Origin of the sequence: Micromonospora sp. BL4 (assembly GCF_003667505.1) — a bacterium.
In the GTDB taxonomy this organism is placed as follows: domain Bacteria; phylum Actinomycetota; class Actinomycetes; order Mycobacteriales; family Micromonosporaceae; genus Micromonospora.
This window is the reverse complement of sequence record NZ_RCVJ01000166.1, coordinates 1-49,854: the sequence shown is the minus strand read 5'-3', so window position 1 is coordinate 49,854 and position 49,854 is coordinate 1. Positions and strand designations below refer to the sequence as shown.

36 protein-coding genes are annotated in these 49,854 nt (G+C 73.9%); 26 read left to right on the top strand and 10 right to left on the bottom strand.

All coding sequences use genetic code 11. From position 1 onward, the window contains the following. Positions 1 to 418: type VII secretion protein EccB (locus EAD89_RS22355; RefSeq protein ID WP_199733593.1), on the top strand; the 418-nt coding region annotated here is incomplete at its 5' end. A 24-nt stretch (positions 419 to 442) separates the two neighbouring features. Here EAD89_RS22355 and EAD89_RS22350 read toward each other — a convergent pair. The 4 genes from EAD89_RS22350 to EAD89_RS22335 all read right to left on the bottom strand — a co-directional run bounded on the left by EAD89_RS22350 (position 443) and on the right by EAD89_RS22335 (position 4,374). Continuing rightward, positions 443 to 1,048, bottom strand: a complete 606-nt coding sequence (locus EAD89_RS22350) for a bifunctional 2-polyprenyl-6-hydroxyphenol methylase/3-demethylubiquinol 3-O-methyltransferase UbiG (RefSeq protein WP_121677085.1) — start codon at positions 1,046 to 1,048, stop codon at positions 443 to 445. 112 nt (positions 1,049 to 1,160) lie between these two features. Further along, positions 1,161 to 2,027 carry a carbohydrate ABC transporter permease gene (locus tag EAD89_RS22345; protein ID WP_121656391.1) on the bottom strand — a complete coding sequence of 289 codons (867 nt, stop codon included), beginning with the start codon at positions 2,025 to 2,027 and terminating at the stop codon, positions 1,161 to 1,163. Continuing rightward, a complete protein-coding gene (locus tag EAD89_RS22340) occupies positions 2,027 to 2,983 on the bottom strand; it encodes a carbohydrate ABC transporter permease (protein WP_121656392.1) in 957 nt (318 codons plus the stop codon). Before EAD89_RS22340 ends, EAD89_RS22345 begins: the two co-directional genes overlap by 1 nt. Then, a complete protein-coding gene (locus EAD89_RS22335; RefSeq protein ID WP_121677084.1) occupies positions 2,980 to 4,374 on the bottom strand; it encodes an ABC transporter substrate-binding protein in 1,395 nt (464 codons plus the stop codon). The genes EAD89_RS22340 and EAD89_RS22335 overlap by 4 nt, the downstream gene beginning before the upstream one ends. Before the next feature lie 115 nt (positions 4,375 to 4,489). On the opposite strand from EAD89_RS22335, the gene EAD89_RS22330 reads away from it, so the two are divergent. From EAD89_RS22330 to EAD89_RS22255, 15 genes are all read left to right on the top strand, one after another. After that, positions 4,490 to 5,527, top strand: a complete 1,038-nt coding sequence (locus EAD89_RS22330) for a zinc-binding alcohol dehydrogenase (protein ID WP_121656394.1) — start codon at positions 4,490 to 4,492, stop codon at positions 5,525 to 5,527. After that, positions 5,527 to 6,348: a sugar phosphate isomerase/epimerase family protein gene (locus EAD89_RS22325; protein ID WP_121656395.1), complete on the top strand. Its 822-nt coding sequence runs from the start codon at positions 5,527 to 5,529 to the stop codon at positions 6,346 to 6,348. The genes EAD89_RS22330 and EAD89_RS22325 overlap by 1 nt, the downstream gene beginning before the upstream one ends. Beyond that, a complete protein-coding gene (locus EAD89_RS22320; RefSeq protein ID WP_121677083.1) occupies positions 6,345 to 7,694 on the top strand; it encodes a hypothetical protein in 1,350 nt (449 codons plus the stop codon). The genes EAD89_RS22325 and EAD89_RS22320 overlap by 4 nt, the downstream gene beginning before the upstream one ends. A gap of 43 nt (positions 7,695 to 7,737) precedes the next feature. Further along, the gene (locus EAD89_RS22315; protein ID WP_121677082.1) at positions 7,738 to 8,136 is read left to right on the top strand and encodes an NUDIX domain-containing protein; all 399 of its coding nucleotides are present in this window, start codon (positions 7,738 to 7,740) and stop codon (positions 8,134 to 8,136) included. A 42-nt stretch (positions 8,137 to 8,178) separates the two neighbouring features. Further along, complete coding sequence (locus tag EAD89_RS22310) at positions 8,179 to 8,712, top strand: DUF2267 domain-containing protein (protein WP_158610766.1); 534 nt, start codon at positions 8,179 to 8,181, stop codon at positions 8,710 to 8,712. A gap of 427 nt (positions 8,713 to 9,139) precedes the next feature. Further along, a complete protein-coding gene (locus tag EAD89_RS22305; RefSeq protein WP_121677080.1) occupies positions 9,140 to 12,667 on the top strand; it encodes an AMP-binding protein in 3,528 nt (1,175 codons plus the stop codon). After that, a complete protein-coding gene (locus tag EAD89_RS22300; RefSeq protein WP_121677079.1) occupies positions 12,664 to 15,729 on the top strand; it encodes a thioesterase domain-containing protein in 3,066 nt (1,021 codons plus the stop codon). Before EAD89_RS22305 ends, EAD89_RS22300 begins: the two co-directional genes overlap by 4 nt. Next, entirely contained in the window at positions 15,726 to 18,035 is a 2,310-nt protein-coding gene (locus EAD89_RS22295; RefSeq protein ID WP_121677078.1) for a lantibiotic dehydratase, read from the top strand. The genes EAD89_RS22300 and EAD89_RS22295 overlap by 4 nt, the downstream gene beginning before the upstream one ends. Beyond that, positions 18,032 to 21,562 (top strand): non-ribosomal peptide synthetase, encoded by a 3,531-nt coding sequence (locus tag EAD89_RS22290; RefSeq protein WP_121677077.1) that lies wholly within the window; start codon positions 18,032 to 18,034, stop codon positions 21,560 to 21,562. Before EAD89_RS22295 ends, EAD89_RS22290 begins: the two co-directional genes overlap by 4 nt. A gap of 14 nt (positions 21,563 to 21,576) precedes the next feature. Continuing rightward, positions 21,577 to 27,174, top strand: coding sequence for a type I polyketide synthase (locus EAD89_RS22280; RefSeq protein ID WP_233578925.1), 5,598 nt, complete (start codon positions 21,577 to 21,579; stop codon positions 27,172 to 27,174). 23 nt (positions 27,175 to 27,197) lie between these two features. Further along, positions 27,198 to 28,151: a TauD/TfdA family dioxygenase gene (locus EAD89_RS22275; protein ID WP_121653276.1), complete on the top strand. Its 954-nt coding sequence runs from the start codon at positions 27,198 to 27,200 to the stop codon at positions 28,149 to 28,151. Further along, the gene (locus EAD89_RS22270; RefSeq protein WP_121653275.1) at positions 28,151 to 28,339 is read left to right on the top strand and encodes an MbtH family protein; all 189 of its coding nucleotides are present in this window, start codon (positions 28,151 to 28,153) and stop codon (positions 28,337 to 28,339) included. Before EAD89_RS22275 ends, EAD89_RS22270 begins: the two co-directional genes overlap by 1 nt. Then, positions 28,336 to 31,461 (top strand): non-ribosomal peptide synthetase, encoded by a 3,126-nt coding sequence (locus EAD89_RS22265; protein WP_121677076.1) that lies wholly within the window; start codon positions 28,336 to 28,338, stop codon positions 31,459 to 31,461. Before EAD89_RS22270 ends, EAD89_RS22265 begins: the two co-directional genes overlap by 4 nt. Next, entirely contained in the window at positions 31,458 to 37,025 is a 5,568-nt protein-coding gene (locus tag EAD89_RS22260) for a non-ribosomal peptide synthetase/MFS transporter (protein ID WP_121677075.1), read from the top strand. The genes EAD89_RS22265 and EAD89_RS22260 overlap by 4 nt, the downstream gene beginning before the upstream one ends. 127 nt (positions 37,026 to 37,152) lie before the next feature. Next, the gene (locus EAD89_RS22255) at positions 37,153 to 37,743 is read left to right on the top strand and encodes a DinB family protein (protein WP_121677074.1); all 591 of its coding nucleotides are present in this window, start codon (positions 37,153 to 37,155) and stop codon (positions 37,741 to 37,743) included. Between the two features lie 26 nt (positions 37,744 to 37,769). Here the strand turns inward: EAD89_RS22255 and EAD89_RS22250 are convergent, their stop codons facing one another. Further along, complete coding sequence (locus EAD89_RS22250) at positions 37,770 to 38,270, bottom strand: DUF2569 family protein (RefSeq protein WP_158609774.1); 501 nt, start codon at positions 38,268 to 38,270, stop codon at positions 37,770 to 37,772. Between the two features lie 431 nt (positions 38,271 to 38,701). Then, the gene (locus EAD89_RS22245; RefSeq protein WP_121653269.1) at positions 38,702 to 39,259 is read right to left on the bottom strand and encodes a hypothetical protein; all 558 of its coding nucleotides are present in this window, start codon (positions 39,257 to 39,259) and stop codon (positions 38,702 to 38,704) included. Between the two features lie 136 nt (positions 39,260 to 39,395). Between EAD89_RS22245 and EAD89_RS22240 the strand changes: the two genes are divergently transcribed. Continuing rightward, positions 39,396 to 39,998: a TetR/AcrR family transcriptional regulator gene (locus EAD89_RS22240; protein ID WP_121677072.1), complete on the top strand. Its 603-nt coding sequence runs from the start codon at positions 39,396 to 39,398 to the stop codon at positions 39,996 to 39,998. A gap of 47 nt (positions 39,999 to 40,045) precedes the next feature. Here EAD89_RS22240 and EAD89_RS22235 read toward each other — a convergent pair whose 3' ends face one another. Both EAD89_RS22235 and EAD89_RS22230 read right to left on the bottom strand, forming a co-directional pair. After that, positions 40,046 to 41,293: a hypothetical protein gene (locus tag EAD89_RS22235; RefSeq protein ID WP_121677071.1), complete on the bottom strand. Its 1,248-nt coding sequence runs from the start codon at positions 41,291 to 41,293 to the stop codon at positions 40,046 to 40,048. Positions 41,294 to 41,343: 50 nt separating this feature from the next. Continuing rightward, complete coding sequence (locus EAD89_RS22230; protein ID WP_199733592.1) at positions 41,344 to 41,859, bottom strand: NUDIX hydrolase; 516 nt, start codon at positions 41,857 to 41,859, stop codon at positions 41,344 to 41,346. A 108-nt stretch (positions 41,860 to 41,967) separates the two neighbouring features. Between EAD89_RS22230 and EAD89_RS22225 the strand changes: the two genes are divergently transcribed. Beyond that, positions 41,968 to 42,459, top strand: coding sequence for a type II toxin-antitoxin system PemK/MazF family toxin (locus tag EAD89_RS22225; protein ID WP_074309205.1), 492 nt, complete (start codon positions 41,968 to 41,970; stop codon positions 42,457 to 42,459). Positions 42,460 to 42,489: 30 nt separating this feature from the next. Here the strand turns inward: EAD89_RS22225 and EAD89_RS22220 are convergent, their stop codons facing one another. Further along, positions 42,490 to 43,140: a flavodoxin family protein gene (locus EAD89_RS22220; RefSeq protein WP_121677070.1), complete on the bottom strand. Its 651-nt coding sequence runs from the start codon at positions 43,138 to 43,140 to the stop codon at positions 42,490 to 42,492. 165 nt (positions 43,141 to 43,305) lie between these two features. On the opposite strand from EAD89_RS22220, the gene EAD89_RS22215 reads away from it, so the two are divergent. From EAD89_RS22215 to EAD89_RS22205, 3 genes are all read left to right on the top strand, one after another. Continuing rightward, positions 43,306 to 43,650: a helix-turn-helix transcriptional regulator gene (locus tag EAD89_RS22215; RefSeq protein ID WP_121653264.1), complete on the top strand. Its 345-nt coding sequence runs from the start codon at positions 43,306 to 43,308 to the stop codon at positions 43,648 to 43,650. Further along, the gene (locus EAD89_RS22210) at positions 43,634 to 44,107 is read left to right on the top strand and encodes an SRPBCC family protein (protein ID WP_121653263.1); all 474 of its coding nucleotides are present in this window, start codon (positions 43,634 to 43,636) and stop codon (positions 44,105 to 44,107) included. Before EAD89_RS22215 ends, EAD89_RS22210 begins: the two co-directional genes overlap by 17 nt. 71 nt (positions 44,108 to 44,178) lie before the next feature. Continuing rightward, a complete protein-coding gene (locus EAD89_RS22205; protein ID WP_121677087.1) occupies positions 44,179 to 45,195 on the top strand; it encodes a phosphotransferase enzyme family protein in 1,017 nt (338 codons plus the stop codon). Positions 45,196 to 45,240: 45 nt separating this feature from the next. Here EAD89_RS22205 and EAD89_RS22200 read toward each other — a convergent pair whose 3' ends face one another. Continuing rightward, positions 45,241 to 45,891, bottom strand: a complete 651-nt coding sequence (locus EAD89_RS22200; protein WP_121653278.1) for a GGDEF domain-containing protein — start codon at positions 45,889 to 45,891, stop codon at positions 45,241 to 45,243. 265 nt (positions 45,892 to 46,156) lie between these two features. Here EAD89_RS22200 and EAD89_RS22195 point away from each other — a divergent pair, with 265 nt between their 5' ends. The 5 genes from EAD89_RS22195 to EAD89_RS22175 form a co-directional block, all read left to right on the top strand. Continuing rightward, positions 46,157 to 46,396, top strand: a complete 240-nt coding sequence (locus tag EAD89_RS22195) for a DUF397 domain-containing protein (RefSeq protein WP_121653262.1) — start codon at positions 46,157 to 46,159, stop codon at positions 46,394 to 46,396. 140 nt (positions 46,397 to 46,536) lie between these two features. Beyond that, on the top strand, positions 46,537 to 47,424 hold the full coding sequence (locus EAD89_RS22190; protein ID WP_121677069.1) for a helix-turn-helix transcriptional regulator: 888 nt from the start codon (positions 46,537 to 46,539) through the stop codon (positions 47,422 to 47,424). A gap of 152 nt (positions 47,425 to 47,576) precedes the next feature. Then, positions 47,577 to 48,620 carry a LacI family DNA-binding transcriptional regulator gene (locus EAD89_RS22185; RefSeq protein WP_233578923.1) on the top strand — a complete coding sequence of 348 codons (1,044 nt, stop codon included), beginning with the start codon at positions 47,577 to 47,579 and terminating at the stop codon, positions 48,618 to 48,620. A 2-nt stretch (positions 48,621 to 48,622) separates the two neighbouring features. Beyond that, positions 48,623 to 48,826, top strand: coding sequence for a hypothetical protein (locus EAD89_RS22180; protein WP_233578921.1), 204 nt, complete (start codon positions 48,623 to 48,625; stop codon positions 48,824 to 48,826). Between the two features lie 144 nt (positions 48,827 to 48,970). After that, positions 48,971 to 49,854 (top strand): serine/threonine-protein kinase (locus EAD89_RS22175; RefSeq protein WP_147458855.1); only part of this gene is annotated, 884 nt, incomplete at its 3' end.

Sequence of the window (49,854 nt, the reverse complement as noted above, 5' to 3'; positions counted from 1 at the left end):
CCAGCGCACCTCCCCGGCCCCGCCCCGGCTCGCGGCCGGCGACGGCGGGGCGTTCTGCAACCGGGTCGACGACGACGGCGGGGCCGGGGAGGTGCGCTGGGGCGTACCGCTGCCGGAGCTGGCCGCCGTGCCGCGGACCGCGCCGGCCGGCGGCGCCGTCCTGGCCGACCACGTGGTGGTGGAGCCGGGCCGCGGCGCGGTGGTCGAGGCGGCGGCGGCGCCCGGCGCGTCCGGCGGCGCGCTCTCCGTGGTCACCGACCTGGGCCGGCGGTACGTGCTGGCCGACCGGGACGTGCTCGCGATGCTCGGCTACGCCAACGTGCGCCCCCTGCGGCTGCCGGCGGGTCTGGTCAGCCTGGTGCCGGCCGGCGCGACCCTGGACCCGGCCGCCGCGCGGGCCGTCGCCGCCCCCGCCTGAACGGCCGGCGGAGGACCGCGGGCATCAGGCGGCCGGGCGACGCAGGATGGTGACCGCGAAGTCGGCGTCGTCCCGCCACGGGCGCAGGTCCCAGGTGGCGAAGCGATGCTCCAGGCGCAGGCCGGCGGCCACCGCGTCCGCGTCGAAGGCGGTCAGCGGATAGCCGCGATCGGTGCCGAAGCCCACCGCCAGCACGCCGTCCGGGCGCAGGTGCCCGGCGAGCCGGCGCAGCACCTCCGGCTCGGTGCCGGCGGCGACGAAGGCGAGCACGTTGCCGGCCAGCACCGCGGCGTCGAAGGGCTCGGGCTCACCGAGCGCCGGCAGGTCCAGTTCGGCCAGGTCGGCGACCAGCCAGCGCGGGCCGGGGTAGTCGGTGCGGGCGGCGGCCACCAGCGCGGGGTCGGCGTCCACGCCCACCACGGTGTGCCCGCGCGCGGCCAGCGCCGCGCCCACCCGGCCGGTGCCGCTGCCGGCGTCGAGGATCCGGGAGCCGGGCGGCACCATGGCGTCCACCAGCCGGGCCTCGCCCGCCAGGTCCGCTCCCTCGGCCGCGAGCTTCCGGAACCGGTCGATGTACCACTGCGAGTGCTCGGGTCCCGTATCGGTCGCCCAGCGGGTCGGGTTGGCCATGTCGCCACCGTAACCGGGCCGGCGGGGACGTGACGGGTGACCCGGGGGAGCGGGACCCGGGTCACCCGCGTCATCGGCCGGCGTTTGCGCCGGCCGATGACGCCAGGTCTGCTCAGCCCTTCTCCGCGCCGCTGGTCAGCCCCTCGGTGAGCAGGCGCTCGCTGGCGAAGAAGAGAATCACGATGGGCAGGGTGAGGACGACCGACCCGGCCATCAGCACCGTCTTGGGCACCTCCACACCGTCGGCGAGCAGGGACAGGCCGAGTGACACCGTCCACCGGTCGGGTTTGTCGACCAGGAACAGCAACGCGAACAGGAACTCGTTCCACGCGATCATGAAGTCGTAGAGCGCGACCGCCATGATCGACGGCATGGCCAGCGGCAGGCTGACCCGGCGGATGATCCCGAGCCGACCGGCGCCGTCGATCGCGGCGGACTCCTCCAGGCTGACCGGGATCGTCTCGAAGTAGTTCTTCAACATGTAGACCGAGACCGGCAGCGTCTGCGAGATGTAGACGAGCACCAGACCGAACAGTGAGCCGCGCAGCCCGGCCCGCGTGAAGACCACGAACAGTGGGATCGCGATGACGATCGAGGGGAACAGGTAGACCGCCAGGAACAGGAAGTCGACCTGCCGCCGGCCGAAGAACCGCAGCCGGGCCACCGCGTACGCCCCGGGGATCGCCACCACCAGGGTGAGCACGGTCGCCGCGACGGCGACCAGGCCGCTGTTGCGGATGAAGGTGAGGAACCCCTGGCCGCCGTCGGCGGTGGCCTTGAGCACCTCGGCGTACGTGGCGACGGTCAGCTCGCCGAAGCCGACCACCAGTGAGCCGGGGTCGAGCAGCAGCCGCTCGATGGGGCGCACCGACAGCATCAGCATGTAGTAGAAGGGGAAGACGGTGACCACCAGGAACGCGGCGATCACCAGGCGGCGCAGCCAGCGCAGGCTCACCGTCTCGACGACGTCCCGGTCCATCAGCCGACCCTCCGTCCGAAGAAGCGCAGGTAGATCAGCACGAACACGATCAGCACCACGGCCAGCACGACCGCCTGCGCGGCGGCGGCGCCGATGTCGGTCCGCGCGGTGAGGAACTCGTACACCCGCACGCTGACCACCTCGGTGCCGGCCGCCCCGCCGGTGAGCAGGTAGACGTCGTCGAACTTGTTGAAGGTCATGATGAAGCGCAGCACGCCCAGCAGGGCGATCACCGGAAGCAGTTGCGGCAGCAGGATGTGCCGGAACCGCTGGGTGGGGGTGGCGCCGTCGACCCGGGCGGCCTCCTCCAGTTCGCCGGGCACCGCCTGGAGCCGGGCCAGCAGGAACAGGAACGCGAACGGGAAGTACCGCCACGCCTCGAACACGATCACCGTGGCCAGCGCGGTGGACTCCTGGGACAGGAACGGCACCGGGGCGTCCCAGCCGAGCAGCCGCTGACCCCAGTCGTTGACGATGCCGAGCTGCGGGTCGAGCATCACCTGCCAGACGAAGGTCACCGCGACCACCGGCGCTACGTACGGCAGCAGCATGGACGCCCGGACCAGGGTCCGACCGCGGAACGGCCGGCGGACCACCAGGGCGGCGACCAGGCCCAGCAGGATCGACCCGACGGTGCCGCCGAGGCTGTAGACCAGGGTGGTCCACAGGGTGCTGGCGAAGCCGGGGGTGTGCAGCACCCGGTCGATGTTGTCCATGGTGAACTCGCCGAACAGCCCGGTCTTGCGCAGCGTGGCGAGCCGGACCCGCTGGAAGGCGAGCACCACCGTCCAGACGATCGGGATGCCGATGACCGCGATGGTGACGAGCAGGGTGGGGGCGACCAGCGCGAGCCCGGCGCGGGACTCGCGACGCCGCAGGGTCAGCGGTCGGCGACGGGCCGGCGCCGGCCGCTCCCGGGTGGGGGAGCGGCCCGGCCCGGGCGCGGTGGTGGTCAATTGACGCCCGCCTTGATGGCGTCGACGTCCTTCTTGGCTCGCGCGGCGGTGGCCGCCGCGTCGGACTTGCCGGAGATGAGGTCGCTCATCGCCTTGGGCACCGGCAGCTCGCCGAGCATGGCGCCGACCAGCTTGCCCTGCCCCTGGCTGAGCCCCCAGCGTTGGAAGGTGTCCGGGCTGCGGCGCAGCGTGGCCAGCACCTCGTCGCCGTACACGTCGGCGAGGGGCTTCTTCGCGTCCACGCCGGCCTGGCTGGTGTTCCAGGCGGTCAGGTACGCCTCGGGCTCGGCCGGGGTGCCCTTGCGCACCGGGAAGCGGCCCTCGGGCGACATGCCGAACCAGCGCGGGTAGCCGTCGCCGAGCATGTACTCCACGAAGGACTTCGCCGAGTTGGTCGCGGCGCCGTCGAGCACCGCCCACGAGCTGATCTCGCCGTACTGGGCGGGCTCGGTGCCGTTCGGGCCCTTGATCGCGGTGACGAAGCCGCTGTTCTTCGCCAGGAACGTCGGGTCGGCCTGGCACTGCGGGCAGGTCGGCTTGGCGTCGTTGCGCAGCCCGGCCAGCTCGTCGAGGATGAAGGGCGACCAGACCACCATGGCCGCCTTGCCGGCGAAGTAGGTGGCCCGGGTCGTGTCGACGTCCTGTGCGCCCTTGACCGAGCTGTTGCGGATCAGGTCGCCGTAGAAGCGGAACGCCTCGACGCACTGCGGCGAGTCCAGGGTGACCTTGCCGGCGTCGTCGGTGAGCTGGCAGCCGTTGGCCAGCGCCAGGTGCTCGAAGGTCTGCTGGGTGAACACGTCGCTGGGGGACGTCGCCGCGGTGATCCCGGCGACGCCGCCGGTGTTCAGCCTCGCCGCGGCGGCGGTGATCCGCTCGTACGTGTCGGGGGCGGGCAGGCCGGCGGCGTCGAAGAGGTCCTTGCGGTAGACGAGCAGCTGACCCCAGCCGTCGCTGGGCACGGAGAGCTGCTTGCCGTCGTCGGAGGTGAGCTCCAGCGCGCGGGGGGAGAAGGTCTGCTTGCCGAGCGTGTCGACGATCTCGGTGTTGGCCGAGGCGTGCAGCAGTTCGTTGCCGGCGAGCGTACGGATGCCGGCCAGGGAGACCGAGCCGACGACGTCGGGCAGGTCGCCCGCGGCGGCGTTGGCAGCGATCAGGGAGGGGAACTGGTCCTCGTTGACGGTCACGAGGTCGACCTGGATCCCGGTCTTCGCGGTGAAGTCGGCGATGATCGCCTTGGTGGCGGTGACCCGATCGGCCACGTCCTCCAGGCTCCACACGGTGATCTTCTTACTGTCGCTTTCCGGCTTATCATCGCCGCAGGCCAGCAGGGTGGACCCGGCCAGTGCCATGATCAGGGTGGTCGCGAGGATCCGCATCGGAGGTGCTGACATCGGTGGCACTCCTCTCGAAGGGTACATGACGGATTCAACGCCCTCGATTGATCAATGACAAGACATATAGCGATTTTTTGCTATCCTGGAGCCCAGTGCTACCGGGATGTGACTCATGGTCAACTGGGTTGTCTCTCTCGCCGGGCCCCGACGGATCAGCCTCGAGCCCTGCCGACCGGATCCGCTCGGTCCCGGCCAGGTACGGGTCCGCACCTGCTACTCCGGCATCTCGGCCGGCACCGAGCTCACCCTCTACCGGGGCAGCAATCCACGACTCAGCAAGGACTGGGACGACGCCGCGCGCATGTTCGTGCCCCGGCAGACCCCGGTGCCCTATCCGCTGATCGGCTTCGGCTACGAGGAGGTCGGCGAGGTCGTCGAGGTGGCCCCGGAGGTCACCGATCGGCACCCGGGGCAGATGGTCTGGGGCATCTGGGGGCACCGCGCCGAGGCCGTGCTGGCCGCCGGGGCGGTTTGCCCGTTGCCCACCGGCCTGGATCCGCTCGCCGCGGTCTTCGCCCGTCCGGGCGCCATCGCGCTGACCGCCGTGCTCGCCGGCGACCTGCACCTCGGCGACTGGGTCGGTGTCTTCGGGCAGGGCGTCATCGGGCTGCTCGCCACCCGGCTCGCGGTGCTCTCGGGCGCCCGGGTGGTGGCGGTCGACCGGGTGCCCGACCGGCTGGAGCACGCCGCCCGCTACGGCGCCCGGTCGATCGTGGACGCCGGCGCCGAGTCCGCCGCCGCCGTGCTGCGCCAGGCCACCGACGGCCGGGGCGCGGACGTCTGCCTGGAGCTGTCCGGGGCGTACCCGGCGCTGCACGAGGCCATCCGGTCCACCGCACACGCCGGCCGGGTCGTGGCCGCCGGCTTCTACCAGGGCCAGGCCGACGGGCTCGGCCTCGGCGAGGAGTTCCACCACAACCGCATCCAGTTGGTGGCCGCCCAGGTCTCCGGCCCCACCCCCGCGCCGAGCATGGCCGGCCGGTGGACCGGCGACCGGGTGGCGCAGACCTTCATGGAGTTGGTGGCTGAGCACAGCGTCGACCCGTTGCCGCTGGTCAGCCACATCGTCGACGCCAGCGCCGTCGCCGACGCCCTCGCGCTGCTCGACCGCGGCGCCGGTGACGTCCTCCAAGTGGTGTTGAGGTTCTGATGACCACCATCGCGCTGGCCTGCCAGGAACAACTCCTGCCGGGCACCGACCTGATCCAGAAGTACGCCCTCGCGACCGCCCTCGGCTACCAGGGCATCGAACTGCGCGGGCGCGGCGACCTCGCGTTCGCCCGCCGGCTGCCCGAGCTGCGCCGGGCCCGCGCCGCCGGGGTGGTGATGCCCACCGTCTGCGTCGAGATGGACCACTTCATCGGCGACTTCGACGCGACCCGGGCCGCTGACGCGGTGCGCAACCTGCGCTCCCAGCTCTCGGTGATCGCCGAGCTGGGCGGCGTCGGGGCGATGACGCCGGCGTCGTGGGGGATGTTCTCCCGGCGGCTGCCGCCGTTCGAGCCGCCGCGCCCGCCGACCGGCGACCGACGGGTGCTCCTCGACGCCCTCAGCGAGCTGGGCGAGCACGCCCGTGCCGAGGGGGTCACCCTCTTCCTGGAACCCCTCAACCGGTACGAGGACCACATGGTCAACCGACTCGACGAGGCGGTGGCGCTCTGCGCGGCGGTCGGGCTGCCGTCGGTGCGGGTGGTCGCGGACACCTTCCACATGAACATCGAGGAGGACGACGTGCACCGGGCGCTGCGCGCCGCCGCGCCATACCTCGGGCACGTGCAGGTCAGCGACTCCAACCGGTACCAGCCCGGTGCCGGGCACCTCAACTGGCCGGCGCTGGTGCGTACCCTGCTGGAGCTGGACTACCGGGGATGGCTGGCGCTGGAGTGCCGGCTGCGCGGCGACCCGGTCCGCGCCCTCGCGCAGGCCGCCACGGTGCTGCGACACGCGCTGCCCCGGCGGGCCGCGGCATGACCGCCGGCGCCCCGGCCCGCACCGGCGGGCCGGCCGACCTCGCCGGCCTGCGCCGACTCGCGATCGCCACCCTCGACGCCAACTGGGAGCACGACCACACCGTGCCCTCGCGCACGCTCTACCCGCACCAGTGGAGCTGGGACTCGGCGTTCATCGCCATCGGGCTGGCCCAGGTCCGTCCCGAGCGGGCCTGGCGGGAGCTGGCGAGCCTGTTCCGGGCGCAGTGGGCCGACGGTCGGGTGCCGCACATCGTGTTCAACCCGGCGCTCCGGGTCGGCGCGTACTTTCCGGGGCCGGAGCTGTGGCGCTCGGCGATCGCCGAGGGCGTTCCGGCCGTCGACACCTCCGGCCTGGTCCAACCGCCGGTGCACGCGCTCGCCGTGTGGCTCGCGTACCGGCGGGCGCCCGACCTGGACGCGCTGCGCCGTCTCTATCCGGCGTTGGTCGCCCAGCAGCGCTACCTGGCCGAGCGGCGGGACCTGACCGGCGACGGGTTGGCCTGCGTCGTGCACCCGTGGGAGTCCGGACTGGACAACAGCCCGGCCTGGGACGAGCCGATGGCGGCGGTGCCGGCCGAGGCGACGGTGATGCGCGCGTACCGCCGACACGACACGGCGCACGCCGACGCCGCGCACCGCCCCACGGACCTGGACTACGCGCGCTACCTGGCGCTCGTCGCCTCCTACCGGGACCGCGGCTACCGCGACCGGGGCCTGGCCGACGACCACCCGTTCCTGGTGGAGTGCCCGCTGTTCAACGCGGCGTTCGGTGCGGCCGAACACGCGCTGGCCGAGATCGCCGTGCTGGTCGGCGCAGACCCCGGCCCGCACCGGGCCCGCGCGGCCCGGATCACCGAGGCCCTGGTGCGCCGGCTGTACGACCCGGCCACCGGCACCTTCGCCCCCCGCGACCTGCGCACCGACCGGCTGGTCCCGGCCCGCACCGTGCTGGGTCTGGCGCCGCTGATCCTGCCCGACCTGCCGGCCCGACAGGTGGACGCGTTGGTCGTCGAGGCCCGGTCGGCGCGCTTCGGGGTGGCCCGGCGGATGGACCGGCCGCTGCCCAGCCACGACCGGACCGCTCCGGATTTCGAGCCGGTGCGGTACTGGCGCGGGCCGAGCTGGCTGAACGTCGGCTGGCTGGTGCGGCGTGGGTTGCTCGCGCACGGACACCCGGAGTTGGCCGCCGGCCTGCGCCGATCCATGATCGGGCTGGTCGCCGGGGCCGGATGCCACGAGTACTTCCATCCGGACACCGGCGCCGGGCTGGGCTCGCCGGCGTTCGGCTGGACAGCCGCGCTGCTGCTCGACCTGTTGGCCGAGGACGCCGGGATTCCGCCGGACTGAGCGGGCGTACGGTGTTCTCTGCCCACGGACGCGGAGGAGCATCGTGCCCGAGATCGACAAGGTGGCCTGGATCCTCATCGAGGACGGACGGGTGTTGAGCACCCGATCCCGAGGCAAGGATGTCTGGTACCTGCCGGGCGGCAAGCGGGAGCCCGGTGAGACCGACCTGGACACGCTGCGCCGGGAGATCGCCGAGGAGTTGAGTGTCACGGTGGACGTCGCCGGCGCCGTGCACGTCGGCACGTTCACCGCCCAGGCGCACGGTCACGCCGCCGGCACGACGGTACGCATGACCTGCTACCGCGCCACGCACGACGGCGAGCTGAGGCCGGCCAACGAGATCGCCGAGCTGGCCTGGCTCGGGTACGCCGACCGGCACCGCACCTCCCCGGTCGACCAGCTCATCTTCGACCATCTGTCGGCGGCCGACCTGCTGCGGTGACGGCGCAGTTTGCCGGCACCGGCCGGGGGTAAGCGCCCGGGCGTGACCGACAGGGCGGGCGGCGGGCAGTTCCCACACTTCATCGACGCGGTGTCCCGGCGGTCCGGCCTGCCGACCGGGCAGGCCGCCGCCGTCGCCCGCGCCGTGCTCCAGACGATGGCCGAACGGGTGAGCGGTGGTCCGCCCGACCCCCTCGCCGGGCACCTCCCGGACGACCTCGACGGCTACCTGACCGACCCGGCACCGCCGACCGGGAACGCCGGCCCGGACAGCGGCGTCGCCGGCCCGGACAGCGGCGTCGCCGGCCCGGACAGCGGCGCCGGTTTGGACACCGGCGTGGGCCTGGACCTCGGCGGCACGGCCGCGGCCTCGCCGACGCCGGACGCCGGGCCGGCGGAGTTCCTTCGTCGGGTGGGGCAGCGCGCCGGGGTCGACCCGGCCACCGCCCGGACCGGCACCGGCGCGGTCTTCGCGACCCTGCGGGAGGCGGTGACCGTGCGGGAGTTCCGCGAGATGGTGGCGCGGTTACCGCGGGACGGCGACGGTGGGGTCACGCCGGCCACCACCGATCCGTAGGGCAAGTGAACGGCGCACACGTGCATTACCGGCGATATCCCCTTCAGGCCGCCGAAAATTGCGGTATTCCTGACGCCGGGTCCCTTGGAATCCAGTGTCGATCATCCGACGAGTGGTCTGTCGATCGCGCGACTCCACTCGGCCGAGCGGGAAATTCCACCGCGCAAGAAAGTCCGTGCCGAAAAATTGGCCGCAGACGGCCGCATTAAGCGAAAATTCCCCGTTGCGCCAGAGGGATGATCGGACGATATTCGTCGGCCCTCGTCCGAGCCCCGAGTCGGCCCTTTGGCTCGACTCTAATCGATGATCTTTGCCGACAGTCATCGACCCCTATGCTCCTTCCATTGTGAAGTCCTGGGGGGGATCATGATAACGATTGTCGATTGCTGCGCGCCCGTCTGTTGTGGACCGGTGCACGCGTCCTGAAATGGGAATCTCGCCGCTGATCCATCGCTTCCGCGATGCCGCCGCCGCTCGTCCCGACCATCCCGCCGTCCTCGGCGACACCGGCCCGCTCGACTACGCTGCCCTCGCCGGCCTGGCCGGTGGGCACGCCGACCTGCTGGCCGCGGCCGGCGTCCGCCCCGGTGACCGGGTCGGCCTGCTGACCGCGCACGGCGCCGGCACCATCGCCGCCATCCTCGGCACGCTCGCCGCCGGCGCCGCCTACGTGCCGCTCGACCCCGGCTTTCCGGAGCAGCGACTGCGCCACCTGCTCGACGGCGCCGACGTCACCGTCCTGCTCTGCGGTGGCGAGCACACCGAGCTGGCCCGGCGGCTCGCCGCCGACCGGCCCGGCCTGCGGGTCGTACCGGCCGTCGACGTGCGGCCCGCGCCCCTGCGGCCGGTGCCGGTGGACGCCGACGCGCTCGCGTACGTGCTGTTCACCTCCGGCTCCACCGGGCGGCCCAAGGCGGTCGGGCAGAGCCTTCGGAACCTGACGCACGTGGTGGACAACCAGATCGCCCTTCTCGACCTGCGGCCCGACGACCGGCTGAGCCTGCTCGCCTCGTTCAGCTTCGACGCGGCCATCCCCGACCTGTACCCGGCGCTGCTCACCGGCGTCACCGTCGTCCCGGTCGACCTGCGCCGGCACGGCCTGGCGTACGCCGTCGAGCAGTTGGCCCGCCACGGCGTCACCGTCTACCACTCCACCCCGACGGTCTACCGCTACCTGTTGGACACCCCGGGCGTCGAGCGGCTGGACCGGGTCCGGGTGGTGCTGCTCGGCGGTGAGCAGGCCAGCTACGCCGACGCCGTCCGCGCCCGGGGCCGCTTCGCCCCCGGCTGCGTCCTGGTCAACGGCTACGGGGCCACCGAGATGACCTTCGTCGCCCGGTACGCGCTGCCGCTGGCCGACGTCGACCCGGCGGCCACCGGACCGCTGCCGATCGGCACCGCTCTGCCCGGGTACGCGCTGCGCCTGACGCCGGCCGGCGAGATCGTCGTGCGGAGCCGGCACCTCGCCCCCGGCTACCTGGACCGAGCCAGCGACCGGTTCGGTCACGACCCCGACGGCGTGCCGGTGTACCGCACCGGTGACCTGGGCGAGCTGCTGCCCACCGGCGACCTGCGCTGCCTCGGGCGGCTGGACCGACAGGTCAAGGTGCGCGGGTTCCGCGTCGAGCTGACCGAGATCGAGTCGGTGCTTGCCGCCGAGCCGGGCATCGCCGAGGTACGCGCCATCGCCCGTGACGGCGAGCTGCTGGCGTACGTCCGGCCGGCCGGGCCGCCGGTGGACCCGGCGGCGCTGCGGGCCGCCCTGGCCCGGCACCTGCCCGAGTACGCGTTGCCCCGCGCCGTCGTGCCGGTCGCCGAGTTCCCCCTGACCACCAGCGGGAAGATCGACGAACGGGCGCTGCCGGACCCGTCCCGGGCGGTGCCGCCCGGCGACCGGCCCGCCACCCCGACCGAGCGGGTCGTGCACGACATCTGGTGCGCCGTGCTCGGCCGCGACGCCGTCGGTCGCACCGACAGTTTCTTCGACATCGGCGGGCAGTCCCTGCTGCTCGGCGAGGTGCAGCAGCGGCTGGCCGAACGGTTCGGTGTGGCGGTGCCGCTGCTGCGGCTCTTCGACCACCCGACCGTCGCCGCCCAGGCCCTGCTGGTCGACCCGCCGGCAGCGGCCACCCCGCCAGCACCGGCCACCCCGCCGGTGGTCGGCACGGCGCCGACCCGGCCCGCCGTGCCGTCGACCGCCGCCGGTCCGTCCACCGCGCCGGTCGGACCGCGTGAGCACACCGGCGACGAGATCGCCGTGGTCGGTCTCGCCGGCCGGTTCCCCGGCGCGCCGGACGTGGCCACCTTCTGGTGGAACCTGTGCGCCGGGGTGGACGCCATCCACGACCACAGCGACGAGGAACTGGCCGCCCTGGGGATCGGCCCGGGGCTGCGCGCCGACCCCCGGCACGTCAAGGCCACCGGCCGCCTCGACGGGGTCGCCGACTTCGACGCCGAGTTCTTCGCCTTCGGCGACCGCGAGGCCGCCCGTACCGACCCGCAGCACCGGCTGTTCCTGGAGACCGCGTGGGAGGCGCTGGAGGACGCCGGCCACGACCCGACCGGGTTCCCGGGCCTGGTCGGCGTGTACGGCGCCACCTCCGTCAACCGCTACTTCCTGTTCCACCTCATGGACAACCCGGCCGTGGTCGGCGACGTCGACCCGGACGACTGGGAGGCCCGGCTGGTCGGCCGGCAGCTCGCCGACCACCTGCCCGGGCAGGTCGCGTACCGGCTGGGGCTGACCGGGCCGGCGGTGGCGGTGCAGAGCGCCTGCTCCAGCTCACTGGTGGCGGTCTGCCTCGCCGCGCAGAGCCTCGCCGACTACCAGTGCGACCTCGCCCTGGCCGGCGGGGTGAGCGTGACCTGGCCCCGGCACCGGCACACCCCCGGCGGCCTGGCCTCCCCGGACGGCCGCTGCCGCGCCTTCGACGAGGCCGCCCAGGGGGCCGGGTTCGGCTCCGGGGTCGGAGTGGTGGCACTGCGCCGGCTCGCCGACGCGCAGGCCGACGGCGACCGGATCTACGCCATCCTGCCCGGCTGGGCGGTCACCAACGACGGCGCCGAGCGGGCCGGGTACGCCGTGCCCGGCCCCGCCGGGCAGGCCGCCGCGGTGGCCGGCGCGCTCGCCGCCGCCGAGGTCGCCCCGGGCGAGGTCCGCTTCATCGAGGCGCACGGCAGCGGCACCCCGCTCGGCGACGCCATCGAGGTCGCCGCGCTGCACGAGGTGTACGAGGGCGCCGCCCCGGCCGAGACCTGCGCGCTCGGCTCGGTGAAAACCGCCATCGGTCACCTCGACGCCGCCGCCGGCATCGCCGGCCTGATCAAGGCGGTGCTCGCCGTGCAGCACGGCACCATCCCGCCGAACCTGCACTTCACCCGTCCACACCCGGAGATCGACCTGACCGCCGGCCCCTTCTACGTACCGACCAAGGTGCGCGACTGGCCGGACGCGCCGCGCCGGGTCGCCGGGGTCAGCTCGTTCGGGCTGGGCGGCACCAACGCGCACGTCGTGGTGGAGCAGGCCCCGCCGGCCGAGCCGGTCGACCCGCCGCCGGCCGGGGCGCACCTGCTGCCGGTGTCGGCGCGTACCCCGGCGGCGCTGCGGGCGGCGTTGACGCGGCTGCGACGGCACCTCGCCGGCGCCACCCCGGCGCTGGCCGAGGTGGCCGCGACGCTGGCGCTGGGCCGACGCGCGTTCCGTCACCGGGCCGCCGTGGTGGCCACCGACCCGGCCGGCGCGGTCGCCGCCCTCGACGAGGTGCTGGCCACCGACGCGCGGGTGACCGGCACACCCGGGCCGCTGCGCGAGCTGGCCGCCGCCTGGGTGGCCGGGCACGACGTCGACCTCACCACCCTGCATCCCGCCGGCACCATCCGGCGAACCTCGCTGCCCACCTACCCCTTCCAGCGGCAGCGGTACTGGATCGACCCCCCTCAGAAAGGCGTGCGGTGAACTGGTTCATCTCCGCCGGCAGCCGCGACCCGGCACCGGTGCAGTTGTTCTGCCTGCCCTACGCCGGTGCCGGCGCGAGCGCGTTCCGACACTGGCCCGACCGCCTCGGCCCGGACGTCGAGGTGCTGCCCGTGCAGCTCCCCGGCCGCGAGAACCGGATCAGCGAGGACCCGCGATTCCAGATCGCCGACGTGGCCCGGGCCATCGCTGAGCGGGCCGACCGGCCGTACGCCATCTACGGGCATTCGATGGGCGGCCGGGTCGGCTTCGAGGTGGTCCGCGAGCTGCGGCGCACCGGCCGGCCACTGCCCCTGCGCCTCTACATCGGTGGCGCCCGCGCCCCGCACGTCAACGCCCCCAGCGTCTTCGACGGACTGTCCCAGGTGGACGACGCCGAGCTGCTGCGCCGCCTGGAGGCCGGAGGCGGGCTCCCCGCCGGGCTGCTGGAGCACCCCGAACTCGTCGAGCTGCTGCTGCCGCTGCTGCGCGCGGACTTCGACCGGGTGGACGGCTACCGCTACCGGCCCGAAGCCCCGCTGCCGGTGCCGATCGTGGCGTTCAGCGGTCGCACCGACCGGGCGGTCACCCGGCAGCAGAGCGCCGCCTGGCGGGAGCACACCACCGCCAGCTTCACCCTGCACGAGCTGGACGCCGGGCACTTCTTCCTGCACGACGCGCTGCCCGCGCTGGCCGCCACGATCCGCGCCGACCTGCGCGCAGCCGTCGGCGGAGGCGCCCCGGAGGCGGGCGGGCACCGGGTGCCGCTGGGTGACACCGGCTGGTCGGTGTGGCGCGACGCCCTGCTGCGCAGCACCGGGTTTCCGGCCCACGGGCTGACCCTGCTGGCCGCACCACGGGCGGCCGCGGCCGCCGACGAGCTGCTGGTCACCGGCGCCGGCGTCGAGCAGTTCGACAAGGAATTCGACGAGGCCGTGCTCGCCAGCGCCGGCCAGTTGTCCGACCTGGCCGCGGACCCGCTGCTGCGGGAGGCGGTCACCTGGCAGAACCGGGGTGCCCTGCCCGCCCTGGACGGGCTGGTCCGCGGTGGCGCCGAGGCCACCCGCAACGTGCGCCGGCGGGAACGGGAACGCGCGCTGCTGAAGTACTGGCAGCGGTACTGCGGCAAGAACGAGACCGTCGGCTTCTTCGGGCCGAGCTGCTGGGTCACCATCGACCCCGACCTGCCGGCCGCCGCCGAGGTGCGCCCGGGCGCGGCGCTGACCCGCCGGCGCTGGGTGTGGTTCGAGTCGTGGGCGCTGGCCGCGTACGCCGAGCGGATCGGTGCGGACCCCACGGTGCGCCGGTGGTGGGCCCCCCGGCTCGCCCCGCACCTGAGCCTCGCCGGCCGCGAGGTGCTCCGACCGGGCCGGCCCCCGGTGCCGTTGTCCCCGGTCGAGGCGGCGCTGCTGGCCGCCGTCGACGGCCGCCGCCCGGCCCGTGACGTGCTCGCCGACGAGTCGATCGGGCTGCGCCGACCCGAGGACGGGTACGAGCTGCTGGACCGCCTCGTGCAGCGGGAGCTGATCACCTGGGACGCCGCGCTGCCGGTGACCCCGCACGCCGAAGAGGTGCTGCGCCAACGGATCGCCGCCATCGGTGACGCCCCGGGCCGGGCCGCCGCCGAGGCCGGCTTCGACCGGCTGCGCGCCGCCCGGGACGCGGTCGCCGCGGCGGCCGGTGACCCGGACCGGCTGCGGACCGCCCTGGACGCGCTCGACGAGACGTTCACCGAGCTGACCGGGCAGCCACCGCAACGGCGGGCCGGCCAGATGTACGCCGGCCGCACCCTCTGCTACGAGGACACCAGCCGGGACCTGGACGTGGTCTTCGGCGCGCCGCTGCTGGACGAGCTGGCGGCGCCGCTGGCCGTGCTGCTGCGGGCCGCCCGCTGGCTGACCGGCGCGCTGGAGCAGGCGTACGACGCGGTCTTCCGCGAGCTCTACGACGAGTTGCGCGCCGAGGCGGGCGACGGCCCGGTCGCCCTGTCCGACCTGTGGTTCCTGGTGCAGGGCCTGTTCTGGGGCAGCGGCGAGCGCCCGGTGGACGCGGTCGCCGCGCAGTTCGCCGCCCGCTGGGCCGACCTGTTCGGCCTGACCGAGCAGCCGTCGGACGTCACCGAGGTACGGCTGGACGTGGCGGACCTGGCCGCCCGCGTCGACGAGGCGTTCCCGCCGCTGCCGGCGCACTGGTCCAACGCCCGGCTGCACAGCCCCGACCTGCAGATCTGCGCCGCCGACGCGGACGCGCTGGCCCGTGGCGAGTACACCGTGGTGCTCGGCGAGCTGCACGCCGCCTGGCCGTCGTTCGACACCTACGCGGTCACGCCGTCGCACCCCGACGTGGAGCGGCTGCGTGCCGCGCTGGCGGCCGACCTCGGTCCGCGTCGCATCCGGCTGCTCTACCCGACCGACTGGCCGCGGCGCACCAGCCGCGTCGCCGAGTCGCTGGCCGGCCCGACCGACCGGCAGTTGGCCTTCGCGGCGGCGCCCGGCGCCGAGGAAAAGCGGGTGCTGCCCACCGTCGCGCTCACCGTGCACGACGAGGCCGGCCGACTGGTCGTCACGGCCGCCGACGGGCAGCGCTGGCCGTTGACCGAGGTCTGCGCCGCCCTGCTCAGCACCCACGCCGTCGACGGGTTCAAGCTGGTCGCCGCCGCGCCGTACACGCCCCGGATCACGCTGGACCGGCTGGTGGTGGCCCGGCAGACCTGGCGTACCACGGTGGGGGAGAGCGGCCTGGCGACGGTGACCGGCGACCGGGCCCGCTACCTGGCGGTGCGCGAGTGGCGGCGCGGGCTCGGCCTGCCCGAGCAGGTGTACGTCAAGCTCGGCACCGAGACCAAGCCGTGCTTCGTCGACCTGAGCAGCCCCGCGTTCGCCAGCCTGTTCTGCACGATGGTGCGGGCGGCAGGCCGCGACGGCGGTGACGACGTCACGCTGGTGGTCAGTGAGATGCTGCCCACCCCGGACGACGCCTGGGTGCCCGACGCCGCCGGGCGGCGCTACTTCAGCGAGCTGCGGCTGCACATCGTGGACGCCGCCGAGCCGGAGCTGGCCCGATGAGCCACCGGCTGCCGCTCGGCGAGACCGGCTGGTCGGTGTGGCGCGACGTGGTGCTGCGCACCGCCGGGTTCCCGGCGGTCGGGCTGGACGCGTTCGCCGCCCCGGACGCCGCCGACGCCGCCGACGCGCTGCTGGCCGGCGAGGTCGCCACCGAGGTGTTCGACAAGGCGCTGGCCGTGGCACTCGCCGACGCTTCGGCGACGGCCGGGCGGATCGCCGCCGACCCGCTGGTGCGCGAGGCGGTGACCTGGCAGAACCCGGAGATGCTGATCGCCCTGGACGGCCTGCTGCGCACCGATCCGGCGGCGCGCAACGTGCGGCGGCGCAAGCGTGAGCTGAGCGTGCTGCGCTACTGGCAGCGCTACTGCGGCAAGGCCGAGACCATCGGGTTCTTCGGCCCGGTGTGCTGGGGCAGCCTCGACCCCACCGACCCGGCGACCCGGCTGCGGCCAGGACCGGAACTGGTGTCCCGGCGGGAGGTCCACTTCGAGGCGTGGGCGCTGATCGCGTACGCCGACCGGCTCGCCGACGACCCGGCCGTACGCCGCTGGTGGGCGCCGGCGTTGCCGCCGCACCTGAGCGTGGTGGGCCGGCTGCTGCACCGGCCGCTGCACCCGCCGGTGGAGTTGTCCGCGCCGGAGGCGCGGTTGCTGGCCCGCTGCGACGGGCGTACCCCCGCGGTGCGGCTGGTCGAGCGGGTGCGCGCCGACGGCGACGCCGGCCTGCGCACGAGCGACGACGCGTTCCTGCTGCTCGATCGGCTGGTCGAGCGTGGCCTGCTGACCTGGGACGCCGGCCTGCCGATCAGTCCGCGGGCCGAGCAGGTGGTGCGTGACCGGCTGGCCGCGATCGGCGATCCGACGCTGCGCGCCGGGGTGACCGCCGGCTTCGACCGGCTCTGCGCGGCCCGCGACGAGGTCGCCGCGGCGGCCGGCGACCCGGACCGGCTCGGCGCGGCGCTGGCCGCGCTGAACGAGGAGTTCACCGCGGTCACCGGCCGGTCGGCCACCCGACAGGCCGGTCAGATGTACGTCGGCCGCACCGTGGTCTACGAGGAGACCGCCCGCGACCTGACGGTCACCGTCGGCGCGGCGGTGCTCGACGCCCTCGCCGTGCCGCTGGCCGTGCTGCTCCAGGCCGCCCGGTGGCTGACCGCCGAGATCGGCGCCGGCTGCGAACGGATCCTCGCCGAGTTGTACGAGGACCTGCGCCACGACGGGCCGGTGCGGCTGGCGGACGTCTGGTCGCTGGCCCAGGGGCTGCTGGTCGCGCCGGACGGGCCACTGGCCGCCGCCGGCGCCGGCTTCACCGCCCGCTGGGCCGAGCTGTTCGGTCTGGCCGCGCTGCCGCCCGGTCAGCCCGAGCTGCGGCTGCGCGGCACGGAGCTGGCCGAGCGGGCCCGGCGGGTGTTCCCGGCGGACGCCCCGGGCTGGCCGTCGGCCCGGATCCACAGCCCGGACGTGCAGATCAGCGCCATCGACCTGGCCGCGCTGAACCGCGGCGAGTTCCTGCTCGTGCTCGGTGAGCTGCACCCGGCCACCGCCACCTTCGACAGCGCGGTCTTCGTGCCGTTCCACCCGGACCCGGCGGCGCTGCGCGCCGGACTCGACGCCGACCTGGGTGCGGCCCGGGTGCGGGTGCTCTACCCGGAGGGCTTCCCCCGGGTCACGACCCGCACCACGCATGGGCTGACCGGCCCGGCGGACCGGCAGCTCGGCATCGACACCGCCCGCGGCGGCGAGGTGGACCGGCTGGTCCCGGCGACCGAGGTGCGGGTGGTGCCGTCCGGCGATCGGCTGGCGGCGGTGCTGCCCGACGGCAGCCGCTGGCCGCTGGTGGAGGTCTTCGCCAACCTGCTCGGCTCGCTGCTGGTGGACGCCTTCAAGCTGCTCGACCCGGCGCCGCACACGCCCAGGATCACCATCGACCGGCTGGTCGTGTCCCGCCGCACCTGGCGGACCACCGTGGCGGACAGCGGCCTGGCCGGGGTGACCGGAGAGGGCGAGCGGTTCCTCGCGGTGCGCCGGTGGCGGGCCCGGCTCGGCCTGCCCGAGCGGGTGTTCGTCAAGATCGGCACCGAGCTCAAGCCCTGCTACGTCGACCTGACCGGCCCGCTGTACGCCCAGTCGCTGTGCGCGATGGCCGACGCCGCAGCCCGCGTCGCGCCGGACGTCGCGGTCGTCGTCACCGAGCTGCTGCCCGGACCGGGCGAGAGCTGGGTGACCGATGCGCAGGGCCGCGGTTACGTCAGCGAGCTGCGTCTGCACGTCACCGATCCGAGCAGCTACCCCGGGGGGAACGGGTGACCGACATCCTGTCCATCAGCGCCGTGACCGGTGAGCCCTTGCCCTGGCCGGACGCGACGATCGCCGAGCTCGTGGTCGCGCAGGCCGCCCGCACCCCCGACGCGGTGGCGGTGCGCCAGTGGGACGACCGGCTCAGCTACGCCGAGCTGGTGTCCCGGGCCGCCGGGGTGGCCGCCGCGCTGCGCGCGCGGGGCGTCGGCCGGCAGAGTCGGGTGGGGGTGTGCGGCACTCGCCGGCCGGAGCTGGTCGTCACCGTGCTGGGGGTGCTGCTGGCCGGCGGTTGCTACGTGCCGCTGGAGCCGGGCGGCCCGCGTCGGCGGCTGCGCGGGATCGCCGCCGACGCGGGCGTGTCCCTCGTGGTCGGTGACGCCGCCGAGGCGGAGTTCGGCGACGCGCCCGGTGTCGAGGCGGTCGGCCTGCCCGGCCCGGCCCCCCTCGTGCCCTGCCCGGCCACCCCTGGCGACCCCGCGTACGTGCTGTTCACCTCGGGCTCCACCGGTCGACCCAAGGGGGTGCTCACCAGCCACCGCAACGTGGTCGAGTTCGTCACCGGGGTGGTCACGCTCACCGGGGCCGACGCGGGCGTACGCAGCCTCGGCATCGCCTCGCTCGGCTTCGACGCGGCCACCATGGACCTGTTCGTGCCGCTGGTGCTCGGCGGCACGGTGCAACTGCTCGGCGCCGAGGACCGCGCCGACCCGGTCCGGCTGACCCGCTTCATCGCGGCGCACGAGGTCAACTGGGGCTTCATCACGCCCACCGTGCTGGCCATGCTGGACCCGGCCGAGCTGCCCGCCTGGCGCACGGTGCTCTGCGGCGGTGAGGCGGTACCGGCCGCGCTGGCCGCCCGCTGGGCGCCCGGCCGTCGCTTCCTCAACGGCTACGGCCCCACCGAGACGACGGTGCTCGCGGTCAGCGGCCCGTTGAGCGCCACCGAGACCGAGCCGGTGCCGATCGGCCGGCCACTGCCCAACCACCGGGCGTACGTGGTGGACGGTGCGCTGGACCCGGTGCCACCGGGGGAGACCGGTGAGCTGCTGATCGGCGGACCGGGGCTGGCCGACGGCTACCTGGGCCGCCCGGCGCTGACCGCCGAGCGGTTCGTGCCCGACCCGTTCTCCGGCCGACCCGGCGAGCGGCTGTACCGCACCGGCGACCTGGTCCGGCACGGCCCGGACGGGCGGATCGTCTACCTCGGCCGGGCCGACCGGCAGGTCAAGATCCGTGGGCAGCGCATCGAGCTGGGCGAGGTGGAGGCGGTGCTCGCCGGGCTGCCCGGGGTGACCGGGGTCGCCGTCGAGGCGGTGCCCGGCCCGGCCGGCGCCGAGCTGGTCGCATTCCTCACTCCGGCGGACGCGCCGGGCGACGCCGAGCTGCGGGCGTACGCCGGCAGCCGGCTGACCGCGGCGATGCTGCCGGCCCGGGTGCTGCGCCGCGCCGCCCTGCCGGTGAGCCCGACCAGCGGCAAGCTGGACCGGCCGGCGCTGCGCGCGCTTGCCGTGGCCGCCCTCGCCGCCGCGCGGCCCGACCCGGTCGACACCGGCGGTGCGGCCGCCGCCGATCCGGTCGCGGCGGCGGTGGCCGGGGTGTGGACCCGGCTGCTGGGCGTGCCGCCCGACCCGGACACCGACTTCCTCGCCGCCGGTGGCAACTCCATCGCGGCGATGCGGCTGGTCGCCGCGCTCCGCGCCGAGCTGGGCCGTCAGGTGGACACCCGCGCGGTGTTCACCCAGCGCACCTTCGGGCGGCTGGTCGAGCGGGTGGCCGCCGCGCCGAGCGGCGGCGACGGGCTGCGCACCGGCAACCCGCCCACGCTCTCCCCGCCGCAACGCCGGCTGTGGTTCGTCGACCAGCTCGCGCCGTCCAGCGCCCCGTACAACATCGCCGTGGCGCACCGGCTGCGCGGCCCCCTGGACACGGCCGCGCTCGGCGCCGCGCTGCGAGCCGTCGCCGAGCGGCACGACGTGCTGCGCTGGCGGATCCCGCAGACCGGCGGCGTGCCGTACGCGGTCTGCGCCGAGCCGACCGACGCGGCCGTGCCGGTGGTCGACCTGACCGGCAGCGCCGAGCCGGAGGCGGAGCTGGCCCGGATGCTCGCCGCCGGCGCCGCGCACCCCTTCGACCTGGCCACCGGGCCGCCCTGGCAGGTGACCGTCTACCGGCTCGGCCCGGCCGAGCACGTGCTCGCCGCCACCTGGCACCACGCCGTCTTCGACGGCTGGTCCGAGCGGGTCTGCTACGACGACCTGGCCACCGGGTACGCCCGCGCGCTCGCCGGTGAGCCGCCGACGCTGCCGGAGCTGCCGGCCCGCTACGCCGACTACGCCGTCTGGCGGGCCGAACGGGACCGGCTGCGGGGCGAGACGGACCTGGCCTGGTGGACGGCGCACCTGAACGGCGTGCCGACGGTGCTGGACCTGCCCCGGGACCGACCCCGTCCGGCGGTGCAGACCTACGCGGGAGCCGAGGCGGCCGTCCGGCTGCCCGCCGACACCGACCGCGCGGTCCGGGAGCTGGCCGAGCGGCGCGGCACGACGGTGGCCGCCGTGCTGCTGGCCGCCTTCGGTGAGCTGATCGCGCGGCTCACCGGCGGTGACGACCACGTGCTCGGCGCGATCGTCGCCGACCGGCGGCTGGCCGCCTTCGACGACGTGATCGGATTCTTCATCGACACCGTGCCGGTGCGGGTCCGCACCGGCGGGGCGAGCTTCGCCGAGTTGGTCGACCGATGCGCCGGCGAGCTGCACGAGGCCACCGCCCACCCGGGCGCGCCCCTGGAACGCGTCGTGGAGGCGCTCGGCGTCGGCCGGGACACCGCCCGCGCGCCGCTGGTGCAGGTGCTGTTCAACGTGCTCAACTTCGCGCCGCCCCGGCTCACCCTGACCGGGCTGACCGCCGAGCCGGTACCGGTGCCCAAGCCGGGCTCACCGTTCGACATCACCGTCTACGTGGTCCAGTCCGACGGCCACACCGGCGTCGAGGTGGTCTACAACCCGGACCTCTTCGACGCCGGACGCATCGACGACCTGCTCGCCGACCTGGCCGAGCTGGTGGGTGCGCTGGCCGACGCACCGGACACGCCGGCCCGCGAGGTGGCCGCCGCGCTGCCCCGGCCCACCGTGCGGGTGCCGCAGCTCGGCGCGATGACGGTCGCGGGAAGCGACCCGACCGGTACCCCGCCGGCACTGGTGCCCGCCGGCCCGCACGGGCTCACCGAGACCGAGGAGCTGATCGCCGGGATCTGGCGGGAGGTGCTGGAGCGCGACCGGGTCGGGGTGACCGACAACTTCTTCGACATCGGCGGACACTCCCTGGCGCTCGCCGCCGTGCACGCTCGGCTGACCGCCGCCACCGGCCGGTCCATCAAGATGCTCGACCTGTTCCGCCACCCCACCATCCGCGCGCTCGCCGCCAGCCTCGACGGGGCCGCCGACCGCCCGGAGCTGGCGCGGGCCGCTCTGCGCGCCGCCGCCCGCCGCAGCCGTACCCGCCGTATCCCTCCCCGCCGCCCCGGCGGCACCGCGTGACGAAGGACAGCCTGATGAGCAATTCGACCGCAACCGACCTGCCCGACGGCGTCACCGACCTGCCCGACGAGGGCATCGAACCGATCGCGATCGTCGGCCTGGCCGCCCGCCTGCCCGGCGCGGCCGACGTGCACGAGTTCTGGCGCAACCTCATCGACGGGGTGGAGTCGGTCACCGAGCTGACCCGGGAGGAGCAGCTGGCCCGGGGCGCGAAGATCGAGGAGGTCGACGACCCGGGCTGGGTCAACCGCGCCCCGCTGGTCGACGGCTACGACGAGTTCGACGCCACGCTGTTCGGGATGACCGCCCGGGAGGCGGAGCTGACCGACCCGCAGCACCGCCTGTTCCTGGAGTCCTGCCACACGGCGCTGGAGGACGCCGGCTACGACCCGACCCGCTACGACGGCGCGATCGGCGTGTACGCCGGCACCGGCGGCAACACGTACCTGCACCGCAACGTGCTGCGCAACCAGCGGGTCGGCGGCAACCCGCACGGCGCGGTCTCCATCGCCACCGGCAACTCGCCCAACTACGTGGCCACCAACGTGTCGTACCGGCTGGACCTGCGCGGGCCGAGCCTGACCGTGCACACCGCCTGCTCCACCTCGCTGGTCGCGTTCCACCTGGCCTGCGAGGCGCTGCGCAACGGCGAGTGCGACATGGCGCTCGCCGGTGGCGTGAACATCGAGTTGCCGCACGTCGGATACCTCGGCATGGACGGCTTCACCTCACCCGACGGCCGCTGCCGCCCGTTCGACGCCGCCGCCAACGGCACGGTGTGGGGCAGCGGCGTCGGGGTGACCCTGCTCAAGCGGCTCTCCGACGCGATCGCCGACGGGGACGCCATCCGCGCGGTCGTGCTCGGCAACGCGATCAACAATGACGGCGCCGGCAAGGTCGGCTTCACCGCGCCCAGCGTCGACGGGCAGGCCGCGGCCGTTGCCCAGGCCGTGGCGATGGCCGACGTCGACCCCCGCACCATCAGCTACGTCGAGGCGCACGGCACCGGCACCGCCATGGGCGACCCGATCGAGGTGGCCGCGCTCTCCGCCGTGTACGCCCGCGACACCGACGAGCGGGGCTGGTGCGGCATCGGCTCGGTGAAGTCGAACATTGGGCACCTCAGCCAGCCCTCCGGCATCGTCAGCGTGATCAAGACGGTGCTCGCCATGGAGCACGGGCTGATCCCGCCGACGATCAACTTCGAGACGCCGAACCCGGCCGTCGAGTTCGCCGACACCCCGTTCTACGTGGCGAACACCCTCACCAAGTGGGACAGCGGCGGCGGGCCCCGCCGGGCCGGGGTCAGCTCGTTCGGCATCGGCGGCACCAACGCGCACGTGGTCCTGGAGGAGGCGCCGGCGGCGTACCGCACCGACCGTCGGGTGCGTCCCGCGCACCTGCTCCAGGTCAGCGCGGCCACCCCGAGCGCTTTGGACGCGGCGGTGCACCGTCTCGCCGCGCACCTGGACGGCGCCGCCGACGCCGGCCCGGCGTACCTCGCCGACGTCGCACACACCCTGCTCGTCGGCCGCCGTCCGCACCCGTACCGCCGCGCCGTGGTCGCCACCGATCTCCCCGGCGCCGTCACGGCCCTGCGCGCACCGGTACGCGGACCGCGCGCACCGCAAGGACCGAAGGGCCCCCGCGAGGCGCAGGGACCGCAAGGCAACCGCGAACCGCAGGGACCGCAAGGCCACCGCGAACCGCAGGGACCGAAAGGCCTCCGCGAACCGCAACCATTGACCACCGGTCCAGCCCCGACAGTAGGTTTCCTGTTCTCCGGTCAGGGATCCCAGTACGCCGGGATGGGCGCGCAGCTCTACGCCGAGCAGCCGCGCTTCGCCGCGGTCGTCGACGAGTGCGCCGAGTTGCTCCGCCCCGACCTGGGCCTGGACCTGCGTGACCTGATCCTCGGCCGGGACCCGGCGGCGGGGGAGAAGCTCACCGAGACCCGCTACACCCAGCCGGCGCTGTTCACCGTCGAGTACGCCCTGGCCGCGCTCTGGCAGGCCGCCGGGGTCCGGCCGGCCGCGATGATCGGCCACTCCATCGGCGAGTACGTCGCGGCCACCGTGGCCGGGGTGTTGAGCCTGCCGGACGCGCTGCGGGTGGTCGCCGCCCGGGGCCGGCTGATGCAGTCGCTGCCCGCCGGGTCGATGCTCGCCGTCGCGCTGGACGAGTCGGTCGTCGCCGACCTGCTGCCCGACGGGCTCTCCGTGGCCACGGTCAACGGGCCGGGGACCTGCGTGGTGGCCGGTGAGACCGCCGCCGTCGAGGCGTTCGCCGCGACCCTGGAGGGCAGGTCCAAGGTGCTGCGCACCTCGCACGCGTTCCACTCGCCGATGATGGAGCCGATCCTCGCCGAGTTCACCGCGTTGATGGGCACGGTGTCGCTGCGCCCGCCGGCGGTGCCGTTCCTGTCCAACGTCACCGGCACCTGGATCACCGCCGAGCAGGCCACCGATCCGGCGTACTGGGCGGCGCACCTGCGCCAGCCGGTCCGCTTCGGCGACTGCGTGGCCACCCTGCTGGCGGCGGGCACCTGGCAGCTGGTCGAGTGTGGCCCCGGCCGGCAGTTGGCCAGCCTGGCCCGGATGCAGGTCGCGAAGGCCGCGCCGGAGCAGCGCACGCTCACGCCGCTGGGAAGCCTGCCCGCGGCCGGGGAGAGCACCGGCGACCTGGCCGCCCTGCTCGGCACCGTCGGCGCGCTCTGGTCCGCCGGGTTGCCGGTGCGCGTCGACGCCGACCCGGCGGCGCGCCGGGTGCCGCTGCCCACGTACCCGTTCGAGCGCCGCCGCTACTGGATCGAGCCGGACCCGGAGCAGCCGGTCGCCGCAGCACCGGTGGACACCGGGCCGCGGCCGCTGGCCGAGTGGTTCGCGGTGCCGATCTGGCGCCAGGCCGCGCCGCTGCCGGCGTCGGGGTCGCTGGGCCGCTGCCTGGTCCTCACCGCGGGTCCGCGCGGTGACGCGCTGGTCGCCGGCCTGCGGGCCGCCGGTGCCGACCCGGTGCCGGTACGCCCCGGCGACGCCTTCGCCGCCGCCGACGGTGGCTACCGGCTGCGCCCCGGCGTACGCGCGGACCACGACGCGTTGGTCGCCGCGCTCACCGCCGACGGTGCTCCGCCGACCCGGCTGGTGCACGCGTTCACCCTGGACGGCGCGCCCGCCGGCACCGACATCGCGGCCACCTGGGCCGCCCAGGAGATCGGCTTCTTCGACGCCCTGCACCTGGTGCAGGCCCTCGCCGGGGCCGGCCTGACCGGCGAGGAGCACGGCCTCGCCCTGGACCTGGTCACCGCCGGCACCGGCGACGTACGCGGCGACGATCTGCGCCGCCCGGAGCACGCCACGCTCGCCGGGTTGGCCCGGGTGCTCCCCGCCGAGCTGCCCGGGCTGGCCGTCCGGCTCATCGACGCGGACCCGAGCGACGACGACGCCAGCACGGTGGTCGCCGAACTGCGCCGTCCCCGGGAGCCCGAGGTGGCCCTGCGCGGCGGGCGGCGCTGGGTGGCCGACGTCGAGCAGGTGACGATCGACGCCGAGGGCGAGCCGGGCGCGCTGCGCGACGGCGGCCGGTACCTGATCACCGGTGGTCTCGGCGGCATCGGCATCACCCTGGCCGAGGACTTCGCCACCCGGGTCCGCGCGAAGCTGGTGCTGCTGGCCCGCTCCGGGCTGCCGGAGCGCGAGCGGTGGGACGACCACCTCGCCGTGCACGGCGACGACCGGGCCGGCCGGGCCATCGCGGCGATCCGCCGGATGGAGGCCGCCGGCGCCCAGGTGCTGGTGCTCGCCGCCGACGTCACCGACCCGGCCGACCTGCGCCGGGTCCGCGACACCGCAACCGCCGCGTACGGCGGCATCGACGGCATCGTGCACGCGGCCGGCCTGCCCGGCGGTGGGATGGCCGAGGTCAAGGAGCGGGCGGAGGCAGAACGGGTGCTCGCACCGAAGCTCGCCGGCACCCTCGCCCTCGCCCAGGTCTTCGGCGACCTGCCGCTGGACTTCGTGGTGCTCTGCTCGTCCGTCACCGCGGTGCTCGGCGGCTTCGGGCAGGTCGACTACTGCGCCGCCAACGCGTTCCTGGACGCGCACGCCCGCTCCGGCGCGGGCTGGCGGGCCCCGGTGCTGTCGCAGAACTGGGGTGGCTGGGACGAGGTGGGCATGGCGGTGGAGACCGCCGCGCCGGCCGGATTCCGGGCGGCCGGTCGGGACACGGTGAGCAGCGCGGTCGACCACCCGGTGCTCACCACGAAGGTCACCGGGCCGGCGGAGACCGTGCTGCACGGCCTGGTCTCCGCCAGCACCCACTGGCTGCTCGACGAGCACCGGATCGGCGGCGTGCCGGTCGTACCGGGCACCGCCCACCTGGAGTCGGTGCGGGCCGCGGTGGTCTCCGCGCTGCCCGCCCCCGGCGCGGGTGCGGCCGTGGAGCTGCGCGACGTGGTCTTCCTGGAGCCGTTCTCGGTGCCCGACGGCACCGTCGCCCAGTACCGGGTGGAGCTGACGCCGGCCGACGACGGCGGCACCGAGTTCGCCGTCCGGAGCCTGGCCGGCGGCCGACTGCGCACCCACGTGCGAGGTACGGCCGGCTGGACCGACGAACCGGCCCCGCCGGCCCGCCCGGCCATCCCGGCCGGCCGCCGGGTGGACGACGACGCCTCCTTCGGCCGGGGCCGGACCAGCATGCTCACCTTCGGGCCGCGCTGGGCCGCGCTGGCCGAGCACCACCTGGCCGACGGCTCCGAACTCGCGGTGGTCGAGGCGCCCGCCGCGGCCATCGGTGACCTGCCCTCCTGGGGCCTGCATCCCGCGCTGCTGGACGTGGCGACCGCGTTCGGCCGGGGCCAGGGCAGCGGCACGTACCTGCCGCTCTCGTACGGCCGGATCGTGGTGCGGGGGCCACTGCCGGCCCGGTTCACCAGCGAGCTGCGGCACCGGGCCGGCGCCACCGACGAGGTTGTCGCCGCCGATCTGTCGCTGCGCGACCCGGACGGCCGGGAACTGGCCGCCGTCAGCGACTTCGTGCTGCGCCGGGTCGAGCAGGGTGCCGTCACCGGCGGCCTGACCGGACCGTCCGACGCGGACGCCGGTGCGGCCGCGCCGACCTCGACCGAGGACATCCGGCCGGTGGACGGTGCTGAGGCGTTCCGCCGCAGCCTCACCGCCGGCCTCGGCGCCCAGGTGGTCATCGCCACCCGGACGGTGGACGACATCCGGCGGCGCGCCGGGCGGGTCACCACCGACAACCTCACCGGCGACGACGTGGTCGCCGACGCGGCCACGCCCGCCGTCGGGGACGGCAGCGCCGCACCGGGCACCGACCTGGAAGTCACCATCGCGCGGGTGTGGCAGGACGCGCTGGGGGTGGCCCAGGTCGGCGTCGACGACGACTTCTTCGCCCTGGGCGGCAACTCCCTGGTCGCGGTGCAACTCATCGCGGCCATGCGCAAGGCGACCGGGGTGCGGCTGCCGATGCGCAGCCTCTTCGAAACCCCCACCGTGGCCGGGCTGGCCGCCCGGATCGAGGAGCTGCGGGCCGCCACCACCGACGAGCCGGCCACCCCGGCACCGATCCCCGCCATTCCGCGACTGCCCCGCGCGTGACGAGAAATCAGGAGTAGAGAGCCATGAGCGACACGATCGCCACGCTGCCCGTGGTCGTCGAATCCGACGGCCGGGCACTGACCGAGCTGATCACCGAGCGCCGCGCCGAGCTGCGCGCCACCCTGGCCGAGCAGGGTGGTCTGCTGTTCCGCGGCTTCGACGTGGGCGGGGTGGACGGCTTCGACCAGGTCGTCCGGGCGCTGTCCGGTGAGCCGCTGACCTACACCGAGCGGTCCTCACCGCGGCACGCCATCAAGGGCCGCGTGTACACCTCGACCGACTACCCGCCGGACGAGGAGATCTTCCTGCACAACGAGAACTCGTACCAGGCGCGGTGGCCGTTGACGTTGTTCTTCTACTGCATCACCGCGCCGCAGACCCTGGGCGCCACCCCGCTGGCCGACATCCGCCAGGTCTACCGGGAGATCGACCCGGCGGTACGCGAGGAGTTCGTCCGCCGCCGCTGGATGCTGATGCGCAACTTCCACGAGGACTTCGGCGCCAGCTGGCAGCACGTGTTCGGCACCGACGACCGGGCGGAGGTCGAGGCGTACGCGGCGGCCAACCGGATCAGTCTGGAGTGGACGGGCCGCGACGGGCTGCGTACGCGGGCGGTCCGCGACGCCGTGCACCACCGTCCGGGCTCGGACACGCCCCGCTGGTTCAACCACGCCACCTTCTTCCACGTGAGCAGCCTGGCCAAGGACATCCAGGAGGGGCTGCTGGCGATGTTCGGCGCCGACGGGTTGCCGTCGAACACCTACTACGGCGACGGCGGCGAGATCCCCGCCGACGTCATGGACCACCTGCGCGCCGCCTACCGGGCCGCCAGCGTCCGCTTCGACTACCAGCGCGACGACGTGCTGGTGGTCGACAACATGACCGCCGCGCACGGGCGGGAGCCGTTCACCGGCCCCCGCAAGATCGCCGTCGCGATGGCCGAACCGCACACCCCCGACACCGTTGGAGAGCAGTGATGGCCGAGCCCCGATTCCTGGTCGTGCGCAACGACGAGGAGCAGTACTCCATCTGGTCGGCCGAGCGCGACCTCCCGGCGGGGTGGCACGACGCCGGCTTCGCCGGCACCCGCGAGGAGTGCCTGGCGCACATCGACACCGTCTGGACCGACATGCGCCCCCGCTCGGTACGCGAGGCGAGCCGGTGAGCGCGACGACCCGGGAGTGGACCTTCCCGGCCTCCTTCGCCCAGGAGCGGGTGTGGACGGCCAACCAGCTCGATCCCGGCTCGCCGGTCTACAACGTGTCCGCGCCCTGGCGGTTTCCCACCGGGGTCACCGCCGCCCAGGCCGTCCAGGTGCTCGCCCAGGTGATCGCCCGACACGAGTCGCTCCGCACCCACCTGCGGATGGTCGACGGCGCCCTGGTGCAGGTCGTCCGTGCCGCCGAGCCGTTGGAGCTGCCCGAGCTGGACCTGACCGGCCTGCCCGCCGACGAGCAGGATCGCCGCCACAACCAGACAATGACCGAGCTGGCCCGTACGCCGATCCCGCTGGACGCCCCGCCGCCGTGGCGGGCGCGGCTGGTCCGCTTCGCCGACGACCGGCTCGGCCTGCAGTTCGTGGTGCACCACGCCGTGTTCGACAGCCACTCGGCGGTGCTCTTCGACGCCGAGCTGGCCGCGTTCAGCCGGGCCGCGCTGACCGGCGCGCCCGCCGAGGTGCCCGAGCTGCCCATCCAGTACGCCGACTTCGCCGTCTGGCAACGGGAGCAGTTCACCGGTGACGCGCTGGCCCGGCAGGTCGCCTTCTGGCGCGACAACCTGGCCGGCGCGCCGGCGGTGACCGGCCTGCCGCTGGACCGACCGCGTCCCACCCAGCTCGGCTTCGCCGGCGACGAGGTGCGCTTCGAGCTTCCCGACGGGCTGCTGGACCGGGTCGGGCAGCTCGCCGCGGGCGCGTCGGCCACCCCGTACATGGTGCTGCTGGCCACCTTCGCCGCGCTGCTGTCCCGGATCTCCGGTGACCCCGAGGTGGTGGTCGGCGTCTCCACCGCCGGTCGGGACACGGCCGAGGTGACGCCGCTGATCGGCATGTTCGTCAACCCGGTCGCGCTGCGGTGCGATCTGGCCGGCGACCCGAGCGTCACCGAGCTGCTCGGCCGGGTCCGTGCCAGCCTGGTGGACGCGATGGAGCACGCCCAGACGCCGTTCCAGCGGATCGTCGAGGCGGTCGCCCCGCACCGCGACCCGTCGGTGCAGCCGGTGTTCCAGACCGCGCTGAACTTCATTCCGGACTCCGGCCTGGACCCGGTGCCGCTGGGCACCACCAAGGACGACCTGGCCTTCGACATCACGGCCGGCACGAGTCGGCTGGTCTACCGCACCGACCTGTTCGACCGGGCCACCGCCGAGTCGGTCGTCGCCCGCTACCTGCGGCTGCTCGCCGCCGCCGTCGCCGACCCGGCGACCCGGCTGTCCGCGCTGCCCCTGCTCGACGACGCCGAACGCGACGTGCTGCTCACCTGGACCGGCGCCGGCGGTGAGGTGGCCCCGGCCACCCTCGTCGCCGAGGTGGAGCGGCAGACCGCCGCCACCCCGGCCGCGGTCGCGCTGGTCTGCGACGGGATGGAGTTGAGCTACGCCGAGCTGGCCGCTCGGGCCAACCGGCTGGCCCGGCTGCTGGTGGACCGCGGCGCCGGCCCGGAGACCCGGGTCGCGCTGCTGCTGCCCCGCTCGGTGGAGCTGGTGGTGGCCATCCTCGCGGTGCTCAAGGCCGGCGCCGCGTACCTGCCGGTGGACACCGGCTACCCGGCGAACCGGATCGGCTACCTGCTGGCCGACGCGGAGCCGGCGCTGGTGCTGGCCACCCCGCAGACGGCCGCGCTGGCCCCGACCGACGCGCTGGTGCTCGGCCCGACGACCGCCGCCGACCGGAACGACGCCGACCTCACCGACGACGACCGGCGGGCGCCGCTGCGCCCGGAGGACCCCGCGTACCTGCTCTACACCTCCGGCTCCACCGGCCGGCCGAAGGGGGTGCTGGTGGAGCACCGCGCGGTCACCGCCTACCTGGCCTGGGCGCGGGACACCTACCCGGGGCTGGCCGGTACCGCGCTGCTGCACTCGCCGGTCTCGTTCGACCTGACCGTGACCGGGTTGCTCGGCCCGCTCACCGCCGGCGGCACGGTCCGGCTGGCCGGCATCGACACGCCGGCGGCCCGCGCCGGCGGCCCGCCCACCTTCCTCAAGGTCACCCCCAGCCACCTGCCGCTGCTCGATGCCGCGCTGTCGCCCACCACCGACCTGGTGATCGGCGGCGAGGCGCTGGCCGGTGAGCAGCTGGCCGACTGGCGGGCGGCCCACCCCGAGGTGGCCGTGATCAACGAGTACGGCCCGACCGAGGCGACCGTCGGCTGCGTCGCCGCCCGGATCGCGCCCGGGCAGCCGGTGCCCGCCGGGCCGGTGCCGATCGGCCAACCCACCTGGACGACCCGGGTCCACCTGCTCGACGCCGCGCTGACCCCGGTGCCGCCGGGCGTGGTCGGCGAGCTGTACGTCGCCGGGTCGCAACTGGCCCGGGGCTACCTGCGTCGGCCCGCGCTCACCGCCGAGCGCTTCCTGCCCTGCCCATACGGGCCGGCGGGGGAGCGGATGTACCGCACCGGCGACCTGGCCCGCTGGCGGGCCGACGGGACGCTGGAGTACCTGGGCCGCCGGGACAACCAGGTCAAGGTCCGGGGCATGCGGATCGAGCTGGGTGAGATCGAGTCGGTGCTGCGCGCCCACCCGGACGTGGACGAGGCGGTGGTCGTGGTCCGCGCCGACACCGGTGAGCCGACGCTGGTCGGCTACCTGGTCGGCCGGGCCGACGAGGCCGCGCTCGCCGCCGACCTGGCTCTTGAGCTGCCCGCGCACCTCGTGCCCAGCGCGCTCGTCCGGGTGGACGCGCTGCCGCTGACCCCGAACGGCAAGCTGGACACCGCCGCGTTGCCGGCCCCGGCCGCCACCGCCTCCGACGGCTTCCTCGCCCCGCGCACCGACGCCGAGGCCCTGGTCGCCGAGGTCTACGCCGAGATCCTGCAACTGGAGAAGGTCGGCGCGCTCGACGACTTCTTCGCCCTCGGTGGCAACTCGCTGCGCGGCATGCGCGCGATGGCCCGCATCCGCGCCGAGGTGGACGTGGAGTTGCCGATGCGGGCGCTGTTCAGCAGCCCGGTGGTGGCCGACCTGGCCGCCCAGATCGAGCAGCGGCTCGCCGCCGAAGTCGACGAACTCTCCGAAACCGAGGTCGCCGCGCTGCTCGCGGCAGAGAAGGACGCCCCGTCATGACCGACGTGAAGGACCCGGCCCGCGACGCCGCCCGACAGGCGCTGATCGCGCAACGGCTGCGCCGCCGGTCCGGCGGCACCCCGGCCGCGCGGATCACTCCCCGCCCGCCGGACGCCGAGGTGCCGCTGTCGTACGCCCAGGAGCGGGTCTGGTTCATGGATCAGCTCGCACCCGGGGAGGCGGCGTACCACATCGCGGTGCCGCTGCGGGTGCGTGGCCCGCTCAACGTCGCGGCGTTGCGCCGGGCGCTGGCCGACCTGACCCGGCGGCACGAGTCGCTGCGCGCCCGGTTCCCGGCCGACTCCGACGGGCGGCCCACCGTGGTGCTCGACGACGCGGTCGAGGTGCCGCTGACCGTGGTCGACGCCGCCGACGAGGCCGCCGCGCAGGCGCTGGTGGACCGGGCCGCCGCCGAGCCGTTCGACCTGGCCAACGGGCCGCTGCTGCGCGCCCTGCTGATCCGGCTGGCCGCCTGCGACGATAATCCGGCCTCCGCGCCGCAAGACGGCACTCCGGACCGGATGAACGTCGCCGAGCACGTGCTCTTCCTCGGCCAGCACCACATCGTCGGCGACGGCTGGTCGGTGGACGTGCTGCTGCGCGACCTGATCACCCGCTACCGCGACGGCGAGCTGCCCGACCTGCCGGTGCAGTACGGCGACTTCGCCGTCTGGGAGGCGCGGGAGCTGGCCGGGCCGGGCGCCCGCCGGCACCTGGACTGGTGGAAGGACCGGCTGGCCGGGATCACGCCGCTGGAGCTGCCGCTGGACCTGCCCCGGCCGGCCACCCAGACCTACCGGGGCGACTTCGTCGAGTTCACTCTGGACGCGGCCGCCACCGAGGGGCTGGCCGCGCTGACCCGCTCCTACGGCGGCACGCTGTTCATGACGCTGCTCGCCGCGTACCAGGTGTTCCTGGCCCGGCACGCCGGGCAGGACGACTTCGCGGTGGGCGCGTCGGTGGCCGGCCGGTCCGCGCCGGAGCTGGAGAACGTGGTCGGCATGTTCGTCAACATGCTGCCGCTGCGCGCCGAACTGGCCGGCGACCCGACCTTCACCGAGCTGCTGGGCCGGACCCGGCGTGCCGTGCTGGACGGGCTGGAGCACGCCGAGGTGCCGTTCGCCCGGGTGGTGCACGAGCTGGGGCTGCCCCGCGACGTCAGCCGGTCGCCGTTGTTCCAGGCGATGTTCGTGTTGCAGAACTACGAGATGGGCCGGTTCGCCGGAGTCGCCGACGACGCCGGGGTCGGCTTCGAGTGGCATCCGATGGAGCTGCGCGCCACCCGGTTCGACTTCGAGTTGCACGCCGTCGACACCGGCGCCGGGCTCTGGGGCAAGCTGATCTTCAACACCGACCTGTTCACCCGGGCCACCGTCGAGCGGATGGCGCACCGGCTGACCACCCTGCTGCGCGCCGTGGTCGCCGCACCGGACCTGCCGGTCTCCGCGCTGGACCTGCTCGCCCCGGCCGAGCGGGAGCTGTTGGCGGGGTGGAACGACACCGCCGGCGACTTTCCCCGGCAGCAGACCCTGCACGCCCCGATCGAGGAGCGGGCCGCCCGTACCCCGGACGCGGTGGCGCTGCGCTGCGCCGGCCGCTCGGTGACGTACGCCGAGCTGAACGCGGCGGCGAACCGCGTGGCGCACCGCCTGCGCGACGCCGGTGTGGGACCGGAGACCCTGGTCGGGGTCTGCGCGGAACGGTCGGCGGAGCTGGTCGCCGGCCTGCTCGGCGTGCTCAAGGCCGGCGGCGCCTACCTTCCGCTGGACCCGGAGTACCCGGCGGACCGGCTGGCCTTCATGGTCACCGACGCCGCGGCGCCGGTGGTGCTGGTGCAGGAGCACCTGCGCGACGTGCTGCCCGCGACCGACGCGCGCGTGCTCGCCCTGGACGACGAGTCGGTCTGGGCGGACCAGCCGGTGACCGACCCGACGCCGACGGCCGGCCCGGCGAACCTGGCGTACGTCATCTACACCTCCGGCTCCACCGGCCGGCCCAAGGGCGTGCCGAACACCCACCGGGGCATTGTCAACCGCCTCGACTGGATGCAGCGCACCTACCGGCTCGGCGCCGACGACGCGGTGTTGCAGAAGACCCCGGCCAGCTTCGACGTCTCGGTCTGGGAGTTCTTCTGGCCGCTGCGCGAGGGCGCCCGGCTGGTGCTGGCCGATCCGGGCGGCCACAAGGACGCCGGTTACCTGCGCGACCTGCTGATCTCCGAGCGGGTCACCACCGCCCACTTCGTACCGTCCATGCTCACCGTCTTCCTCGCCGAGGACGGTGTCGAGGCCGCCACCGCGCTGCGTCGGGTGATCTGCTCCGGCGAGGAGTTGCCGCTCGCCGCGGCCCGGGACCTCACCGTCCGGCTGCCCGGTTGCGGCCTGCACAACCTGTACGGCCCGACCGAGGCGGCGATCGACGTCAGCGCCTGGGCGTGCGATCCGACGCTGCTCGCGGAGCTGACCAGCGTGCCGATCGGCGCGCCGATCAGCAACCTGACGCTGCACGTGCTGGACGCCCGGGGCAACCCGTGCCCGGTCGGTGTCGCCGGTGAGCTGCACATCGGCGGCGTCGGGCTGGCCCGGGGCTACCACCGACGTCCGGCGCTGACCGCCGAGCGTTTCGTGCCGGACCCGTTCGCCGCCGAGCCGGGCGCACGGCTGTACCGCACCGGCGACCTGGCCCGCTGGCGCGTCGCGCCGAGCGGCTCGCCCGGCGGGGTGCTGGAGTTCCTCGGCCGCATCGACCACCAGGTCAAGCTGCGCGGGTTGCGCATCGAGCTGGGCGAGATCGAGAGCGCGCTGCGCGTCCAGCCCGGGGTGACCGAGGCCGTGGTGCTGGTCCGCGAGGACACCCCGGGCGACAAGCGGCTCACCGGGTACCTGGTCGGCACGGCCGAGCACGACGCGGTCAAGGCGGCGTTGAAGGAGACCCTGCCCGAGTACATGGTGCCGGCCGCGTTCGTCACCCTGGACGCCCTGCCGCTGACCCCGAACGGCAAGCTCGACCGCGGGGCGCTGCCCGCGCCGGTGGTCACCCGAGCCGCGTCGGTGGCGCTGGTCGAGCCGCGCGACGACACCGAGCGGATGCTCGCCGACATCTGGGCCGACTTGCTCGGCGTGGACACCCTCGGCATCGACGACGACTTCTTCGACCTGGGTGGGCACTCGATGCTCGCCACCCAGGTCGTCGCCCGGATCCGCAAGGCCGAGCACGGCGCGCGGCCGGTCGGTGTGATGGACCTGTTCCAGCAGCGGACCATCCGCGACCTGGCCGCCTTCATGTCCGGCGGTGGGGAGGGCGACGGGCCGCGCCGGCTGCTCTACGAGCTGACCAAACCGGTGCCGGCGGCGCAGCGGGTGATCACGTACGTCTGCGTGCCGTACGGCGGCGGCAGCGCGATCGTCTACCAGCCCCTCGCCGACGCGCTGCCGGCCGGGCACGCGCTCTGGTCCCTCGCGATCCCGGGGCACGACGTGGGGCTCACCGAGGACGCGCTGCCCTTCGACGAGCTGACCACCCGCGTCGCCGAGGAGATCCTCGAACGCGTCGAGGGCCCGCTCGCCCTGTACGGGCACTGCGGCGTCGGCAGCGCCATCGTCGCCGAGGTGGCCCGCAAGGTGGAGGCCGCCGGCCGGGAGCTGACCGCGCTCTACATCGGCGCGATGTTCCCGTTCGCCCGTCCGAAGGGACTGTTCGCGGCGGTCCGCACCAGGCTGGAAAAGCTGCGCAGCAACAAGCACTACGCGAGCTGGCTCAAGTCGATGGGGGTGGACACCGACGAACTGGACCCGGAGCAGGCCGACCGGATCATCAGCAACATGCGCGCCGACTCCCGAGCCTCCGAGGAGTACTTCACCGACCTGCTCGACCGGCGCGCCGTGAAGCTGCGCGCCCCGATCATCTCGGTGGTCGGCTCGGAGGATCCGGTCACCGACTACCACACCGAGCGGTACGCGGAGTGGCAGTTCCTCAGCGACCGACTGGGCCTGGTCGTGCTGGACCAGGCCGGGCACTTCTTCCTCAAGTACCGCGCCGAGGAGTTGGCCGAGATCGTCACCCGGGTGCACCCGGCGCTCGTCGCCGGTGACGTCTCCGCGCTGACCGCCCAGGCACGCGGCGAGGACGCCGGCTGGGCGGTGGCCGACACCCGAGGCGTCGACACCCTCACCGGCCCGGAACAGCCGGTGGTCCGGCCCAGCATGGCCCGGTTCGTGGCGGTCACCGCCGGGCAGCTCGTCTCCAGCACCGGCTCGGCGCTGACCGCGTTCGCCCTGCCGATCTGGCTGTTCACCCGCACCGGCTCGGTCGCGAACCTGGGCCTGCTCTGGGCGCTCGCGCTGGTCTGCGGGGTGCTGATGCTGCCGGTCGCCGGCGCGATCACCGACCGGGTCAGCCGACGGAAGATCATGATGATCGCCAGTTGCAGCGCCGGTTCGATCCAGCTGATCCTCGCCGCGCTGCTCTGGAGCGGCAACCTGGCGCTCTGGCACATCTACGCCCTGGTGGCGCTGAGTCAGGTGGCCGGCTCGTTCCAGCGGATCGCGTTCCAGTCGGCCGTGCCGCAGCTCGTGCCCAAGCGCTACCTGGGCCACGCGATGGGCATCACGCAGCTCTCCAACGGGTTCGCCATGCTGCTCATGCCGGTTTTCGCCGCGGGTCTGCTCGCCGCCATCGACCTCAAGGGCATCCTGCTGATCGACGTGGTCAGCTACGTGGTCGCGGTGGTGACCCTGTCGGTGGTCCGCTTCCCCGACCTGCTCGGCTGGCGGCCCCGCGAGCGGCTGCTCGTGGCCATCGTCAACGGTCTGCGCTACTCGTGGCGGCACCGCGGCTTCCGCCTCATGCTGGGCTACTTCGCGCTGGGCAACATCTTCCTGGCCCCCGCGCTGGTGCTCACCACCCCACTGGTGCTCTCCTTCGGCAGCGCCACGCAGGTGGCCCAGGTCGCGCTCGCCGAGGCGGTCGGCGCGGTGGCCGGCGGCGTACTCATGTCGCTCTGGGGCGGTCCCCGGCACCGCCGCATGATCGGCGTGCTGATCGGCAACCTCGGCACCGCCGTCGGCTGCGTCCTGGTCGGCCTGGACGCGTCCGTCGCGATGATCTGCGTGGGCGCGTTCTGGCTGGCCATGTCGATGACCACGGCGCAGTCCATCTACGCCACCATCGTCCAGGTCAAGGTGCCGCAACGCTTCCACGGCCGGGTGTTCAGCCTCAACCAGACCATCTCCTGGTCGACGCTGCCGATCGGCTTCGCGCTGCTCGCACCGGGGGCCACCGCGCTGTTCGAGCCCCTGCTCGCCCCGGGCGGGGCGCTCGCCGGGTCGGTGGGCGCGGTGATCGGCACCGGTCCGGGTCGGGGCATCGGGTTCGCGTACGTCTGCTTCGGCGCGGCGCTGATCCTGATCACCCTGGGCGGCTTCGCGATCCGGTTGCTGCGCCGTTTCGACCTGGAGGTGCCGGACTCGCTGCCCGACGACCTGATCGGCGCCCAGGAGCGGGAACGCCGCCTGGCAGCCCGCGCCGCCGAGCGCGAGCAGGAGCGGGTGCCGGTAGGGGTGTGACGGGTGCGGGTGCCACCGTGGTGCTGCACGGCACTGCGGTGGCACCCGCCGCGCGACAGGCACGCACACCACGGTCGATGCGACACGTCGCACGACTGGCTCGGGATTGTCGGGAAGACTGGCACGCATGACTGATCTGGGCGATCCGAAGGCTGCGCTGCACCACTACCTCCAGGCGACCCGCGATGACCTGATCTGGAAGCTCCACGGGCTCAGCGAACGCGAGGTCAGGGTGCCCCGCACCGCGACCGGCAACAACCTGCTGGGAGTCCTCAAGCACTGTGTCAACATCGAAGCCGGCTACTTCGGGCCCACGTTCGGGCGCGAGTTCCCGACACCCGAGGAACTGGTCCCCATGCAGGCGTTCGAGGACGACCCGCAGGCCGACTGGTACGCGGGGGAGGACGAGACGAAGGATGGGCTGATCGACCTGTACCGCCGTGTGGCGGTGTTCGCGGACCAGACCATCGAACAGCTACCCCTCGACGCGCCGGGGCAGGTGCCGTGGTGGCGGCCTGGCGGACAGAACGTGACGCTGCACAGGATCATCATCCATGTGACCTGCGACGTCGCCCGTCACGCCGGGCACGCGGACGTCATGCGCGAGCAGCACGACGGATCGATCGGCTGGCAGCGCGAGAACAGCAACATTCCCCAGGACTATGACTGGCCGGCGTACGTCACCAAGCTGACGAAGCTCGCTGACCGATTCGGATAGCAGTCCGCGTCCGTCGATGGGCCCGATCAGGGGAGGGGACGTCGCAGCGTCCGCTTCACTCGGGTCGAGTTCGCGAAGTAGACAATGCCCACGATGCCCGGCAACGAGTCGATGACCGTGCCGATCGGTGACTTCATCCCCAGCACGTTCCAGGCCACGAGACAGCCGATCGAGATCGCGCAGTACAGGTAGTTGTGGACGATCGCGGCCCGACGCCTGGTGCAGATGAGCCACAACAGAACGACGGTGTAGACGGCGAGGAGGCAGTTCGTCACCACGTAGAAGACGATGTGGCTCTCCGGCCCGAGCTCCGTCATCCCCACCAGGGACGGGTTCGCGTCGATAACCAGGGTCGCGATCGTCAGACCAATTCCGTGGATGAGCAGCAGCACCAGAACCACCACGTACCCGGCAAGGAGCCCTCCGAGGCGTAGGGCCGATGATCGCGCCGGGACCTGCGGCGCGTCGTTGTCGGTCGATTGACGGTGGAGGGAGCCCTGACCAGACGGTTGTTCGACAGGCGTCACGGGCTTGACGGTAGGGGCCGGTGCCCGAGCGCACGATGGTGCTGACCCTCGTATCCGATGTCGGGCTAACCCGACCCTGCCAGCTAGCGTGGCGGACGATCCAGCGCAAACCGTCCCCCCCGCGCCTCCCTGCGGCTCCGGTATCCGGCAGCGCTGTGACGGTATCGATGTCGCCGGCTGCGGTGGTGGTCGTTGTCGTTGGCGCTATACCTGTGAGTCATAAATATGCCTCTGAGTCATCAGGCTGAGCATGGACCCGCGCCCCGGGCTGGGGCGATCGACCCGGTGTCGGCGATGTCGTGGTGAGACCTAGCGCGACCCTGAGTCGATTGCGCTCCAGCGCTCGATCCGACGCCGCCCCACACCCCCGGTCGGCGACATCCTTTCCGACCGGGCCCGCCCCGACGACGACGTCGTGGGTGCCGTCCAGGTCAGTCCCTCTTCGCGACGCGGCCGAGGCGGAGGGCCGAGATCAGGAAGAAGATGCCGCCGGGGATGGCGTAGCCGGCCGCGTTGGTCAGCGTGGTGCCGTCCGCGCCGGCCATCACGATGAACGAGCCACCGGCGAGTACGGAAATCGCGCCGCTGATGATCATCGGCCACTGGCCGCCCATCGCGCGACGGGTGACGCCGACGATCAGCTGAACCAGCCCCGCCACGATCGCCCAAGCGCCCCAGACGCGCAGGACCGCAGGGATACCGGACGTGCTGGCGACTGCCACGCCGATGGCGGTGAGCAGGCTGACCGCGATGTTCACGTACAACAGGACGGGCGACCCGGTGCCACGCGACGCGCGAGCGTCGACGATGGCGGCGGCCACGTCGAACAGCGGGTACAGCACGAGCAGTGTGACGGCGAGCGGACCGAGTTCCGAGGCGGTCGTGAGCATCACAACGGCCCACACGATGGCGAAGGCGAAGCGGACGAAGTACAGCTGCCGCAGGGCGGACGCCGTCGTCGGGATGCGGGGTGCGGCAAGGGTGGTCACGGTGGTCCTTCCGAGGGGTGGCGGACCTGCGGGATGCCGCGGTCAGCCAGGTAGAACGAACGTTCTGTCGCGGCAACGATGACACGGTCATCATCGCCTGTCAAGACCGAACGTTCTATCCGCTAGACTGGTCGTCATGGCGCGCAGCGAATCCGAGAGCCGGCCGTCCGAAGCGCGGTCGCGGCTGCTCAACACGGCGATGAAGGTCTTCTACGCGGAGGGGATCCACTCCGTCGGCATCGACCGGATCGTCGCGGAGGCCCAGGTGACGCGGGCCACTCTCTACCGGCACTTTCCCGGTAAGGAAGAACTCGTGGTCGCGTACCTGCGCCAGGTCGACGACATCATGCGCGGCCAGGCCGACGACGCTGTCGCCCGCGGGCTACCGGCGGCCGACACCATCCGGGCGCTCAGCAGGCCCATCGCCGAGAGCATCAAATCCCCGGGCTTCCGCGGATGCGCCTTCCTCAACGCCGTCGCCGAGTACCCCGACCCCGATCACCCGGTGCACCAGGCGGTGCTCGCCCACCGCCAGTGGTTCCTGGACACCGTCACCGACCTGCTGGCGCGAGTCGGGGAAGCGCCCGCCGAGCCCGCCGCCCGGCACTTCGTCATGCTGCGCGACGGCGCCATGGCCGCCGGCTGCCTGTTCGACCCGGTGCTCGTGACCGACACCTTCCTGAGCGGAGTCGAGGGACTCTTGCAGGCTCGCACCCAGGCCGGCCCGTCACAGGCCTGATCCCGGTCCCGCGCACCGTCGTGAACAGCTGATCAGGGCGGTCCTGCTCACCGCTCGACGGCGTCGGCCTCGGGCAGCTCCTCGGGCTCGGTGACCCAGCCGGAGAAGACCGGCACCCCGTGCCACGGCCCGGTCGCACCGTCGGCCCGCTTGTCCGTGGCGACCGCCACCACCGCGTACGGGTGGCCGAAGCGCAGCTCGGCGGTGCGGGCGACGCCCTCCGGCGGCATGCTGGTCAGCTCGAACATGCCGGTGACCGCAGCCGCCTCGAAGCCGTACCGGCCGAACCGGGCCATCGCCGCCTGCCGGGCCTCGAAGTCCTGCACCGGCAGTGCCAGCGCGGTCGCCAGTGCCGCCGACGCGGCCGGGAAGCCGAGCGCCGGCGCGCTCAGGTCGTGCTCGCTGCGAGCAGCCCAGCAGGGGAGCAGCGCCGTGTGTCGCTCCTCGCGGCCGTCGCGGGCCCGGGTGCGTACCCGTTCCTCGCGCAGCGTCCACAGCGGAGTGTCGCTGAGCGGCAGGTCGAACAGCGAGCGGCGACCGGTCGGCTCAGCGCCGTCGGCGGCGCCGGCGCTGAGCTGGTACGCGGCGGCCAGCACCTCCGCCGGCGACACGTGTGGCGCGGCGGCCACCGACAGGACCACCAGCCCCGCGCCGTCGGCCGCCTGCGCGGGGGCGGCGTGCACGATCACGTCGCCGGCCCGCGCGGTCGAGACGATGGCGCCCCGGTGGCCCCGGCCTGGGCTGCGCAGTACCCGACGGAGCTGCTTGGCCCAGGCGCTGCCCGGGCCGAGCGCCCCGGCGTCGGCGACCTCGAACGGGGCAGCCCAGGAGATCCGGGTGGCCAGCGCGCTGGCCAGGGCCAGCACCACGTCCGGCCCGACCCGCAGCGGGAACCTCTCGATCAGGCCGAGGGTGTGCTCGCGGGCCCAGGCGTCCAGCCCGGCCTGGTCGGGCAGGGGACCGACCTCGGTCGTCGCGGGCAGTGCCGCCCGCCAGTCGGACGGCCCACCGTCGCCCTGACCCGGCCGGTGCCAGAGCGCGGTGGCGGACGCGACCAGCGGGTGCGGCTCGTCCAGCAGTATGCGGCTGACCGCGACCGCGGTGGACAGGTCCGTGCCGAGAGCCTCGGCCAGCGCTTCGGCCGCCCGGCGGTCCGCATGGTCGGTCGCGGTCGTGGCGCAGAGCGCCAGCAGCAGCCAGGCGCCGAGCGGGGAGGCGACGTGGTGCCGGTCGCCGATCGTGGTGTGCAGGGTGTCGGCGTACCGGGACAGCGGGCCGTGCAGGTCGCTCGTCATGCCTCCACTCTGCCCGCCCCCGGCCGCTCCGGCATCCTCGCCGGCCCGGCTCACGACCACAGTTCGAAGGGCTCGTCGATCTCCTCGCCGGCCAGGAAGGGCATGATCAACCGGGGGAGCTGCCCCGGGTAGAAGCGGGCCGAGCTGGCCACCACCTCGGGCAGTGGCCACCAGCGAAAGCCGAAATAGTCCTCCAGCTCGTAGTCGAGCCGATCGGTCTCGTCCACGTCCGGACCGGGGCCGTCGAGCCGTACGGCGACGACCACCTCGTCCTGGACGTGGCGCAAGCGACGGTGCAGGAAACTCGCGCGCCGACGCCAGGTCGGCGCGCCCACCTGGTCGGCGGTGGCCGCGATGCCGGTCTCCTCGCGCAGCTCCCGCACGGCCGTGTCCTGGTACGTCTCCCCAGGGTCCATGCCGCCGCCGGGCAGCTCCCACCAGGTGCCCAGCGCCGGGCGGTCCGGGGCGCGGGTGTGGAACAGCAGCACCCGGTCGGCGTCGTCGAGGACCACCACCCGCACCGCGCGCCGCTCCAGGATCGGCAAATCACGCGGCAGCTCAATCATCGATGTTCCACACGCCGGCGCACCTCCGCGTCGTCCCGCTGCGGGGCCCAGTCTGCCGCAGCGCCGCCCGTTCCGGCGGCCGGAGCGGGGGCCGGTAGGCTGCCCGCCGTGGCTGGTCTGTTGAGGAACGTGGCGGCGCGCATCTCCCGGGTGGGCGCGGTGATTCCGTCCCCGCGACGTACCGGGCCGGCCCCGGCGCAGGTGGCCCGTCGTCGTCAGGTGAGCGCGTTGCAGCGGCGCGAGCTGACCTACGCCCCGGAGCGGGACGGCCAGGCCGACCCCGGGGAGATCGTCTGGACCTGGGTGCCGTACGAGGACGACCCCCGGCAGGGAAAGGACCGGCCGGTGCTGGTGGTCGGACGGCACAGCCGGACTCTGTTCGGGTTGATGCTGTCCAGCCAGAGCGAGCGGGACGGGCAGCGGCACTGGTTCGCGCTCGGGCCCGGTGACTGGGACCGGGACAACCGGCCGAGCTGGGTCCGGCTGGACCGGGTGCTCACCATGCGCGAGGACAGCATCCGCCGCGAGGGCGCCGTGCTGGACCGGCCCCGCTTCGACCGGGTCGGGCAGGCCCTGCGCGCGGGCTACGGCTGGCGCTGACCGCTTCCGCCCCGCTCGCGTGGCGGGCCGTCAGGCCGACTCACGGCTGGGGCCGACCCCGGCGCCGCGTGCGTCCGGCGGCGGGTACGGCTGCTCGGCGAGCAGCCGGGCCAGGTGTGCGCTGTTGAGCGCCAACGCCTTCGTGGTGCGGCCGGTGGTGTCGGGCTTGGGGCCGGCGTCGCGGTAGTCCACCTTGTTCAGCGCCTCGCCGACCCAGTAGGTCGCGCCGGCGGCCGGGCAGGTGAACCCGACCTCGTTGAGTGCCTGTTGCACCTGGCCGATGGTGTGGTGTGCGCCGTCCTCGTTGCCGACGACGGCGACACCGGCCACCTTGCCGTAGGTCAGGAGCCGGCCCTCGGCGTCGGTCTCGGAGAGTTCGGCGTCGAGGCGTTCGAGGACCATCTTGCACACGCTGGATGGCTGGCCGAGCCAGATGGGCGTCGCGATGACGAGGATCTGGGCGGCGACCAGCTTCGCCCGGATGGCCGGCCACCCGTCTCCGCCGCCCTCGTCGGTCGACACCCCGAACCGCACGTCGTGGTCGACCACCCGGACCAGTTCGCCGTCCACTCCCTGCTCGGCCAGTGCGGCGAGCACCTCCTGGCCGAGCTGCTCGGAGCTGGACGGGGCCGGCGACGGCTTGAGAGTGCAGTTGAGTACGAGGGCGCGGATGCTCGCCACGTCGGTTCCTCTCGGTGGTCGGCAGCGGTGATCGGCATCCCATACCCGGGCGTTGGCCGGGTGAATCAGCCGACGCGCGGGGCTTCTGCCGAAGGGGTTGACGTAACCACGCTGGGCTGTATATTCAACCTATCGGTTTACAAGCCACATGGTTGAGAGCGACAGATGACAACAGATCCGGCCAGCGCCGTGTTCGCCGCTCTCGCCGATCCGACCCGGCGGGCCATCCTGGCCCGGCTGGCGACCGGCGAGGCGACGGTCAACGAGTTGGCGGAGCCGTTCCCGATCAGCGTTCAGGCGATCTCCAAGCACCTCAACGTGTTGGAGCGCGCCGGGCTGATCGTGCGGACCCGCGAGGCGCAGTGGCGTCGCTGCCGGCTCGACCCGGCCCCGCTGCGCACGCTGGCCGAATGGGTCGAGCAGTACCGCCGGCTCTGGGACGACCGTTACGACACATTGGACGACTACCTACGCGACCTGAAGGAGAAGAGCGATGGACAAGCTTCGTGACCTCGTCATCGACATGCCGTCCGACCGGGAGATCACCCTCACCCGTTCCTTCGACGCCCCGCGCGAGCTGGTCTGGGCCGCGCACAGCCAGGCCGAGCACCTGAAGCACTGGTGGGGGCGGGGCAACCCGCTGGACGTCGAGATCGACTTCCGGGAGGGTGGCAGCTACCGCTTCGTCGAACACGCCACGGACGGCAACGCCTACGGCTTCCGGGGTGAGTTCCGGGAGATCGTCGTGCCGGAGCGGATCGTGCAGACCTTCGAGTACGAGGGCATGCCCGGTCAGGTGGCGGTGGAGACGCTGGTCTTCACCGAGCGCGACGGGCGCACCACCGTCACCGGCACCACCCGGTTCGACACCACCGAGCAGCGCGACGGCATGGCCGAGTCCGGCATGGCGCAGGGCGCGGCCGAGTCGTACAACGCGCTGGACCGGTACCTCGCCACCCTGCGCTGACCCGGACGGCGCCGCCCGGCCCCCCGGTTAATCGGGTGGGTCGGGTGGCCGCCCGGTGGCATGGTGTGCCGGTGATCGACGACGCGGCGGGGCAGGTGACCGGCTGGGCCCGCACGGATTTCGGCCTCGACCTGACCGACCTGGACGAGGTGACCCACGGCGCCGACCAGCACGCCCGACTGTGGCGGGCGCACGCCGCCGACGGCACCCGATACGCGGTCAAACTCAGCGGTGGCGGCACTCCGGCCGGTCTGGTCGTGGCGGCGCACCTGGCCGCCCAGAAGGTGCCGGGCGTCCCCGCGCCGCTGCACACCCACGACGGGCGGCTGTACGGCGACCACGGCGGCCACCGCCTCTCGGTGGTGCCGTGGGTCTCCGACCTGCGGGCGCTCGACGGCCCGATGACCGACGCGCACTGGCGCGCGTACGGCGAACTGCTGGCCGCGGTGCACGCGGTGCCGGTGACCGACGAGCTGGTGCGGCTGCTGCCGCCCGGCGGAGCGGCGTACCCGGAGATCGTGGCGGCGACCCGCGCGACGGCCGAGCGGTTGCGCGCTCCTGGCCCGGCCGACCCCGCCGGTCCGCCGGTCGCCGAGCTGGCGGCCCTCTGGTCGGCGATGGCGGACCGGGTGTCCACACTGACCGGTGCGATGGAGCGCCTCGACGCCAATCGGGGAGACCGGCCGGTGGTGGTGTGCCACGGCGATCCGCACTTGGGCAACCTGCTGCTCGGCCCGAACGGTCAGGTCTGGCTGATCGACTGGGACGACGCGGTGCTCGCCCCGCCCGAGTGCGACCTGATGTTCGTCACCGACGGGGTGCTCGCCTTCGCGCCGATCACCACCGGGCAGCGGGCGGCCGTCCTGGCCGGCTACGGCCGGGTCCACATCGAGCCGGCCCGCCTGGCCTGGTTCCTCGCCGTTCGTGCGCTCGACGACCTCACCGACTGGACCCGCCAGGCGTTGGATCCCGACGTCGACGCGGCCGGTCGGGCGAGGGCGGCCCGGATCGTGCGGGGCCTGGTGTCGCCGGTCGGTCTGGTCACTCTCGCCGACGCGGCGCTGCGGTCTCTCGACCGGCCGCACTGAGCGCGCAACCCGCTCGACGGGACGGGGCCGCGGACGCTGGAGCGGTCAGCACTCGGCGAGGCGGACGCTGTCCACGAGTTGGCGGGGCGATCGGTTGCCGCCCAGGCTCTTGGCCTGGTACATGGCAGCGTCGGCGCGGCTGAGCGCATCGGTGAGCTGGGCCGGGCCGGTCACCGGTGCGAGGCCGACGGAGGCGGTCACCTGAACGCTGACACCGCTCAGCCGGATCGGGGCGGCGACGGTCTCGCTGAGCCGCCGGGTGGCGTGCTCGATCCAGCGCCGGTCGATGGTCGGGCTGGCCAGCAGCCCGGCGAACTCGTCCCCACCGAGGCGGGCGACGAGGTTGTCCCCGGCGAAACCGGCCAGCCGTTCGGCCACGCTGATCAGCACCTGGTCGCCGGCGGCGTGCCCGTACCGGTCGTTGATCTGCTTGAAGTCGTCCAGGTCGAGCACGATGGCGATCAACGGCTGCCCGGCCGCGTCGGTGAGCAGGGCGGCCGCGAGGCGGTAGAAGGCCCGCCGGTTGGGCAGCCCGGTGAGCGGGTCGTGGCTCGCGGCGTGCCGCTCGGCGGCAAGCTCGGCCTGGAGGTGCCCGATCTCGGCCTCGGCGCGCAGCGCCCGACGCCGGAGTTGCCAGGAGGAGAGCAGCGCGCCGGCGGCGCAGATGCCGGAGGCGACACTCATCGGATCCGGCACGAACCCTCCCATCGCCGCGATCGCCTCCAGCCATCGACCGACTCGACGCGCGCCGCGCCGGGCCCGGTTTTCCCTGATCGATGCCCATGTCAGGTGACGCAAAGTGAACGGATCGGCACCGATCTTGTGCGTTATCATGCTCGCCGTCCGGTGCAGATGCAATAGCAGATGCACGTGCAGCACCGTCCGATGTCGATACCGCACCCCTCGCCGTCACCGCTCCTCCCACGGCCACCGGCGGGCTCGTGAGCAGAAAGACGCCCACATGCAGCAGCCACCGAATGGCGTTCCGATCCATCAGCTGCCACCGCTGAGCTGGCAGAAGAGTCGCCGCAGCAACCCCAGCGGCAACTGTGTCGAACTCGCCGAACTGCCCGAGGGCGCCGGCATCGCGCTGCGCAACTCCCGACATCCGGAGGGGCCGGCGCTGATCTACACGGTGGATGAGATCGCCGCCTTCGTGCTCGGCGCGCGGGACGGCGACTTCGATCATCTGATCAACTGAGCGGACCCGGTGGACCATCCCGGCGACGGGACTGATCCACCGGTCCGGAGGAGTTCACCTCACTGTCGGTCCATGGCATGCTTACACGTCGGCCGGGCCGGGGCGCCCGACCACGCTGGTCGGTATCCGGAGGTCCGCAGGTGACGATGGTTCCCGCCGAGGGCGGCCCAACAACCGGGCCGACCGTGCTGCGCATGCTGCTCGGTGCTCAACTGCGCCGGCTGCGGGAGTCCAGCGGCGTGACCCGCGAGGGCGCCGGCTGGGAGATCCGGGCCTCCGAGTCGAAGATCAGTCGGATGGAGCTCGGCCGGGTCGGCTTCAAGGAACGCGACGTGGCGGACCTGCTCACGCTCTACAGCGTCACCAACGAGCAGGAGCGCGAGGCGCTGCTCAAGCTCGCCCGCGACGCGAACAGCCCCGGTTGGTGGCACCGCTACGGCGACGTCCTGCCCACCTGGTTCCAGTCCTACCTGGGCCTGGAGGCGGCGGCGGCGCTGATCCGCACCTACGAGGTGCAGTTCGTGCCCGGCCTGTTGCAGACCCGCGAGTACGCCCGGGCGGTCGTGCTGCTCGGGCACGGCGCGGCCGGTGCGGCCGAACTCGACCGACGGGTCGCCCTGCGGATGCAGCGCCAGCAGTTGCTCCGCCGGGAAAATCCGCCGCAGCTCTGGGCGGTGGTGGACGAGGCGGCGCTGCGCCGTCCGATCGGTGGCGCCGAGGTGATGCGTGGTCAGCTGACCGCGCTCATCGAGGCGACCAAGTCGCCGAACGTCCGCCTCCAGGTCATCCCGTTCGCCGCCGGTGGTCACGCGGCCGCCGGCGGTGCGTTCACCATCCTGCGCTTCGGCGACCAGGAGCTGCCCGACATCGTCTACATCGAACAGCTCACCAGCGCCATCTACCTGGACAAGCGCGACGACCTGGACTATTACGCGGTGGCCATGGAGCGGCTCTGCGTCGAGGCCGAGCCGCCGGAGCGCACCCCGGAGATTCTCGGCCGCCTGCTGGAGGACCTCTACCCGGCCTGACCGCCGGCCGGGTCCCGGCTCGGCTCCCGCCACGTTCCGGAACCTGGCCGACCCCCTGGTATTGACGCTCGCCGACCGGTCCGGCTAGTCTCTGTATCGATACAGACTGGATCGATACAGAAGGGGTGCCGGTGAAGCCGACCCTGCAAGCCGTGGCAGACGCCGTCGGCGTCTCGCGCAGCACGGTGTCCAACGCGTACAGCCGCCCCGACCAGCTCTCCGCCGCGCTGCGCGAGCGGATCCTCGGCGCCGCCCGGCAGCTCGGCTACCCGGGTCCCAACCCCACCGCCCGCTCCCTGCGTCGCGGTTTCGTCGGCTCGATCGGGGTGCTGTTCACCTCGCAGCTGTCGTACGCGTTCACCGACCCGTTCGCGGTCCGTTTCCTCGCCGGCGTGGGCGAGGCCGCCGAGCGGCACGGCACCAGCATGCTGCTGGTGCCGCTGTCCCGGGCCGAGCCCGACGCCCGCCGCGCGGTGGAGAACGCCGCGGTCGACGGCTTCTGCGTCTACTGCGTCGCCGACGAGGAGTGGGCGCTGGACGTGATCCGTGCCCGCGGGCTGCCGTTCGTCAGCACGGCCGCCCGCGACGACGCCGGCCCCGACGAGCCGTTCGTCGGCATCGACGAGCGGGCCGCGGCCCGCAGCGTGGCTACGCACGTCGCCGGCCTCGGTCACCGCCGGGTGGCCCTGCTCGCCGACTCCGTGCTGACCGACGCGCCGGCCGGCCCGCTCACCCTCTCCGGGGTCGATCGGGTGCCGCACCCGACCACCCACGGCCGGCTCGCCGGGTTCGCCGACGCGTTCGCCGAGGTCGGCGTCGGCTGGGCCGAGCTGACCCTGCTCAACGCCCAGGGCAACAGTCGCCAGGCGGGGGCGGCCGCCGTCGCCGGGCTGTTCGACGGGCCCACGCCGCCGACCGCCGTGCTGGCCGGCTCCGACGTGCTCGCCCTCGGTGTGCTGGACGCGCTGGCCGAACGACCGGCCGGCGACCGTCCACCGGTCTCGGTGACCGGCTTCGACGACATCCCCGAGGCCGCCGCGGCCGGCCTCACCACCGTCCGGCAACCGGCCGAGGAGAAGGGCCGGATCGCCGCCAAACTGCTGCTCGATCCACCCGCGGACGCCGCGGCCGGTCATGTGCTGCTGCCCACCGCACTCGTCGTCCGGGACTCCACCGGACCTGTCCCGAGGAGTTGACCATGGAACACGCCACCGGATACCTCACCGCCCTCGACGCGATGAACCGACACGTCAACTCGGCTCGACCGGACGCGCCGGTCCAGGTCGAGCGAGCCCGCCCGGCGCTGCTCGCCCCGACCCGGCAGGCCACCGCGCTCGCCCTGCGCCGGCTCGCCGACCGGATCCAGCCGCGACCGCTTCCCGCCGCGCCGCGCTGCTCGTAGCGCCGCCGGACGCCGGGCCCACCGCTGGTCGGCCCGGCGTCCGACCCCGCACCACCGACAATTTCGGTACGCCCGGGATGAAAGGGTCAGGACCGGGCACGGTGGGTGGTCGAGTGGAACACGGCCAGGCAGACTGGTGAAGCCATGTCGCCGTTCATGCCCACCCTCCGTCTCCACGACCGCTACGTACTGCACGAGCGGATCGGTCTCGGTGGCATGTCCGAGGTGTGGCGGGCCGACGACGAGGTGCTCGGCCGACCGGTCGCCGTCAAGGTGCTCGCCGGGCAGCTCGCCACCGACCCGCAGCTGCGGGCCACCATCCAGCGCGAGGCCCGCGCCGCCGCCCGGCTCACCCACCCGCACGTGACCCAGGTGTACGACTACGCCGAGGCGACCCTGGCCGGCGGCGCCGTCGTGCCGTACCTGGTCATGGAGCTGGTCGAGGGACACAACCTGGCCGACCGGCTGCGGACCGGGCCGCTGCCCTGGCCGGAGGCGGTACGGGTGGCCGGGCAGATCGCCGCCGCGCTGGCCGCCGCGCACCGGATCGGCGTGGTGCACCGCGACGTCAAGCCCGGCAACGTCATGCTCACCGACACCGGCGCCAAGGTGCTCGACTTCGGCATCGCCGCACTCGGCGGCCCGCACCACCCGCTCGGCGGCCAGGCGGGTGAGCCGCTGATGGGCACCCCGGCCTACTTCGCGCCGGAGCGGCTGACCGCCGGCCCACCGGACCCGGCCAGCGACGTGTACGCCCTCGGCGCGCTGCTCTACCGCACCCTCACCGGCCAGGCGCCGCTGCCCGTGCAGAGCTGGGAGGACGCGCTGGAGGTGCATCGGCGGGGCACTCCGGTGCCCCCGCTGCGGGTGCCCGGCCTGCCGGCCGACATCGCCGAGCTCACCGTCTCCTGCCTTGCTGCCGACCCGGCCCGCCGACCGACGGCCGCGCAACTGGCCACCCGGTTCGGCGCCGGCCAGCCGGTCGAACCGCCCACCGAGCTGCTGCGCATCCTGCCGGTCGCCCACTC

Bases quoted from the DNA above. Each gene is read 5' to 3' on its own strand.
- EAD89_RS22350 (WP_121677085.1), bottom strand. From the start codon at position 1,048: ATGGCCAACCCGACCCGCTGGGCGACCGATACGGGACCCGAGCACTCG.
- EAD89_RS22345 (WP_121656391.1), bottom strand. From the start codon at position 2,027: ATGGACCGGGACGTCGTCGAGACGGTGAGCCTGCGCTGGCTGCGCCGC.
- EAD89_RS22335 (WP_121677084.1), bottom strand. From the start codon at position 4,374: ATGTCAGCACCTCCGATGCGGATCCTCGCGACCACCCTGATCATGGCA.
- EAD89_RS22330 (WP_121656394.1), top strand. From the start codon at position 4,490: ATGGTCAACTGGGTTGTCTCTCTCGCCGGGCCCCGACGGATCAGCCTC.
- EAD89_RS22325 (WP_121656395.1), top strand. From the start codon at position 5,527: ATGACCACCATCGCGCTGGCCTGCCAGGAACAACTCCTGCCGGGCACC.
- EAD89_RS22320 (WP_121677083.1), top strand. From the start codon at position 6,345: ATGACCGCCGGCGCCCCGGCCCGCACCGGCGGGCCGGCCGACCTCGCC.
- EAD89_RS22305 (WP_121677080.1), top strand. From the start codon at position 9,140: ATGGGAATCTCGCCGCTGATCCATCGCTTCCGCGATGCCGCCGCCGCT.
- EAD89_RS22295 (WP_121677078.1), top strand. From the start codon at position 15,726: ATGAGCCACCGGCTGCCGCTCGGCGAGACCGGCTGGTCGGTGTGGCGC.
- EAD89_RS22280 (WP_233578925.1), top strand. From the start codon at position 21,577: ATGAGCAATTCGACCGCAACCGACCTGCCCGACGGCGTCACCGACCTG.
- EAD89_RS22275 (WP_121653276.1), top strand. From the start codon at position 27,198: ATGAGCGACACGATCGCCACGCTGCCCGTGGTCGTCGAATCCGACGGC.
- EAD89_RS22270 (WP_121653275.1), top strand. From the start codon at position 28,151: ATGGCCGAGCCCCGATTCCTGGTCGTGCGCAACGACGAGGAGCAGTAC.
- EAD89_RS22260 (WP_121677075.1), top strand. From the start codon at position 31,458: ATGACCGACGTGAAGGACCCGGCCCGCGACGCCGCCCGACAGGCGCTG.
- EAD89_RS22255 (WP_121677074.1), top strand. From the start codon at position 37,153: ATGACTGATCTGGGCGATCCGAAGGCTGCGCTGCACCACTACCTCCAG.
- EAD89_RS22240 (WP_121677072.1), top strand. From the start codon at position 39,396: ATGGCGCGCAGCGAATCCGAGAGCCGGCCGTCCGAAGCGCGGTCGCGG.
- EAD89_RS22235 (WP_121677071.1), bottom strand. From the start codon at position 41,293: ATGACGAGCGACCTGCACGGCCCGCTGTCCCGGTACGCCGACACCCTG.
- EAD89_RS22230 (WP_199733592.1), bottom strand. From the start codon at position 41,859: ATGATTGAGCTGCCGCGTGATTTGCCGATCCTGGAGCGGCGCGCGGTG.
- EAD89_RS22215 (WP_121653264.1), top strand. From the start codon at position 43,306: ATGACAACAGATCCGGCCAGCGCCGTGTTCGCCGCTCTCGCCGATCCG.
- EAD89_RS22210 (WP_121653263.1), top strand. From the start codon at position 43,634: ATGGACAAGCTTCGTGACCTCGTCATCGACATGCCGTCCGACCGGGAG.
- EAD89_RS22195 (WP_121653262.1), top strand. From the start codon at position 46,157: ATGCAGCAGCCACCGAATGGCGTTCCGATCCATCAGCTGCCACCGCTG.
- EAD89_RS22180 (WP_233578921.1), top strand. From the start codon at position 48,623: ATGGAACACGCCACCGGATACCTCACCGCCCTCGACGCGATGAACCGA.